Source organism: Nocardia sp. NPDC050799 (genome assembly GCF_040654015.1).
GTDB lineage: Bacteria > Actinomycetota > Actinomycetes > Mycobacteriales > Mycobacteriaceae > Nocardia.
Map to the genome: position 1 here is coordinate 1 of NZ_JBFAHF010000040.1, position 57,671 is coordinate 57,671.

49 protein-coding genes and 2 pseudogenes are annotated in these 57,671 nt (G+C 65.0%); 33 read left to right on the plus strand and 18 right to left on the minus strand.

Going from position 1 to position 57,671, the window contains the following annotated elements; all coding sequences use genetic code 11:
• Nucleotides 1–404: 404 nt before the first annotated feature.
• Nucleotides 405–1,514, plus strand: a complete 1,110-nt coding sequence (locus AB0H42_RS30075) for an AI-2E family transporter (protein WP_357062262.1) — start codon at nucleotides 405–407, stop codon at nucleotides 1,512–1,514.
• 17 nt (nucleotides 1,515–1,531) lie between these two features.
• On the opposite strand, the gene AB0H42_RS30080 is transcribed toward AB0H42_RS30075, so the two are convergent.
• The 5 genes from AB0H42_RS30080 to AB0H42_RS30100 all read right to left on the minus strand — a co-directional run bounded on the left by AB0H42_RS30080 (nucleotide 1,532) and on the right by AB0H42_RS30100 (nucleotide 5,080).
• Nucleotides 1,532–1,642: a hypothetical protein gene (locus AB0H42_RS30080; protein WP_357062264.1), complete on the minus strand. Its 111-nt coding sequence runs from the start codon at nucleotides 1,640–1,642 to the stop codon at nucleotides 1,532–1,534.
• Entirely contained in the window at nucleotides 1,621–2,067 is a 447-nt protein-coding gene (locus AB0H42_RS30085; RefSeq protein WP_357062265.1) for a recombinase family protein, read from the minus strand. The genes AB0H42_RS30080 and AB0H42_RS30085 overlap by 22 nt, the downstream gene beginning before the upstream one ends.
• A gap of 883 nt (nucleotides 2,068–2,950) precedes the next feature.
• Nucleotides 2,951–3,334 (minus strand): hypothetical protein, encoded by a 384-nt coding sequence (locus AB0H42_RS30090; RefSeq protein WP_357062266.1) that lies wholly within the window; start codon nucleotides 3,332–3,334, stop codon nucleotides 2,951–2,953.
• Nucleotides 3,335–3,396: 62 nt separating this feature from the next.
• Nucleotides 3,397–4,191, minus strand: a complete 795-nt coding sequence (locus tag AB0H42_RS30095; RefSeq protein WP_357062268.1) for an ABC transporter permease subunit — start codon at nucleotides 4,189–4,191, stop codon at nucleotides 3,397–3,399.
• The gene (locus AB0H42_RS30100) at nucleotides 4,181–5,080 is read right to left on the minus strand and encodes an ABC transporter ATP-binding protein (RefSeq protein ID WP_357062270.1); all 900 of its coding nucleotides are present in this window, start codon (nucleotides 5,078–5,080) and stop codon (nucleotides 4,181–4,183) included. Before AB0H42_RS30100 ends, AB0H42_RS30095 begins: the two co-directional genes overlap by 11 nt.
• 91 nt (nucleotides 5,081–5,171) lie before the next feature.
• On the opposite strand from AB0H42_RS30100, the gene AB0H42_RS30105 reads away from it, so the two are divergent.
• The 3 genes from AB0H42_RS30105 (at nucleotide 5,172) to AB0H42_RS30115 (ending at nucleotide 8,049) form a co-directional block, all read left to right on the plus strand.
• Nucleotides 5,172–5,636 carry a MarR family transcriptional regulator gene (locus AB0H42_RS30105; RefSeq protein WP_357062347.1) on the plus strand — a complete coding sequence of 155 codons (465 nt, stop codon included), beginning with the start codon at nucleotides 5,172–5,174 and terminating at the stop codon, nucleotides 5,634–5,636.
• 185 nt (nucleotides 5,637–5,821) lie between these two features.
• Nucleotides 5,822–7,132 carry a Na+/H+ antiporter NhaA gene (nhaA, locus tag AB0H42_RS30110; RefSeq protein ID WP_357062272.1) on the plus strand — a complete coding sequence of 437 codons (1,311 nt, stop codon included), beginning with the start codon at nucleotides 5,822–5,824 and terminating at the stop codon, nucleotides 7,130–7,132.
• A 53-nt stretch (nucleotides 7,133–7,185) separates the two neighbouring features.
• Nucleotides 7,186–8,049 carry an alpha/beta hydrolase gene (locus tag AB0H42_RS30115; protein ID WP_357062274.1) on the plus strand — a complete coding sequence of 288 codons (864 nt, stop codon included), beginning with the start codon at nucleotides 7,186–7,188 and terminating at the stop codon, nucleotides 8,047–8,049.
• A gap of 54 nt (nucleotides 8,050–8,103) precedes the next feature.
• Here AB0H42_RS30115 and AB0H42_RS30120 read toward each other — a convergent pair whose 3' ends face one another.
• Nucleotides 8,104–8,598 (minus strand): MarR family transcriptional regulator, encoded by a 495-nt coding sequence (locus tag AB0H42_RS30120; RefSeq protein ID WP_357062275.1) that lies wholly within the window; start codon nucleotides 8,596–8,598, stop codon nucleotides 8,104–8,106.
• A 92-nt stretch (nucleotides 8,599–8,690) separates the two neighbouring features.
• Between AB0H42_RS30120 and AB0H42_RS30125 the strand changes: the two genes are divergently transcribed.
• The 3 genes from AB0H42_RS30125 to AB0H42_RS30135 all read left to right on the plus strand — a co-directional run bounded on the left by AB0H42_RS30125 (nucleotide 8,691) and on the right by AB0H42_RS30135 (nucleotide 12,033).
• Complete coding sequence (locus AB0H42_RS30125) at nucleotides 8,691–9,605, plus strand: ABC transporter ATP-binding protein (protein WP_357062277.1); 915 nt, start codon at nucleotides 8,691–8,693, stop codon at nucleotides 9,603–9,605.
• Nucleotides 9,602–11,275, plus strand: coding sequence for an ABC transporter permease (locus AB0H42_RS30130; protein WP_357062278.1), 1,674 nt, complete (start codon nucleotides 9,602–9,604; stop codon nucleotides 11,273–11,275). Before AB0H42_RS30125 ends, AB0H42_RS30130 begins: the two co-directional genes overlap by 4 nt.
• A 377-nt stretch (nucleotides 11,276–11,652) precedes the next feature.
• The gene (locus tag AB0H42_RS30135) at nucleotides 11,653–12,033 is read left to right on the plus strand and encodes a hypothetical protein (RefSeq protein ID WP_357062280.1); all 381 of its coding nucleotides are present in this window, start codon (nucleotides 11,653–11,655) and stop codon (nucleotides 12,031–12,033) included.
• 358 nt (nucleotides 12,034–12,391) lie between these two features.
• On the opposite strand, the gene AB0H42_RS30140 is transcribed toward AB0H42_RS30135, so the two are convergent.
• Complete coding sequence (locus AB0H42_RS30140) at nucleotides 12,392–13,834, minus strand: sodium:glutamate symporter (protein WP_357062282.1); 1,443 nt, start codon at nucleotides 13,832–13,834, stop codon at nucleotides 12,392–12,394.
• A 417-nt stretch (nucleotides 13,835–14,251) separates the two neighbouring features.
• On the opposite strand from AB0H42_RS30140, the gene AB0H42_RS30145 reads away from it, so the two are divergent.
• Complete coding sequence (locus AB0H42_RS30145; RefSeq protein ID WP_357062283.1) at nucleotides 14,252–15,145, plus strand: hypothetical protein; 894 nt, start codon at nucleotides 14,252–14,254, stop codon at nucleotides 15,143–15,145.
• 66 nt (nucleotides 15,146–15,211) lie between these two features.
• On the opposite strand, the gene AB0H42_RS30150 is transcribed toward AB0H42_RS30145, so the two are convergent.
• The 3 genes from AB0H42_RS30150 to AB0H42_RS30160 form a co-directional block, all read right to left on the minus strand.
• Nucleotides 15,212–15,634 (minus strand): nitroreductase family deazaflavin-dependent oxidoreductase, encoded by a 423-nt coding sequence (locus tag AB0H42_RS30150; RefSeq protein ID WP_357062284.1) that lies wholly within the window; start codon nucleotides 15,632–15,634, stop codon nucleotides 15,212–15,214.
• A 125-nt stretch (nucleotides 15,635–15,759) separates the two neighbouring features.
• Complete coding sequence (locus tag AB0H42_RS30155) at nucleotides 15,760–16,392, minus strand: TetR family transcriptional regulator (RefSeq protein WP_357062286.1); 633 nt, start codon at nucleotides 16,390–16,392, stop codon at nucleotides 15,760–15,762.
• Between the two features lie 1,196 nt (nucleotides 16,393–17,588).
• Nucleotides 17,589–17,720 carry a hypothetical protein gene (locus AB0H42_RS30160; protein ID WP_357062288.1) on the minus strand — a complete coding sequence of 44 codons (132 nt, stop codon included), beginning with the start codon at nucleotides 17,718–17,720 and terminating at the stop codon, nucleotides 17,589–17,591.
• 738 nt (nucleotides 17,721–18,458) lie between these two features.
• On the opposite strand from AB0H42_RS30160, the gene AB0H42_RS30165 reads away from it, so the two are divergent.
• Both AB0H42_RS30165 and AB0H42_RS30170 read left to right on the plus strand, forming a co-directional pair.
• Nucleotides 18,459–19,472 carry a DUF2637 domain-containing protein gene (locus AB0H42_RS30165; protein ID WP_357062289.1) on the plus strand — a complete coding sequence of 338 codons (1,014 nt, stop codon included), beginning with the start codon at nucleotides 18,459–18,461 and terminating at the stop codon, nucleotides 19,470–19,472.
• Nucleotides 19,473–19,606: 134 nt separating this feature from the next.
• Nucleotides 19,607–20,215 (plus strand): hypothetical protein, encoded by a 609-nt coding sequence (locus AB0H42_RS30170; RefSeq protein ID WP_357062291.1) that lies wholly within the window; start codon nucleotides 19,607–19,609, stop codon nucleotides 20,213–20,215.
• Between the two features lie 11 nt (nucleotides 20,216–20,226).
• Here the strand turns inward: AB0H42_RS30170 and AB0H42_RS30175 are convergent, their stop codons facing one another.
• The gene (locus AB0H42_RS30175) at nucleotides 20,227–20,793 is read right to left on the minus strand and encodes a hypothetical protein (RefSeq protein ID WP_357062293.1); all 567 of its coding nucleotides are present in this window, start codon (nucleotides 20,791–20,793) and stop codon (nucleotides 20,227–20,229) included.
• 1,077 nt (nucleotides 20,794–21,870) lie between these two features.
• Here AB0H42_RS30175 and AB0H42_RS30180 point away from each other — a divergent pair.
• The gene (locus AB0H42_RS30180) at nucleotides 21,871–22,938 is read left to right on the plus strand and encodes a DUF4192 domain-containing protein (RefSeq protein WP_357062294.1); all 1,068 of its coding nucleotides are present in this window, start codon (nucleotides 21,871–21,873) and stop codon (nucleotides 22,936–22,938) included.
• A gap of 104 nt (nucleotides 22,939–23,042) precedes the next feature.
• Entirely contained in the window at nucleotides 23,043–23,354 is a 312-nt protein-coding gene (locus tag AB0H42_RS30185; protein ID WP_357062295.1) for a hypothetical protein, read from the plus strand.
• Between the two features lie 79 nt (nucleotides 23,355–23,433).
• Here the strand turns inward: AB0H42_RS30185 and AB0H42_RS30190 are convergent, their stop codons facing one another.
• The 3 genes from AB0H42_RS30190 to AB0H42_RS30200 are packed head-to-tail and all read right to left on the minus strand — an operon-like array spanning nucleotide 23,434 to nucleotide 27,808.
• Nucleotides 23,434–24,315 carry a phospholipase D family protein gene (locus AB0H42_RS30190; protein WP_357062296.1) on the minus strand — a complete coding sequence of 294 codons (882 nt, stop codon included), beginning with the start codon at nucleotides 24,313–24,315 and terminating at the stop codon, nucleotides 23,434–23,436.
• Entirely contained in the window at nucleotides 24,315–26,186 is a 1,872-nt protein-coding gene (locus AB0H42_RS30195; RefSeq protein WP_357062298.1) for an ATP-binding protein, read from the minus strand. The genes AB0H42_RS30190 and AB0H42_RS30195 overlap by 1 nt, the downstream gene beginning before the upstream one ends.
• The gene (locus tag AB0H42_RS30200; RefSeq protein WP_357062299.1) at nucleotides 26,183–27,808 is read right to left on the minus strand and encodes a DEAD/DEAH box helicase family protein; all 1,626 of its coding nucleotides are present in this window, start codon (nucleotides 27,806–27,808) and stop codon (nucleotides 26,183–26,185) included. Before AB0H42_RS30200 ends, AB0H42_RS30195 begins: the two co-directional genes overlap by 4 nt.
• Before the next feature lie 427 nt (nucleotides 27,809–28,235).
• On the opposite strand from AB0H42_RS30200, the gene AB0H42_RS30205 reads away from it, so the two are divergent.
• The 4 genes from AB0H42_RS30205 to AB0H42_RS30220 all read left to right on the plus strand — a co-directional run bounded on the left by AB0H42_RS30205 (nucleotide 28,236) and on the right by AB0H42_RS30220 (nucleotide 34,962).
• Entirely contained in the window at nucleotides 28,236–29,393 is a 1,158-nt protein-coding gene (locus AB0H42_RS30205) for a cysteine desulfurase family protein (RefSeq protein ID WP_357062301.1), read from the plus strand.
• Between the two features lie 75 nt (nucleotides 29,394–29,468).
• On the plus strand, nucleotides 29,469–30,557 hold the full coding sequence (locus AB0H42_RS30210; protein ID WP_357062302.1) for a DUF4007 family protein: 1,089 nt from the start codon (nucleotides 29,469–29,471) through the stop codon (nucleotides 30,555–30,557).
• The gene (locus AB0H42_RS30215; RefSeq protein ID WP_357062303.1) at nucleotides 30,554–34,132 is read left to right on the plus strand and encodes a hypothetical protein; all 3,579 of its coding nucleotides are present in this window, start codon (nucleotides 30,554–30,556) and stop codon (nucleotides 34,130–34,132) included. The genes AB0H42_RS30210 and AB0H42_RS30215 overlap by 4 nt, the downstream gene beginning before the upstream one ends.
• Entirely contained in the window at nucleotides 34,129–34,962 is an 834-nt protein-coding gene (locus AB0H42_RS30220; protein ID WP_357062305.1) for a phosphoadenosine phosphosulfate reductase family protein, read from the plus strand. The genes AB0H42_RS30215 and AB0H42_RS30220 overlap by 4 nt, the downstream gene beginning before the upstream one ends.
• Before the next feature lie 404 nt (nucleotides 34,963–35,366).
• Here the strand turns inward: AB0H42_RS30220 and AB0H42_RS30225 are convergent, their stop codons facing one another.
• Nucleotides 35,367–37,820 carry a DUF262 domain-containing HNH endonuclease family protein gene (locus AB0H42_RS30225; protein ID WP_357062306.1) on the minus strand — a complete coding sequence of 818 codons (2,454 nt, stop codon included), beginning with the start codon at nucleotides 37,818–37,820 and terminating at the stop codon, nucleotides 35,367–35,369.
• Nucleotides 37,821–38,556: 736 nt separating this feature from the next.
• Between AB0H42_RS30225 and AB0H42_RS30230 the strand changes: the two genes are divergently transcribed.
• The 7 genes from AB0H42_RS30230 to AB0H42_RS30260 all read left to right on the plus strand — a co-directional run bounded on the left by AB0H42_RS30230 (nucleotide 38,557) and on the right by AB0H42_RS30260 (nucleotide 45,294).
• A complete protein-coding gene (locus AB0H42_RS30230; protein WP_357062308.1) occupies nucleotides 38,557–39,753 on the plus strand; it encodes a hypothetical protein in 1,197 nt (398 codons plus the stop codon).
• On the plus strand, nucleotides 39,741–40,481 hold the full coding sequence (locus tag AB0H42_RS30235; protein WP_357062310.1) for a class II glutamine amidotransferase: 741 nt from the start codon (nucleotides 39,741–39,743) through the stop codon (nucleotides 40,479–40,481). Before AB0H42_RS30230 ends, AB0H42_RS30235 begins: the two co-directional genes overlap by 13 nt.
• A 172-nt stretch (nucleotides 40,482–40,653) precedes the next feature.
• Entirely contained in the window at nucleotides 40,654–41,868 is a 1,215-nt protein-coding gene (locus AB0H42_RS30240) for a hypothetical protein (RefSeq protein WP_357062312.1), read from the plus strand.
• On the plus strand, nucleotides 41,856–42,611 hold the full coding sequence (locus tag AB0H42_RS30245; RefSeq protein WP_357062314.1) for a hypothetical protein: 756 nt from the start codon (nucleotides 41,856–41,858) through the stop codon (nucleotides 42,609–42,611). The genes AB0H42_RS30240 and AB0H42_RS30245 overlap by 13 nt, the downstream gene beginning before the upstream one ends.
• Before the next feature lie 294 nt (nucleotides 42,612–42,905).
• On the plus strand, nucleotides 42,906–43,589 hold the full coding sequence (locus AB0H42_RS30250; protein ID WP_357062315.1) for a hypothetical protein: 684 nt from the start codon (nucleotides 42,906–42,908) through the stop codon (nucleotides 43,587–43,589).
• Complete coding sequence (locus tag AB0H42_RS30255; protein WP_357062317.1) at nucleotides 43,586–44,203, plus strand: hypothetical protein; 618 nt, start codon at nucleotides 43,586–43,588, stop codon at nucleotides 44,201–44,203. Before AB0H42_RS30250 ends, AB0H42_RS30255 begins: the two co-directional genes overlap by 4 nt.
• A gap of 62 nt (nucleotides 44,204–44,265) precedes the next feature.
• On the plus strand, nucleotides 44,266–45,294 hold the full coding sequence (locus tag AB0H42_RS30260) for a DNA-processing protein DprA (protein WP_357062318.1): 1,029 nt from the start codon (nucleotides 44,266–44,268) through the stop codon (nucleotides 45,292–45,294).
• 29 nt (nucleotides 45,295–45,323) lie between these two features.
• Here AB0H42_RS30260 and AB0H42_RS30265 read toward each other — a convergent pair.
• The 3 genes and pseudogenes from AB0H42_RS30265 to AB0H42_RS30275 all read right to left on the minus strand — a co-directional run.
• A pseudogene (locus tag AB0H42_RS30265) lies at nucleotides 45,324–45,596 on the minus strand (DUF6262 family protein); the annotation flags it as partial.
• The gene (locus tag AB0H42_RS30270; RefSeq protein WP_357062319.1) at nucleotides 45,593–48,052 is read right to left on the minus strand and encodes a site-specific integrase; all 2,460 of its coding nucleotides are present in this window, start codon (nucleotides 48,050–48,052) and stop codon (nucleotides 45,593–45,595) included. The gene AB0H42_RS30270 and the pseudogene AB0H42_RS30265, both read right to left, overlap by 4 nt.
• On the minus strand, nucleotides 48,049–49,155 hold the full coding sequence (locus AB0H42_RS30275) for a tyrosine-type recombinase/integrase (protein WP_357062321.1): 1,107 nt from the start codon (nucleotides 49,153–49,155) through the stop codon (nucleotides 48,049–48,051). The genes AB0H42_RS30270 and AB0H42_RS30275 overlap by 4 nt, the downstream gene beginning before the upstream one ends.
• A 180-nt stretch (nucleotides 49,156–49,335) precedes the next feature.
• Here AB0H42_RS30275 and AB0H42_RS30280 point away from each other — a divergent pair.
• The 10 genes and pseudogenes from AB0H42_RS30280 to AB0H42_RS30325 form a co-directional block, all read left to right on the plus strand.
• Nucleotides 49,336–49,518, plus strand: a pseudogene (locus AB0H42_RS30280) (DNA-processing protein DprA); the annotation flags it as partial.
• A gap of 133 nt (nucleotides 49,519–49,651) precedes the next feature.
• Nucleotides 49,652–49,897, plus strand: coding sequence for a hypothetical protein (locus AB0H42_RS30285; RefSeq protein ID WP_357062323.1), 246 nt, complete (start codon nucleotides 49,652–49,654; stop codon nucleotides 49,895–49,897).
• Between the two features lie 41 nt (nucleotides 49,898–49,938).
• Nucleotides 49,939–51,552: a ParB/RepB/Spo0J family partition protein gene (locus AB0H42_RS30290; protein WP_357062325.1), complete on the plus strand. Its 1,614-nt coding sequence runs from the start codon at nucleotides 49,939–49,941 to the stop codon at nucleotides 51,550–51,552.
• A gap of 92 nt (nucleotides 51,553–51,644) precedes the next feature.
• Nucleotides 51,645–52,109, plus strand: a complete 465-nt coding sequence (locus AB0H42_RS30295) for a hypothetical protein (protein ID WP_357062327.1) — start codon at nucleotides 51,645–51,647, stop codon at nucleotides 52,107–52,109.
• Between the two features lie 342 nt (nucleotides 52,110–52,451).
• On the plus strand, nucleotides 52,452–53,222 hold the full coding sequence (locus AB0H42_RS30300) for a hypothetical protein (RefSeq protein ID WP_357062328.1): 771 nt from the start codon (nucleotides 52,452–52,454) through the stop codon (nucleotides 53,220–53,222).
• A 134-nt stretch (nucleotides 53,223–53,356) separates the two neighbouring features.
• Nucleotides 53,357–53,746: a YraN family protein gene (locus AB0H42_RS30305; RefSeq protein WP_357062330.1), complete on the plus strand. Its 390-nt coding sequence runs from the start codon at nucleotides 53,357–53,359 to the stop codon at nucleotides 53,744–53,746.
• Nucleotides 53,747–53,893: 147 nt separating this feature from the next.
• Entirely contained in the window at nucleotides 53,894–54,358 is a 465-nt protein-coding gene (ssb, locus tag AB0H42_RS30310; RefSeq protein WP_357062332.1) for a single-stranded DNA-binding protein, read from the plus strand.
• Nucleotides 54,359–54,394: 36 nt separating this feature from the next.
• Complete coding sequence (locus tag AB0H42_RS30315) at nucleotides 54,395–54,922, plus strand: hypothetical protein (RefSeq protein WP_357062334.1); 528 nt, start codon at nucleotides 54,395–54,397, stop codon at nucleotides 54,920–54,922.
• A gap of 404 nt (nucleotides 54,923–55,326) precedes the next feature.
• Nucleotides 55,327–56,922: a hypothetical protein gene (locus tag AB0H42_RS30320; protein WP_357062336.1), complete on the plus strand. Its 1,596-nt coding sequence runs from the start codon at nucleotides 55,327–55,329 to the stop codon at nucleotides 56,920–56,922.
• A gap of 93 nt (nucleotides 56,923–57,015) precedes the next feature.
• On the plus strand, nucleotides 57,016–57,402 hold the full coding sequence (locus tag AB0H42_RS30325; protein ID WP_357062338.1) for a hypothetical protein: 387 nt from the start codon (nucleotides 57,016–57,018) through the stop codon (nucleotides 57,400–57,402).
• The last annotated feature ends 269 nt before the right edge of the window (nucleotides 57,403–57,671 follow it).

Here is a 57,671-nt window from a genome sequence, read left to right on the forward strand (position 1 = left end):
TCGGGCCGTGGCCTCATCCGGATATGTCGCGAGGTAGATGAATGTTTCGTCGCTCTTGCCCATCGTGTCCTCCCTCAGGCGTGCGCGCGGCCGGTTGACCACAGCGCAAGACTTCTCACCCGCCAGCACCCGGTCATCACCCGCGCGGGATGATCGAGACGTGATCCGGCGGGTTCACCACCCGCCAGCGGCGATCGTGTCCTCAGCGGCGGTCATCTCCGCGTAGGTGCGTACGCATAGCGCCTGATCGGCGAACTCACGCTTGAAGACCGAGTCGGCCTCGCCGGCGAGATGGCCCGCGAAGGCGAGGTGATTCGTCGGTGCGGCCTCACCCGTCGCGGGTGAGACCGCACCTAGGATCGAGCTCGTCGAGAGGCCGGAACCATCGACGAGAGTAGGTAGCGATGAGTTCGGTATCTGCGTCACCGGCAAACATGCCGAAACCGGCGATACCACGCGCGGTCACCGTCCTATTGGGCGCGGCGAGCCTGGTCGTGGTCCTCACCGCGATGAAGGCATTCGCCGAGATCATCGGCCCGGTTTTCCTCGCCCTGATACTCACCGTCGCCGTGCAGCCGCTACCCGACGCGCTGCGACGCCGACGCTGGCCCGGATGGCTCGTCACGATCATCGCGATCCTGGCTGTCTGGGGGATCCTGCTGGTCCTCGTCTCCGCCCTGGTGTTCTCGATCGCGCAACTATCGACCCTGCTGCCGGAGTACTCCGACAAGTTCGACGAACTCGTCGGCAACGCACGCTCCGCACTGCAATCACGCGGCATCGGCTCCGACCAGGTGCAGCAGATGTTCACCGACATCGACATGTCCAAAGTGGCCGACCTGGTCGGCGTGATCCTGCAAAGCACCCTCGCGGTCTTCTCGAACCTGTTCTTCGTGTTCGCCCTGCTGTTGTTCATGTCCGCCGACGCAGCCACCTACACCTGGCGACTCAACACACTGAACCGGATACGCCCCGACATCACGTCGGCATTCACCTCCTTCGCCCACAACACACGCAGCTACCTCGTCGTCTCCACCGTGTTCGGCCTGATCGTCGCCGTGATCGACGCCGGCGCACTGTGGCTGATGGGCATCCCGCTGCCGATCCTGTGGGGACTGCTGTCGTTCATCACCAACTACATCCCCAACGTCGGCTTCGTCATCGGAGTGATCCCACCCGCGCTGCTGGCCCTGCTCGACGGCGGCCCGGTACTGATGCTGTGGGTGATCGTCGTCTACAGCGTGATCAACGTGATCATCCAGTCCGTCATCCAACCCAAATTCGTCGGCGACGCAGTAGGACTGACAGTGACGTTCACATTCCTGTCACTGGTGCTGTGGTCATGGGTGCTCGGACCGCTGGGAGCGATCCTGGCGATACCGCTGACGATGTTCGCCAAAGCACTACTGGTCGACATGGACCCAACGACGCGATGGCTGCAGATCCTGCTCACCAGCAAAGCAGAACCCGACGACGGAACACCGGCGGCCGGCGAGACCACCCGCGACGACTGAGACTCCGCCCTACCCACTCACGAGCTCCGCGAGCCGGCGGTATCCGCCGCCGGACCATCGCTGATCTCGGGCACGTACTTGTAGAGCGTGGTCCGCGAGATCCCGATCAGCCGAGCCACCGAGGACACCGTCTCGTCGGGACGGGTGAGCAGGGCGCGCGGGCCTGGCGGACCTGCTCGTCGGACATCGCCGGGGGCCGGCCGAGGCGCTGCCCGCGGGCCCGGGCCACGGCCAGGCCTTCATGCGTGCCATCGACGATGAGTTCACGGACGAATTCGGCCAAGGCGGCGAAGACGTGGAGCACCAAACGCCCGCCGGGGGTGGTGGTGTCGAGTGCTTCGTGCAGGGACCGGAACCCGATACCGCGGCGCCACAGACCGGCCACGATCGAGATCAGGTCCTGCAGACTGCGGCCGAGCCGGTCCAGCGACGCCACCACGAGAGTGTCACCGGGGCGCATGTAGTCCAAGCACTTGGCGAGCTGTTCGCGCTCGGCGTCTTTCCCGGATTTCTTGTCGGCGTACACCTTCTTGCACCCGGCGGCCTTCAGCACGCGGGTCTGCCGGTCCAGATTCTGATCCTGAGTCGAGACCGCACCGATTTCGGCAAACAGGATCTAGGACCAAAACGGGGAGTAAACGCGGGGCCAGACACAAAAAACAGGTCAGGCCCGATCTGAGACCGGGCCTGACCTGCTACTTTTGTGGAGCTAAGGGGACTCGAACCCCTGACCCCCACATCGAGCGTCATGAGCCCATCTGCCCAGACAGGATCGGTGGGCGGAGCCCGACCCAACGACCGACCCCCGCAACGGCAACGCAGACGGGCACACCAGCAGGCTGCGATCCAGGCAAATTACGTTCAGCTACAACTGAATACAGCGTCTGGTACGCAACGGCCGTCGGGACCCCATCACTTGGCCCCGGGTCGAACCACCCCCGAAGCTACCGTCCCAACGAACACTCGACCCTCGATGACCGGTTGTCAGAACGTCAAGTCGACCGGTAGCGCACACAGCCTGATAACTGGCTACGCCCAGGACGGTGCACGACACCCCAGCAGACGACTGACCAGGGAAAAAAAGCTACACGACCAACGATGCGCCTCCAGCTCCACGAGCATCTCTCTCCCCTGGTAGACATCCGACGCCGGCGTCACATCCACGACGAAAGCGCGGGGTAACCGCGGGGCTTGCTCGAGTCTGCACCCACGTAGCGCCGCCAAACGATACGCAACCTGCACAGCCGGCCAGCCCAAACGCTCGGTCCTACTTATCGGGAGCGTTTCCGCGGGGGTCCGTCGATACGCTGCCCGTAGTGAGCCGTAGGAAGCTCGACTTCGGCGCTACCTGCCCTTGTTGGACGCCCATAGATTTCGGCTGAGTTGCCACCGCGGCAAGCGGCTCCCCCGCCGATGGGGCGTACTGCGCGCCTACCTCAGATGGCTAATTCCGTCGATCCTTTGTCGACCCGGTATTGGAAGCAGCCAGGACACAAGCCGAAGTCGGCGTCGACGGTGGCACGGCCGCAATCACCGCAGCTTCCCATCCTGTCGCTAGCTGAAGCCGCACTGGAAACCGACAGTAGAGGATACATCCGGATTTGCGCGTGTATCGACGTCGACCAGGGCTTCAGTTCGCCACCCACCACACAAGCGGTAGTAGCGCGCTGCAGTTGTGCGCGGGCGGTGTCGGCCGAAGGCTTACGGCCAGTGGCCTGCGGCAGCATTTCGATACCACTGTGGTTGCCGCCGGTGATGCGCTCATCGTGTCCGGCCGCATCGAAGAGGTCAAACGCTTCGCCAATCTCACCTGAGATCACCACGGCACATGAGCCAGCCCAGCGGTCGCCGAACGGTGCCGCTGGGCTCTGGGCGATCGGCTTCAGGAGTGCAGGTCGCGCTGGTTGAACCGGAGGAATCCGAGGGCCACCAGGGCGACACTCACCGCGAGCAGGATCGCAGCATCGGCCCACTGCATGCCGTTGCGCAGGGGCTCGCCGCCGATGTAGTAGTGGAAGGGCGAGAGGTATTTCAGCCAGCCCGCGCCGATCACCCCGGCGAGGTTGCCGGCGACATAGGTGAGTACGCCGATTCCCACGGAGATGCCCAGCACCAGTCCGCGTTTTCCGAGCGCAGCACCCAATCCGATGGCCAGCGCGCCGAAGGTGATTCCGAGCAGCGCCAACTGCACGCACTGCGCGGCGAACTCGGCGATGCCGATGGATTCGAGATCTGCACCGGACCGGATCACCAGCATGCCGGCGAACACAAAGATCGCGATGGCGGCCGCGCCGGTGACCAGCCCGGCGAACCGCTCCACGGCCAGCCGGGTCCGGCCAACCGGGTGGGCCAGCAGCAGGTCCAGGTAGCCGGTTTCCTCGTCCCCGGCGACAGCGCGAGCGCCGAAAGTGACCCCGAAGGCCATCACCAGCAGCGGCAGCAGCAGTCCGAACACCGTCGAGCCCAAGTAGCCGGCGGCTGAGCCGATGTCCTGCATGCGCAGCGCTTCGCGCATCGCTTCCGGATAGTTCTGGACGGTTTCGGCCATCCCGCCGCTACCGCCGACCTGCGGGTAGAACGCGGCATACATCAAGCCGACTGCGGCGGTACCGATGGACCAGGCCGCCAGCGCACGGCGGTTGTCGGCGAGGGTTCGGGTGTAGATATCAGGCAGCATCGGCGTCTCCGGTGTAGTAGCTGTGGAACAGGTCTTCGAGGGCGGGTTCGGTGACCAGCAGGCCCGCGACGTGATGACCGGCCAGGGCGCGCAGCAGGGCATCGGGGCTGCCGGTCACCTGGCAGCGCAGGGTTCCCCCCTCGATCCGCACATCGGCGACCCCGGGCAGACCAGTGAAGGCGGAGGAGTCGACGGGCCCAGTGAAGGTGACTTCGACATCACGGACGGCGTCGGCACGCAAGCCGACGACGGTGTCGAGGGCGACCAGGCGGCCCTCGCGGATGATGGCCACGCGGTCGGCGACCGCTTCGACCTCGCTCATGATGTGACTGGACATGAACACCGTCTGCCCGCCCGCAGCGGCCTCGGTCACCATGTCCAAGAAGATCTGCTGAGCCAGAGGATCCAGGCCCGAGGTGGGTTCGTCGAGGATGAGCAGCTCGGGCTCGTGCATGAATGCCTGCACCAGGCCGACCTTCTGCCGGTTGCCCTTCGACAGCGCCGAGATCTGCTTGCCCTGATCCAATTCCAGCCGCTCACACAGGACGTCGATACGGTCGGCACCCGCTCCCCCACGCAAGGCGGCGAGAAAACGCAGAGCCGCCCCCACTTGCTGCCGCCCGGGCGCGACGAAATCCCCGGCCAAATAGCCGATCCGCTCGTGCAAGGCGACTGCGTCGGCGCGGGGGTCCAGGCCGAGGATGCGGGCGGTGCCGGACGTGGGGCGGATGAGGTCCAGCAGCAGGCGGATAGTCGTGGATTTTCCGGCGCCGTTGGGACCCAGGTAGCCGAAGACCTCGCCGTGTTCGACCGACAGCGACAGCTCGACCAGCCCCCGGGACGAGCCGTAGGTCTTCGTGAGCTCGTTCAGCTCGAGCGCTCTCATCATGAGACAAAATGTATAGAACTTTCAGAGATTTGTAAATATTCGGAATATTCGCAGCTCTGATACCTTCGTGGGCATGGGAACCAACGAGCGATTGCGGGAAGCCGCCGAAAAACTGGCGCTCACGCTGTCGGCCGGCGGCGGGATGCAGCGGTCGACCGCGCGGGTACTGACCGCCCTGCTCTACACCGAGCAGGACACGATGACCGCCGCCGACCTGTGCGCGGAGCTGTCGATCAGCTCCGGCGCGGTATCGACCGCGATCAAACATCTGATGCCGGTCGGGCTGATCGAACGGGTTCCCGCGCCGGGCAGCCGCCGCGACCACTACCGTTTCCGCGCCGGAGCCTGGGCGGCGCTGATGTCGCAGCAGAACACGATGCTGGCCACTATGCGCGATTCGGCGCAGGAAGGTATCGACGCCACCGGCCCCGATACGGTCACCGCGCGGCGCCTGCACGAGATGCAGGACTTCTACACCTTCATGCTCAACGAACTCGTCCCCCTGATCGAGCGATGGCGCGAACAATACAGCGCCGATCACCCCTCGCCGACCTGAGACCGCACCTCCTACGCGAAACCTGGCGATCCCGCTACCGGCCGAGTTGGCCGGCAGCGGGATCGCGGTTTGCGTTCACCATGGTCTATACGGCATCTTTACAGCAGGAGAGCCGGGAAGCCTGGTCGGCGTATCCGGTCCATATGTGGGCCGGGGTCGATGCCGACGAAAGATGACCCGCGCTGATGAGCTCACCTCCACCCCGTCTCTCACTATTTGCCCGGGGTTCCTGGCCGGAGACCCGGCGGATCACCGCCGTTCTGCGCACCGAGACCGCCGGAGGCGCGCTACTGATCGTCGCTGCGGCGATCGGGCTGATCTGGGCCAACACCCCGTGGTCGAGTGCCTACGAGGCGCTACGCGATTTCCAGCTGGGGCCGACCGGACTGCATCTGAACCTGTCGCTCGAGACGTGGGCAGCCGATGGACTGCTGGCGGTGTTCTTCTTCGTCGTCGGCCTCGAACTCAAACGCGAGTTCGTCGCCGGGGACCTGCGTGACCCGCGCCGCGCGGCGCTGCCGGTGGTGGCGGCAATCGGTGGGATGGTCGGCCCGGCGCTGATATTCCTAGCGTTCAACCTCGGCAACGGCGACGCTGTCAAGGGCTGGGCTATCCCGACCGCCACCGATATCGCCTTCGCGCTGGCCGTCCTCGCGGTCGTCAGTTCTCATCTGCCCACCGCGTTGCGGACGTTCTTGCTCACCCTCGCGGTGGTCGACGATCTGCTCGCGGTGACGGTGATCGCGATCTTCTACACCGACGAACTGCATCTGCCCTACCTGGGACTGGCTGTGCTTCCCCTCGCCGCCTTCGCCTTTGCGGTTCAGCGCCGGGTCCGCTCGCCGTGGGTGCTGGTCCCGCTGGCGTTGGCGACCTGGTGGCTGGTGCACGAGTCCGGGGTCCACGCCACTGTCGCCGGGGTCCTGCTCGGCTTCACCGTGCCCGTCCTCACCACCCGATCCGGGGCCGGTGATCCGTCGGCGCAGGACCCGGGGTTGGCCGAGTGGTTCGAGCACCGGATCCGCCCGTTCACCGCCGGTTTCGCGGTGCCTGTGTTCGCGTTCTTCGCCGCCGGGGTGACCATCGGCGGGCTCGACGGGATGGTCGATTCGCTCACCGACCGGGTCACGCTCGGCATCGTCGTCGGTTTGGTGGCCGGTAAGGCCTTCGGGATTCTGCTCACGACTTTCTTGACGGCGAAACTCACGCGTGCCGAGCTGGATTCCGACCTGAGCTGGATCGACGTCACCGGAGTGGCATTGCTCGGCGGGATCGGGTTCACGGTCTCCTTGCTGATCGGGGAACTGGCCTTCGCGGACCAACCGCGCTGGGAAGACCATGTCCGCATCGGAGTCCTCGTCGGCACCCTGACAGCCGCCGGGCTGGCCGCCATCGTGCTCCGCATACGTAACCGCGTCTACCGCCGCATCTCAGAAGAAGAGGCCCGCGACGACGACAACGACGGCATACCCGACATCTATCAGCAGGGGTCCTGACCATGCCGGCACCTTTCGAGGACCGCCACACGCCAGAAAAAGGAGGCCGGCGGATGGGATCGGCCTACATCAACACCCCCAGCGGTGAGGTGATCGGCCGGTGGTGCACCGAGCAGCTACAGGACTGGGACACCACCCATCGGCGATGGACCATCACGACATCGGCCGGACCCACCCACGTCGTAACTCTCGGCCCCACCCACGAGTCGGCACCCACCGTTGTGGTGATCCCGGGCACGAACATGAACACCGCGGCCTCGCTCCCATTTCTGGCGGAGCTGGCAACTCGGTACCGGGTGATCGCCTTGGATACACCGGGCCAGCCCGGACTCAGCGCGCCCCAGCGACCCCGCAAAGACCGGCTCCCCTGGTACGGGCGGTGGCTCGACGAAGCGCTGGAACAGACCGTGCCCGATACGGCCGTACTGCTCGGACATTCGCTGGGCGGGGCGATCGCCCTGGCCTGCCCTTCCGTGCGGATCGCCGGCCGCGTGCTCGTAGCCCCGGCCGGACTCGTTCGCCTGAAGGTGACGCCACGCCTGCTCGCGGCAACCTTGGCCTGGCTCGCCGCGCCCTCACCCGGTCACACACACCGGCTCCTGCACCTGATGACGGGCCCGGAACAGTCTGTAGCACCGCATCTGGTGGAGTGGATGACCCTGGTCGCCCGCTACTGCCGGACCACCCTGGCGCCCTCGCCGCTGCCTCCCGAACTACTCGAAAGCTGCCGGTCGGTGCCCTGTGTGGTGGCCACGGGCTCGCACGATATCTTTTTGCCGCCCGCCCGTCTCGAACCCGCTGTTCGCGATCTGCTCGGCACCGAACTGCGCATCCTGCCGACCTGCGGGCACCTGGCCCTCGACGACGACCCGGCCGGGGTTGTGGAACTGGTCGACCACCTCACCGGACACCTGTGACGCCGGCCGGGCCCGCCGGAAGCCGACAGGGCCGGGCGAACCGGATCGCCATAATCAGTCGGCGTCGGGAAACATCTCGCGGCGATGTTTCTGCCAGCGGCTCATCATTTCGGGAAGCTCGGCGCGCATGAACCGGTAGTACTCGAGGGTCTCGCGAACCCGGCGGCCACCGGGGCGGGCGGCGTCGAGCAGTTCGACACCATCGCCGAGGAAACGCAACGCCCGGTCGAGCGCCTCCTGACGCTGGGCGGTAATGGCGTACCAGACATCCTCGTCATACACCCGATAGGTGTCGGCACGCGCACCTGGCTCGCGTTCGCGGCCGAGTAACCCGGCTTGCACAAGGTAGCGAACAGCTCCCGAGATCGCGGCCGGACTGACCTGCAGACCGGTCGAAAGTTCCTGGGCGGTGTAGCGCTCGGCGTCGTCGGCGAGGACATAGGCGAAGACCCGGGCCGCCATCCGCGGTGTACCCGAATCCGCGAGCAACAGCGCGAATTGCTCGACGAACCGCAGGACCGCCTGCTCCTGCTGGTCCCGCTCGTCCACACCGACCTCCTTCTACCCCTGTTCACACCTGCCGCTACATCATATCCTTCAAACTATTCACACATTTGTGAAAGATATGTAGGCTGAGAGGTATGGACACTGCCGTCGCAATCTCCGGATTGCGCAAGACTTTTGGTCGCACCACCGCGCTCGACGGCCTGGAGCTCGACGTCCACCCTGGTGAGGTCCACGGATTCCTCGGACCGAACGGCGCCGGGAAGACCACGACCATCCGGGTCCTACTGGGTCTCCTGCGCCCCGACAGCGGTTCGGTCGAGCTACTGGGGGGAGATCCGTGGCGCGATGCGGTAGCCCTGCACCGGCGGCTGGCCTACGTCCCCGGAGATGTGGAGCTGTGGCCGAACCTCACCGGCGGGGAAGCGATCGACGTATTCACCAGGCTGCGGGGAGCAGTCAACAAGAAGCGTCGCGAGGAGCTCATCGAACGGTTCGATCTGGACCCGACGAAGAAAGCCCGCACCTACTCCAAAGGCAACCGGCAGAAGGTCGCCCTGATCGCCGCACTGGCTTCGGACGCGGACCTGTTCCTGCTCGACGAACCCACCGCCGGACTCGACCCGCTGATGGAAGTCGTGTTCCAGGACGTGGTCGCCGAGGTGAAGAACCGGGGCGGCACCGTGCTGTTGTCCAGCCACATTCTGGCGCAGGTGGAGAAACTCGCCGACCGGGTGAGCATCATCCGCGCCGGACAGGTGGTGCAGAACGGCACCCTCGCCGAACTCCGGCATCTGACCCGCACCACGGTCGAGGCCGTGACCGAGCGGCCGGTCGGCGATCTGGACGCTCTCGCCGGTGTGCACAGTGTCGTCAGCGAGGACGGCCGTGTTCGATTCGATGTCGACACCGATGCACTCGATTCCGCGATCGCCATGGTCAGCCGGGCCGGAATCCGCGCGCTGACCAGCCACCCACCCACGCTCGAAGAGCTCATGCTGCGTCATTACGGCGACGAACTCGCCGCCGCGAGCAACGGAGCAGGCAAATGACGACCACCGCAACACATCCCGACACGCCGTCGGCCGCAGCTCCGATCGATCCCGAACATACGACCTGGCGCGACGCCCTGGCCGGGACCGGCACACTGGTCCGGCTCGATCTGCGCCGTGACCGGATCAAACTTCCCGCGTGGGTCCTGGGCATCGCACTGATGAGCCTCTACTACGCCTCGGCACTACAGCAGGTCTACACAACTCCCGAAGACCTGCGGGCGGTCGGCCAGTTCAGTGAGGGAGTCGTCGGTGCCCTGATCTCCGGCCCTGGTTACGGACTGACCGATCCCACCATCGAATCGGTGATTGTCGCGGTCTACGGCCTGTACTACCTGCTGCTCGCCGCGCTGATGAATATCCTGCTCATCTCCCGGCACACGCGCATCGAGGAACAGACCGGACGCGCGGAACTCGTCCGCGCCAACGCCGTCGGACGCCATGCCCAGCTCACCGCCGCACTCGTCATCGCCGTCATCGCCAATCTCACAGTGACACTGCTGATCGCCGGCTCGTTCGCCGCGGCCGGACTCGATACCTCCGATGCGTGGCTGTTCGGCGCCGGTGTCGGCGCCGCGGGCCTCGTCTTCGCCGCGATCACCGCCGTCACCGTCCAGATCACCGAATACTCCCGCGCCGCATCCGGACTCGCAGGCCTCGCCCTGGGCATCGCCTACGTCATCCGCGCCGCCGGCGACGCCGTCCGCGAAGGCGGCAGCGCGCTGTCCTGGCTGTCTCCACTTGCGTGGTCACAACAAACCCGCGCTTACGCCGACAGCCGCTGGTGGCCGCTGCTCCTGTCATTTGCGCTGATGATGGCGGTCACCGCGCTGGCCTATCTGCTCTCTTCGCGCCGCGACCTCGGCGCCGGGCTGGTTCCACCTCGTCCCGGCCACCGGGAGGCTCCGGCCTGGCTGGCCACACCGGTGGCGTTGGCGGCACGCCTGCAACGGGCCGGGCTCATCGGCTGGGCCTGCGCACTGGTCGCCAGCGGAGCGCTCTACGGCGGGATCGGCAACACCATCGTCGATTCCTTCGACGACCTGCCCGACCAAGTCGTCGACGTCATGGGCGGCGACGCGACCCGGATGCTCGACGGCTACCTCGGCACCATGGCCTTCTTCGACGCGTTGCTCGTCACCGTCTTCGCCATCCTCGCCGTGCAATCGCTTCGCACCGAGGAAATTACCGGCCGCACCGAACCGGTACTGGCCACCGCGACCGGCCGGATCGCCTGGTTCGCCGGGTATATCGGGGTAGCAGCCGTCGGGGCACTCGCCTTGCTCGCAGCGACCGGTGTGGCATTCGGAATCGCGCTGGCGCTATCGGTCGGCGACGCCGGCTACATCGCCGACGGTTTCGTATCCCACCTCGTCTTCACCCCGGCGGTATTTCTCGTACTCGCGATCGCCGCCCTGCTCTACGGCGTCCTACCCCGAGCCATCGGCGCCACCTGGGCAGTATTCGGGTTCGCCATGATTCTCGGCTTCTTCGGCCCGATCATGAACCTGCCGCAGTGGGTCCACGATCTGTCCCCGTTCCAGCACATCGCCCGCCTCCCCATGCAAGACCTCCGCTGGCCGGCGCTGATCGTGCTCACCGCGACCACGGCAGCTGCGGCGGTCGCCGGTGCTTACCGTTTCCGGGAGCGCGACTTGGATACCAACTGATTCGTGAACGCACACAGCGGCCGGCAGCGCGACATACTCACCGCGCGACCTCGGACCGATACCAACGCGGCCGAACGTAGGGGGAATGAGTTGACCGCACGCCATACGCCGCTTCCGAACATGATCGCTTTCATCGCCCTGACGGTCGCGGGTGTGGAAGTCGCGCGAACCACGAAGGATGTGTTCGTGATAGCTGTCGTCCTGGTGGCACTGGCTGTGCTCGGCGCGGCAGTGGTCCGCCAGTTTCGGGATCGGCTGTCGCCAGGCTCCCGCGGGAACCGAACGCCCCGCTTCGTTCGGAGGTCGAACTGGCCCGCCTCCGATCGAAGCGGCGATCGGCCGACAGCAACCGGTTGAGCGAGAACCCTGGGAGACCCATGAAGGCTTTCATCGTGAGCCTGATTTTCGGTGCCGGCGCTCTCTTCTGCACCTACCTGGCGTCTTTGGGCTTCCGCGGCCTGGCGACGAGTACGACCAAAGGGTACGGCGAGGACATCCCCGACCACATCCGCACCGACCCTGTACGCCGAAGAAAAGCGAACCAACTCGTGGCCTGGTACGAAACCACTGCGGCGATCCTGTATATGCCGCCCAGCGCCTACGCACTGTGGGTCGCCTTCGACCCCGAGGGGCAGATCCCGCTTCCGGTGCTCATCGGCCTCGCCGTCTACGGCCTGGCTGTCAGCATGCTCGCGGGCTATCCAGTAGAGAAGATCAAACAACGACGCTCGGGCAGTATCACCCGGTCCAGCGGCTGATCGAGCACCTCTGGGCAATCCGGCAACACGTGACGCAACGCGGGCACCTGGATTCGACATCGGAGGACCCCCAGTCCGCCCGCCGTCGAGCCGCAACCGCCGGACCTACCGGTCCGATCGTCGGCGACAGCGGTTCGGCAGGTTCACGGCAGACCGCTCGGGGATGCTGCGCGGGGAGGTGATCGACGATGATCCTATTGTCGGCCACCGAGCAAACCGGCATGACATCCGATTACGCGTGCACAACGATCGGCATCACGAACTTCGATCGAACCCACATCCGGCCTTTGGTACAGCCCAGAAGCGAGTTCACCCCCGGCGCAGGTGCCGCACCAAGGGTGAACTCGCTTCCCGCTCGTCACGAGGCGGCTGGTGCCGGTTCCTCCGCAGCAGCGGCGACGGGACGCCGGCCGAAGTACAACAGCCCGACGGCGAGCGCGCCGACGAACAGCGCGAGCATGCCCGCGAGCAACCAGCCAACACCGAAGTTGGCGATGATCGGAATCGCCCCGGCAGTGACGAGACCACCACCGAAGAACGGTTCCATGATCAACTGCTTGTACCCGAACGCCTGATACGCCGGGGTTTTCAGATCGGGGTCAACCACCCGCAGCAGAATCAAACCGGTCGAGGTCACACCCATGGCCTGACCGACATCGGCGATACCGCGCTCGAACCAGAAATCCGGCAGCATTCGGCGCGCCAGGAAAATGAACGCACCGGCCGTCCAGACCAGACCGGTGATCGACAGCAGGATGAACGGACCCATATTGGCCGCGATCGCCGTCAACGACAAGGTACCCAGGGCGGCGATAACCAGCACGTCGAGGCTGAAGCCCTGCAAACGTTCGATCATCTGCACATCGACGATCTCCTCACGATCGAACGCTTGGATCAGCCCCTGCACGATGATCCCGCCGATCATGGCAATCGGGAACAACGGCACATGCGCGAACAGTTCGAAGCTGTCGGCCCAGAGCTTGGACTCCACCCACTGGATTCCTTCCAGCAGCAGCCACCCGATCAGCACCGCCACCGCGAGCAGCCCGAAGTGCAGTGTCAGCGGTTCGATCGAGGACGGGTTCACTGTCAAGGTGCCCGCGGAACGACGCCGCTCCTTTTCCACCAGACCCGCGCGCTCGGCCACCGAAGGCTGGGCATCCGAACGCAGTTCGGTGGTCTTACCGGTGCGCACACCCCAGTTGATCAGCGCGATCCCGCAGATGATGCCGGACAGCACACCCACCGTGGCCAGACCCAGTGCCAGGTCCTGGCCTTCGGGGAAGCCGAATTCCTCGAACGTGCCCGCCATACCCGCGGCGGTGCCGTGCCCGCCTTCGAACCCGATCTCGATCAACGTGCCCGCCATCGCCGGCAACCCGAACACCGGACCGAGCACCAGGATCGCCAGTAATAGACCGAACACGTACTGACCGCTGGCCACCGTCATACCGAAGGTGATCTGCGGACCGGCCACCCGGAACGCCTGCCGCGGCGACGGCAGCTTGTGCCCCATCAACAGGCCCGCGAACACCAGGGAGATCAACAGTCCCGGCAGGGTTTTCCATACTTCGATGATCTCCGGTGTCAGCAGACCAGAGTCGGTGAAACTGTCGTTGCCGAACAGGGATGCGATGCGCCCGAACACATCCGGCCCGATCAACAGCGCGAGCGCACCGCCGATGATCGAACTGGGTATGAACAGTTTCTGCGCAAGCTTCCACTTCACTCGAATGATCTTCGCGATCAACATCAGCACGCCCAGCATCAGCAAGGCGAAACCGATTACCTCTGGTGACATACTCACCTACTCCCGTCGTAGCGGTACCGCAGACACCCGGCGACTGCCGGTAGCGAATGCGACAAACACCCCAAAAATATGCCGTTAGATGACGGTACGATAGATGATGGTCCATCAGTTCGTAAATTGTTCTCCCTCACGGGAATAGGCGAACAATTCCGCAGCAACAGCAGGTTCGACGGGTAGCCGGAGTTGCAGTGGAGCGCCTTTTCCGGCATCTTTACCGATGGTGCGCCGGGAAGTCTGGTCGGCAGCCCGGCCCGAAACGGGTCGGGTCTATTCGACCACGGGAGCGCTCTTGCAGGGTGGCAATACCTTTCAGAACTCGGTTCCACCCAGGGCGAATCGACACCACCTCGACCGTTCGCGCTTCGAAGAGCCCGGCGGCGAACCGGCCCTGAAAAGGGCTTCGGCCCGATGGCCGATGAATTCGCATGCCGCGGTTACGACCCCGGCAGAGATCCGTACATGACCTGCGCGACCGTGATGACGACTATCAGCGCGGGCACAGCGGCGATCAGCGGTATCGTTGCGCTCGTCATCGCCATCGACAGTTCCCCGCCCACCGAACGCAGAGTCGCCATAACGGTGTGGGCCGTGGTTATCGCAATAGCCGTGACGACCCTCCTGGGCATCATGGCCGGGCTACTCGGCCCGGCGGCCATAGATCGATTGCCGATAAGCGTCCTGCTCACGTTCGGCGCCGCGGGGGCCGGTGTCTGCGGTGGACTGATATTCGTCGCCCGCGCTGTCATCGACGCCCGCCGCCCCTCACCGGTACTGCTGTCGACCCCTCTCCTGACCGACAGCATTCGACCCGAGACCTGCAACGTCGACACACCCGAGCCTCCGTGCCCCGCGCCCGGATGGTCGGCGTTGTCATTGCACCTGCGTTACGAGCTGGAAGCCCACGCGCCCGAGGAGTCGAAACCGACGACGGGAAGACCGAAACGTCCACCGAACCCGATGAGCCGGTGGCGAGCGAACAGCACCGGCGAGGTCGAAATACCGGGTGAGCAAGCGCGGGTACCGGCTCCCGGTATCGCCATCGACGGTACCGCCGTCCAGGCGAGCTGGACTCGAATGTGGATTCAGCTCCTTCCCGGCATACACCGGATCTATGCAACGGTGGGCGCGCCCCGGACCGAGAGCGCAGATTCGACGCGAGTCGACCCGGCCGCCGCCTCTCGCCGGGACACCGTGATCCTCCGCGAGGGCGAAACCCACCACCTCGACTATGTTGCTCATATCCGGACGGTAGCCGGGCCGGAGAGTCAAGAATGGCCCTCCTACCGTGTGGACTTCGGGTAACCGAGGTCCATACGTACCCGAGAAAACTCGATACCGCGCCCGTGGAGTTCCGAGTCCGGATAGGACCTACTCCCGCGCGAGGCGGAGCCGGACCATCGGAAGGCCGGTGCCGCGTTCGTCGATCTGCGTACCGAGCGTGTTCTCTATGGCCGGTTTCAGGGCTGCCCACGCACGGGGGTGCCCAGCCGCGTAGGCGTGTAACGAGGCAGCGACCTCGTCCGGGCCGAGCACGCTCGCGCGCGCCTCGGCGGGCCCGCGACCGCCGAGCCAGACCCGGACCCGCGGATCGGCTCGCACGTTACGGAACCACTGGGCCCGGGTACCGAAACCCGAGACCACCACGTACGAATCCGGATCAGGGCGATCGACGACCTCCAAGACCACATAGCGGCGAGCACCGGTCTTTCGCCCGATATGTTCGAGCATCAGCATTCGTGTCCCGAGCAGGAAACCGAGCCGTGCCCGATACAGCCACACAGGAGCTCGCATCAAGCGGCGGGAGTGTAGCGCCCGAGACGCGATGCCGACGAGAGCACCGGCGGCCGGAGCGGGAAGAGCGGAAGAATCATTCATGAGCACCTCGATCGTGATTAGCTGCGGTTGCCTGGGGCCGGTCACTTGCCTCGTTCGATGACGCCTCCTCTCAAACCTGAGCGGTAGATAGACAACACTTCGGCACCCCACCGCCGCATACCGTCTTCGGACCCGAGATCGATCCCGAGAACGGCGCCGAGGTGAGGACGCAAGGTCAAAACCGCGAGGTCGTTCACGAGCAGAAACGCGGCACGGATATCCGGATCGGTACCGGCATCGGCGAGGCCTCGCTCGACCATCCCGGCCAGCACTTCTCGACCGACCGCGTACAAACGCCGGAACAGAGCAGACCCGGCGGGCTCCCCTGCCAGCAGCATGCGCCCGAGATATGCAGGAACCGGAGAGTCGGCGGGCAGCTGCGCGATCACCTGCGCCGCCAGGCCCGAATCCGCGCCGGGCGCCCACGGACCGGACGCGTCGGCCAACACCGTCCGCTCTAGCAACGATTCGAAAACCGCGGCGACATACTCGTCCACCGCCTCGCGCAGCCCGGCCTTCGCACCGTAATGCCGAATCACCAGCGCCGGGGAAACCCCCGCAGCCGCCGCCACGGCGCGAACCGTCACGGCGTCGGGTCCACGCTCGGCGAATAGCCGCAAAGCCTCGTCTCTGATCCTGGCCCTCGCTGTACGATCATCCACATGTGAACGCATGTTCACTATAGTAAACATACGTTCACGTCAGGTCCAGTGCGAGGCCTACCGCACTGCCGGACACGAAGGGTGCACGAGGCAGCGACCCGGCCTCGCCGACAATGTCCTCATGTTCGATACGGCGGCCGGGGCGGAACATCCGGGACATCCGGGCATCGATGACCCGCAAACAGCGCGCCGACATCCGCTGCAGGAGGGGTGAACATCCTCGATGCGTCAGCGCACCTCTTGGACGAGCGAGTCACGGGAAGCGTCGGTCCCATCGCCGCCGCTGGGGGCGACACCCGCCGGGCGGTGTGGGTTGACTTCCCCTGGTCGGCCCCTCGGCCGTGCCGCTCTGCGAGAAAGTCGGCTCGGCCGGCGGTATCGGCGCCCCGGACCGTGCCGCACGCCGGCACCTCTTCCGCCGACGCAGGCGCCCATAGACCCGAATCGCGATACGGCACAGGACGCGATCAACCGCGGCACGACCACCGTCTCTCGACGACGGCGGCAGCTCCATCTCAGCCATGCTGCAACCGGGGCGGTCGGTCGAGACAGTTGCTTATAGAATCCGCCGGTTCGGTCCCGGGGGACACCATGCACACGCAACCGCATCGATTTCGGCAAACAGGATCCAGGACCAAAACGGGGGGTAAACGCGGGGTTGGTCCAAATGAAACAGGTCAGGCCCGGCACTTGACCGGGCCTGACCTGGGGTTTTAGGTGGAGCTAAGGGGACTCGAACCCCTGACCCCCACACTGCCAGGCGTGGGACAGCCCCCTGATCAGGGGGTTTTCCTGGTAAAACGGCATGTTTTCGCTGTTGTAGTTGGCGTGGCCGGTGGGGACGTTGTCGTAAAAAGTGTCGTGAGGCCCGCGCCGACGTTCTCCACCCGTCCACCATGCAGAGAGCGAATAACCGTCGGCCTTTGGCATGGAAACCCATGACGACGGGTTGACTCACAGACGCCCGACGGGGTAGTAGCACCGGCCTTTCGGGCAGCGTTGGCATCGCGGGCAGCGAGACGATGACCAGCGGCGCCCGTCCCTGCTGTGAGATACCCAATCTGCATAAGTTCGAGCGTACCGGAGTCTACGGTGATCGCCTCGTGATGTTCGCGTGCCGCCGTAGCGGAAAGACCCGCCCTTGCCTCCAGATCGCCGGGCTACAGACCTACTCCCAATATCGACGACGGGCCGTTCCGTGTCTCGGTTCACTTGGATTCGGACGAGGCAACCGCCTCGATGCCCGCGGCCGGGTCCCGAGGCAGGTAGGACTCCAAATGGGTTTCGAGGGCGTCATTGTTGTCGATGGTGAGCGTGACCGGACCTTGCCAATAGACCATCCCGCGATCTCGAGCGCAGCGGGCGCCGAGTTTCCCCGATTTGGATGTCGAGGGTCATGCTGTCGAGGTTCGGGTCGACGACACTCTCCTGGTCGGCACGGCGTGCGGCAATCCAGCATCGGCTGACCCAGCAATGACCAGGAGTGGCACGACCGGTGGAGGGATCCGTTATCCGCCTGATCGAGGGCACTAACTGCTGCGATGGAGTGCTGGCATGACTGGTGCACGGGAGGGCTCAGGCCCCGCTATCGAGATCGAATGCCACGAGATCACCCCGATGCGGGCTCGAGAACGGCGGGATCACGGTGCACCTGAGCGCCGCCGATTCCGGGTCTGCGATCTGCAGTCCATTACCTCGAGATCGAAGTCAACAACCTCGACCGCGAGCTCACCGGAAGACTCCCGGATCCGGTGAGGGAAACCGATCGTCCGGGACCTGGCTCGGCTCGAACAGGGCCGCGATACCAACCCCTCGATCGCGGTGGCGCAAACCCTGCGCATGGCCACGCCTTCCGGGCCGCCGCACAAGTCCTAACTGTTCGTCAACCGGTATTGATAATTCCTGATTCCAGACAAGCCGCCATGGAAGGCTTTGCGTCCCGGGCGGCGGCGGGCGAACCCGAAGCGCAACTCCCCTCTGCCTGCCCGATGTCGGCAACAAGTTGTCTTGCCGTATGTCACGTCCATACGCGCATCCCGTCCGTTCATCCTGCCCTGCCCGGAAGGAGTCTCCCCACCATGGTCGATCTCGATGTCGACCGCACGACGCCCGTTCGCGGCGCCGCACCAGCGGCGTCCGCACGAGCCCCGCGTGCGCGCACCTTCTTCTGGGCAGTTCTGATCACCGCCGCCGCGGTAAGTATCACCGGTAACGCCACCCAGGCCGTACTGCACGACACCCCGCTCCCTGCCGTTGCTGCCGTCGTGGCGGTCATCCCTCCACTGGCATTACTCGCGGCCGTGCATGGGGTTTCGGTGCTCTCCCGTGCGCACGCCTACGCGCGCGGCACCTACCTGCTGGCCACAGCCATGACGGTGCTCATAGCGGCGGGCGCGTTCTGGTTGTCGTTCACCGCACTACGCTCGCTGGCGATCATCGCCGGGATACCGCCCGGTGAAGCCTGGCTCTGGCCAGTAATAATAGAAGGTTCCATGGGCCAGGCAACCGTCGCACTGCTGTCTCTGGCGCGCTCCGCCACCTCTGACGACGAAGCAACCGATGCACCGCTTTCTCCCGTGCGCACTGTAAACGACGCCGCCGCGCTCGAGAATCGTGGACCCAAGGGCAAACGCACCGGCCGTGCGGAGGAGCGTGTTGCCGTGCGCACACCTCTAACATCACCCCTGGATCACTCCGTGTGCACACCCGACTCCATGCTTGCCACTGTGCGTACACCCCTGCAACTCACCGTGCGCACACCTGAATCCGTGCTCGACACTGTGTGCACAGTGCCCGGAGACGGTGAACGGAATCCGGAAAATCTGTCTTTGATAGCCCAGCAAGTGTGCGCACGCGATCCGGCGGGACGCCGCGATCCCGATCAGGTGGCACAGATCCTGACTCTCCACTACCGCGACGGCTTGAACCCGTCCCAGATCGCACAGCGGGTCGCCCCCAGCCGCACCACGGTGAGTCGGATCCTCAGCGACGCCCGCGCCATACACGCCGAGGAGCCGCCAGCGTGTTCCGGCGATGAGGGCGGCAACGAATCTGTCGAACCATTTCCCTCCGGGTCGGAGGCCGACCCATGATCGATGCCCCCACAATCACACTCGACAACCCACCGGAGGGCGGTGTTGGATTGATCTCAAGGTTTCACCCTTGGATCGGTCACCAGCAGCGCTGTCGCGTTCTCCCACGCCGCGGCGTGGGAGGGAATGCCCGGATGGACGTCGATATCACCTGTCCCCACTGCCACCGACTCGACGGCGTGCAGAGCGTACCCGCGATCTGCGCCGACGGGTCCTCCACCAGCTACGACACCGGTACGTACAGCGGCGTCGGCATCGCTTCCACCGGGCTCGTACCTGTGGTCGGTACAACCACGATCGAACGCAGCCAGAGCACCACCCTGGCTCGAAGCCTGACCTGTGCGCCGGCGCTGGAGCCGACAAGACGGCTCACCGGTTTGGGGCTGTTGCTGCTGGTCCTACCAGCGATCGTGCTGGTGGTCCTGACCACGGCAATGATGTTTCCCCCGCCCAACACAGATCGGTCGTCGCTCCTGCTCGGCATGATTATGTGCGTCGGAACGATATCGCTGCCAGGGCTGTTGACCCTACGCAGTTCGTTTCAGCGCGGGCGTCGCAACGCCCGGATCATGCGGGGTCGTCCCCGCGCGATGGCGGTGTGGTGCGCGGGCTGGTATTGCCATCGTTGCTACTTGGCCTTCTGGCCGTATTCGCCGCTACCCGACATCCCTGCCCGCCAAGCCGTAACTCCCGATCAGTTCCGTTGGATGGTCTGGAAAGCCGGCGGCTACCTGAATCGGTAACCACATCACCATCATCCCTCCCCCGCCGCGGTGTTCGTCCCACCGCGGCGGGGGTCGTCGATGACATCCGGTTCCCTACGACTCTCACGCGCCGGTTCTTGGACCGGAGCACCAAGGTTCTGGTCTTTCTGCCTCTGCCCTGTGCTTTGCGGTCTGGGCGGGGCCGTTTGCACCCCGCTACGTTCGGTTGCGGTGCGGGCCAGTCCGAGAAGCCGTCGTGCTTCTTTCGGAGTGATCTCCAGCAGTTCGGCAATGTCATCGTCGGTTTGTCCCTGTTCACGCAAGGTTGCCGCGCCACCGGCCTGGGTGACGCGGTGGCGGTCGATTTCGGCTGCGGCGTCGGCCTCGACCTCGGCGATGCGGCCGCGGAGCTGCTCGATATCGCTGTCGCGCTGGCTTTCCCGGGCTCCGATCGATTGCCAGGCGTCGATATGGCGTTTCACCGCCTCGAGGATGATCTGTTCCTGCAGCCGCGCGGCGTCGCGGCGAGCTTTAACTCTCTCCTGGGACCGTTGAATGCGGTCGAGGGCTTCAGGAGAACGTCTGGCTTTCGATGATCGGGAACGGTCTGCGGGCATGCGCGACTCCTTGAACGCGGTTACCCGTGCCAACTGATCTGTCCCGCTTCCAATCTTATCCGAAACAAACACGCATTACGGCCGACGCTGTCATCCCGCATTCCAGCGTTCCGCACTCTTCGACCCGGCTCGATCGGAGGCATACACCCGCCTCCGCCAGGAGCGATGCGGCGCCGGATCTCGGACTTACCTGGACTGCACAACTCTGCTGCCCGGGTTACTGGCGGGGCGTTGCCGCCGACTACTCAGGGAGCACGGGCCACTCGCGCCGCTGCACGGCCGACCCGTCTCCCGAGGGCACGAGAACCCGGCGGCCATCTCCTGATCATGCCTCGTGACCGCCGTGATGTTTCTGCCGCGGCGCTCACCGAACCCCAGAGAGACTGCCGTGTCCACGATTTCCCATGCCGCGCACTTGGTGCAATGGATCCAGGAATGTCTTCCCTCAGTCGACGAAGACCGGCACCACCCGTGGCTGGCCGAGCCCGCGACTCCCGGTGCGTTGGTCGCTCAGATCGACGTGCGAGTCTGTGTCCCCGGTTTCGGTGATCACCAGACGCAACTCACTTTGTCGGCACCACTTCTGGTCACCGACGACCAGAACCCTCCGCACTCTGCTGAACGTCAACCGTATCCACCGGCCGTAGCAGATTGGCCAACCGGTACCTGAGTCAACTAAATCGACTGTTGCAAATCGTATTTCGAGTGTACAAGCCACCGAATTGGCCGGACCCTCCCGTGCCCGTCGATCCGCCGGTCTCGGACGGCTGTGCCGCCCGAAATGGTATGCGAAGGGTTTCCAGAACACCGGCGATCCTGCGGCTCCCCATAGCGGGTGTACGACGGTCCAGCTACGCACCACTACCTGTTTCTGTGGCCGCAGTCTCGAGTTCGGCGATCCGGTTTGCTCCCATGCACGGCGCTGCCGTAGCCAATCACGGGACCGTTCCAAGCGTTCTACAACTGCTGGCGTCTTCGCGCCGCGTCCCGGATTTGCATCACAGGCTCCTATCCCAGCCTGCGTTGCGCCCAGATGCCCCTGGTCCTTCCCACCTGCCCGTTCCGCGAGAGGAACCCATGGTCGACAAGAACAGATCCGCCGCCACCGCACCGGATCACCCCGTGCGGATCGACAATCCCGGCCAGCTCATAGCCTCGGTGCCAGCGATCCTCGGATTCGTCCCCCATCGATCCCTGGTCGTCGCCCTACTCAGCCTGGAACCCAGCCGGCGCGCTGGTGCTATCAAGGCGGTCGTCCGCTGCGATCTGCACGACCCACATGACATGGCCGGCGCCGTAGCGTCAGCGGCCATAGCCAACGGCGCCGACGCGGTGCTGGTTTTCGTCATCGACGACCGGCGGCCCCCTCTCCATCCCGACGACGCCGTCCTGATCGCTGTGAACGATCGGCTCGCCGAGTCCGGTGTCGAAGTCAAAGGCGCCTGGACGGTCCAGCGCATCGCCACCGAGCAGCGCTGGCACAGTCTGCGCCCACCGCACCGGACCGGGGTACTTCCTGACCCGACTACTACCGTTATCGCGGCCTACCGCGCCTACCGAGGCGGCTCGGTCGCACCCGACCGCACTGCACTCGAAGACCTGTTCACCCCGCTACCCGAACTGGCCCAGGAAATCTCCGAACATCTCCCCGACGCCGAGACCCGCCTCCATCCCGGTGACGCGGGCACGCGCGAATACCTGTGGATCCAGACGGTGTTGTGCACCGTGGCCGCGGTGGATGCCGGCGCGGACGCCGCCCCGCAGGCGCTCGCCGATGTCGCCGTCGCCTGGCGCGACAACCCGGCCCGAGACGCCGCACTCGCCCTGGCAGGCACTGCTCACGCCGACGCCGCCGAGCAGGTAGCGCTCACCTTGACCCGCACACAGAGCGGGCAGGATCGCGCCCGCGCCGCGTCGGTACTGGCATTTCTGACCTACCACCGAGGAGAAGGGGCCCTGGCAGGCATGGCTGTCGAGGCCGCCCTCACTGCCGACCCCTACGACAGCCTGGCAGCGCTGCTGCGCACCGCGCTCGATTGCGGCCTGCCTACCGACCGTGTCCGCTCCTTGGCCCAGCACATCCGCCAAGTCCTCGTCGCGGACGGTGTGGAGATCCCGCCGGTTGTGCTCCCAGATCTGCCGTGACCGCGATTGTCTCGGGACGCATCGGTCAGGAGCACAGCCGAGCCCGTGGCACCCCGTCGAACCCATTTGGGCATCTAGCCCTGACTTTCAGCCGAGGAGATTGCATGTCGGAGCAGTTTCGCCTTGCGCACCTGCCTCTGCGGCTGCTGGTGCGCAATGAGTTCAATACACAGTGGCACGCGTTCGGACCGAATTTTGACGACTTCCACGACTTGGTCCAGTACATCAGACAGTCCCATATCTCGCGTGCGCGGAAGCGGATTGTGCAGGTCTGGATGCGCGACCGGCGAGAAGACGGTGAGGCGCGGTACCGGATGACGACTGTGTGGGAAGGGACCCGTCTGACTTCCGGCATGGGCAACCGCTTCGCCGTGGAAGTCCCCGAATTCCCCCGGGACTACGATGGCCCCGGCTGACCAGTCCGGAGCCGAAGCTCTGCGGCCGAGGACCCATCATCCGCCTGTCCGCCCCATACGCAGTCCCGGCGAACGTACTTCAGGTCAGTTCTTGTCCTGGCCGGATCTCCCATGTTCCGACATCTGTGTAGAAGCGACCGAACTGTCGCAACCATGCAGCGATCGTCTCGGTTGCCCTCCTGGCGAGTTCGTCGGTCATGCCGGTGCTTTGCTGGAGTGCGGTTTGCAGCTCCACGTTGGTGAGGGTCCCTCCATTTGCCAGAGGCTTCAGGAGGGGAATGGCGTGCAGCCGAGCCTCGATCCAGGCGGAAAACTCGGGTTCGGGTAGCCCGGGCGGGACCCCGAGGAACGCCAGGTCTCGGAGAATGGCCGCTTCGACCGATCGGCTGTATTGTGCCCGCCCGCAGTAGTATCCGTAGACGGCTTCCGGGCGCCGTGTTACCGGGTACCACTCCTGTCGTGGGGAGTGTTCTGGCTCGGCTTTCAGTAGATCAGCTTGCTTTCGAGCCAGTTCCGCCATGTGCGGTGATGCTTGGATCGCTTGCATCTGGATGTCGGTGAGCGCCCGGCTGACCTCGGCGTGGTCTGCGGGGATCTCGACCAGGATCTCAATATTGGAATATGGCGCCAGCCCTGTCGCCTTGCCGGTCAGGTTCGCCGACCCGAGTAAGCACAGATTATCGGCGAGATAGAGCTTCGCGTGTAGACGCGGGCACAACGCGATATGTAGGCGTTCGTCCTCGGCCGCGAGTTCGATGATCTCGGGGTCGGAGACTCCGGCCGCGATCTCTTCGGGGATCCAGCGGGTCACACATGTGATGTTCTCGACGGCGCCGGGGACGATGGCGAGCGTGGCGGCCAGGACCTCTTTTTTGATGAACGGTGCCACCAGAGTGACCTGCTCGTGGGCTCCTGCCACGAGTTCTGAGACCTGCCGCCAGATATGGGCGGAGTCGGTCACTAGTCGGTCCCTCCGTCTACGAAGTCGCGGGCATATCGGCCCCACTCTCGTCGGGCGTCGGCGATCCGTTCGCGGTCTTTGTCCGGGTAGGTTTCGTCCTCCATGCGGGCCCAAGAGAAGAGCAGGAGCTTGAAGGTTTCGGCTGCTTGTTTGAGCCGGTCACGCAGATCGTCCGCGTCGGCATCCTGGGGTACTTCCTCGAGGACCGCCATCAGCTGGTTGTGGACCGGGTGCCTTTTGTTGAAGATCACCTGGAGCATCCCGGCCATCAGGTCGATGCTGAAGAACGCGGAGGTGTCCTGGAAACCGGAGATCCATCGGACCCGCCAGTCCTGTTCGAGGGCCTCCTCGACCATGGACTTGGCGGTGTCTTCGTCGACATGGTGCGACTTGGTGAGGGACTCGACCTGTTCGTGCCGCTTGCTCTCTTCGGTAGCGTCTTTGTCCAGGTCATCGGTCTTGCCGGTGTAGCCCTCCGCTCCACGGCGTTTGACGGTGTCGGTTGCCCTGGATGCGACGTCGTCGCTGTAGCGCTTGTTACCCTTGCGGTTACCGACCGTTTGCTGCTTCAGCTTGCTGCGCATGCTCTTGAGCAGCTTGTTCTCCAGGTGTTCAACCAGGTCGATCAGCGGAAGCCTGGGGTCTCCGAGCTCTTCGAGTCGCTGCTTGAACTCTTTCATGCTTTCGCCCGCTTCAGCGTGGGCTCGCCAATCGAAGTGCGCCAGCGACGAGAACACCGTGGCGCTCTGCTTGTTGTTCGTCACCCCGAAGACCGAGTCGAGCTCCTGTGGGAACTCGACCTCGATGCCCCACCACCGCTCCGTGGGGTCGTATCCGATCGCCCATGACGTGTCGAGCTCGAGCTCTCGTCCCTGACGGACCAGCGAGATACCGATATTGCGGCCGGCGTGCTTACCCCACGGCAGCCGGCCAGCGTCGGCAGTAGGACTCATTCCGGCGGGCCATGGGTGCCCGTCCACGTCGCCGCGACGAGCCTCGGGCCGGGCAATCGATGCTCGAACCGTGATGGTGTACTTCTTGCCGTTGTGGGTTACCGGGATGTTTTCCACACCTGGCTCGGCTTCGTTGCCCATGAAGTGCGGCATGAACATCGGTTTGCCCGAAAACGGCTCTGGGACAGATTGGGAAGCCATCAGGTAGAGCGGGTCATTGGGTTCTACCCGCTTGAGAGCGCTGTCGACAACCTCCCCGTCGCGGACCGGTGCCAGCCGGATTTCGACACGGCCGTCATTAATGTAGTGCCGGTATATCCGGCCGATCAGGTCCGCGGTGTTCCGCAGGGTAGCTGCGGCGCCGTACCAGTTGACCCTGTCCAGTTCAGACCAGACGACAAGGGTGCCCGTGGGGCCGAGTCCTTCGCTCAGGTCTTGCCAATAGGCCGGCAGCGGCTGGTGTGTGGGCTCAGGGACATCGTCAGCCTGGCCTTTTTCTATCTGTTCGAGGCTGAGGTAGGTGTGCATGGCATTGGCTGACCCATTGGTCCAGGACCACACATCGAGTCGCGTGCACTGTGACATACTCGAGTTGGGCAAGCCCATGCCGAAGCGGCCAATGCGCGTGGGATCGGCGCCGCGCCCGTCACCGTACTTGAGCGCACGACGCAGCGTTGGGGGATCCATGCCCTCGCCGTTGTCGAGGACCGCGATCTTCTCGACGCGGTAGCTGGTGCGCGATCCGGCCTTCACGGGCGCTTCGCAGGCGAAGACCTCCACGAGTTCAGCCTGCGCATCGATGCTGTTGTCGATTAGTTCCGCGAGGGCATAGGCGGTGTTCTTGTAGCCGCTGTCTCGCATGGCTTTGACGGTCAGCGTGGGGCTGACGATCCGATAGTTGCCGTCTTCGCTGGTCACGCTGTCTCCCATACGTCTTCCCAGTTGGTGAATGCTTCTGCCACGTCGCCGAATCCGGGCAGTTCCGGGTTGACGACGGTAACGATTTCGCAGGTGGCGGTGCCGCCGGCCTTCGGTCCACGGATCACCCGGCCGACCATCTGGCTGTAGAGAACCAGGGATTTGGTGGGCCGGGCTATCACGGCCGCGCTCGCTGCCGGCGCGTCGAATCCGGTGGTCAGGACACCGAAGTTGCACAGGACCATGGGGCGCCGACCGGCCCCTTTGAAACGAGAAATGACCTGACCCCGGTGCCGCGGGGAGGATTCACCCGTGACGAATTCTGCATCGACCCCGGCAGCAGACAGCACGGCTGCAATCAGGCGGCAATGCTCCACCGATGCCGCGAATACCAGAATCCGATTGTGCTGCTGAAGCAGGTCGGTGATCGTCTCGATAATCTTGAGGTTCCACTGCTCATCCTGGGCGAGCTCGGCCAGCATCGCATGCGAGATGTCGAATGACTTCGCCAGGAGTTGCTGCTCGCGGACGGACAGGTGCATCCCTGCCTCGGCGGCCACGGTACGCATCTCTGGTTTCGCTAGGTAGCCCTGTTCGATGAGAGCCGTGACCGGGTTGGTATAGCCCTCGATCTCTAGCATGACTTTCTGCCGGGAAAAGTACTCGGAGAGTTCTTCGTCTTTGGATATATCGGCCCATGTCCGCCCGGGAGTGGCAGTCAATCCGAGAAGCCCGGCGTCATAGCGGATCGTCAGGTCATCGACGACGGCTTGGTAGGTCGGCGCGATGATCTGATGCGCCTCATCGAACACCGTCAGCGTGCTGCGGGCCGCCAGGGTGGTCAGGAATTGTGGGTCGGTCTTCGCGGCGGACGCGGCCTTTTCCAGGCCCAGGACAACCAGGCCGTCGGTGAGGTCGTCCAGGGCGGCCGGGGTGTTGCCCCACAGTCGGACTGCGGACAGTGGTCGATCGCCGAGATTCGCCCAGGCCCTGTCGAACTCGGCGGCAGCCTGCTCCAGGAGTTCACGCCCGTGGGCCAGCCACACCACCACGGTCGGTTCGTTTTGCCGCAGATGGTCACAGATCAGGCTCATGCCCGTTCTGGTCTTGCCGACGCCGGTCGGCAGGTGTAATACGACCCGCCTTGGGCTGTCGTAGAGAAGCTCCTTCACCCGAGCCGCGGCGCGCCGCTGATGCGGGAACAGGGCATAGTCCGGATCGGTTTGCACGCTGTACGCCGGAGGAAGGGAGGGCGCACGGTCGACCGTCAATCCCAGGAACTCGAGGAGCTCGCGCCGCTGTTCCGCTGTCCAGTCGAGGTCACGCAGGCAATCCAGCGGTTGCCGACCGTCGACGAGCGCACCGAGCCTCTGCACCAGTTCGACCTGTTTCGGCTCGGGAAACATCGCGAGCAGCGTGCTGCGCTCGACGTCGTCGGCCACCAACCGCTCAACGTCGATATTGACCGAGGCGACCGCGCGGAGTCGATCACTGTCGGCCGCACCGCCGTTGAGCAGATCGAGAAGGGCACACAGCCGATCCCCGAGGCGCTCCCGGATATAGGGCATCGGCGCTGCCGCGATGAGTTCCTTGAAGGAGATACCCGGTGACCATGTCGTCACTGCCCCTCCCATCCCCTCCGCGAACGGCAGTGCACGCACACACCATTCGACGCGATCGCCGTCATCGGTCTCCCACCTCGTAGTCGGGCGCGCCGGACACACCATCCCTATGTTCCGATCCGCCACGCCTCAGCGCACATGTGATCCTAGTGACGCTCACCGACAGCCAGGGTAGCTCAAGCGAATAAACCTGGCAGAGAGTGGCTTTCGACCCACCAGGCTCGCTTCGGGACCGTCCAAGGCGACCCATACGGGCGGACTCCGGCCCGCGGGGTCGGGGGCCGGGCATCTTGATGCGCCGACCCGCCCGTAGGGGCTCGCTCTCCGGCTAGTATCCCCATATGCTCCTGGTGGAACCCCGACAGTGGGGAGAGGCTTCCACCAGGAGTAGATTGATGTGCATAACGACCGGGAAGGGGTAGCCACAATGGGCGGACCAATCGAGGCAGGCGAGTCCTACCTCGACTACAATGCCACCGCGCCGCTCCGCCCCGAGGCACTCGCCGCGTCTGTCGACGCGATGCAAACGGTCGGGAACGCCTCTAGCCTGCACGGCGCGGGACGTCGCGCTGCAGAGAAGGTTAACAGGGCCCGTCGGCAAGTAGCAGGGCTCCTCAATTGTTCACCCGGCGAAGTCATCTTCACCTCTGGAGCCACCGAAGCGAACAACCTGGCCCTCCAGATCTCCTACACCGCCGGAACACCACTGGTGACAAGCCCCGTGGAGCACCCGGCCGTGCTCGAGACAGCACGGGCTCTGACCAGCGACCATCCCGAGGACCTCGTGCTACTGCCGGTCGCCGGGGACGGCCTGGTGGATCTCAGCGCTCTCGATCAGGTCTTTGCCGCAGGCTCCGGCGGCACGGTGTCGCTGATGGCCGCGAACAACGAGACCGGCGTTCTCACCGATATCCGGATCGCCGCCAAGTCGGCCCACGAGGCCGACGCCATCATTCATACCGACGCCACGCAGGTCGTCGGGCGACTCCCCGTCGATGTCGCCGAACTCGATGTGGACTTCTTGTCGCTGTCGGCTCACAAATTCGGTGGCCCGCAAGGCGTCGGCGCCCTCTACGCCCGCCGCGGAGCCGCCGTGCCGTACCGTCCCCTGTTTCACGGCGGAGGGCAAGAGCGGGGCTGGCGAGCCGGCACTCTCAATGTTGCCGGGATTGCGGGACTGGGCGCTGCCGCCGAGGCAGCGCGCACCAGCATGGAAGAAGAGGCAGCGCGGACTGCCGTGCTGCGAGACCGACTCGAAAGCCAACTGATCCATAACGTGCCCGGGTGCCGTATCAACGGCAGACTCGATCAACGCCTGCCTGGAGTGACAAGCATCACCTTCCCCGGGGTCCCCGCTGACGCTGTTTTGGCCGCTATGCCCAATGTCGCCGCATCGGACGGTAGCGCCTGCTCCTCCGGGGCCCCCACTCCCAGCCATGTCCTCCTCGCAATGGGACTGTCCCGAGAAGACGCTGATTGCACTATCCGTTTCTCGCTGGGGCACGCCACCACCAACTCTGAGATCGAGCATGCAGCACAGGCCGTCGTGCGGGCCGTCGCGCATGTCCGTTCGGCTATGACGTAACCCGAACCTTTTCGGTCGGACCATGCCACGGCCGCGCCATGCCAAAGCAAACCATTGGACTACAGAGAGGTTCGGATGTCGGACGGTCGACTCGCGGACGCTGCCCATTTCGCCTTCGCGCGCCATGAAACCTTCGCGCCGCGCTTCGGCTGGTTACACAAGTCGTACGTGCAGGTCAGAGACGACCCGAGTGCGTTCCTCGCCGACGATGCGCCCGTGTTGTTCGGCGTGGGCAAGAACATGGTCTACGCGATGCGGTACTGGTCGCGCGCGTTCAAGCTGACACGGGAGCACTACCCCGCCCCCGGCGCCCGGTCGAAGTTCGCCTACCCGACGTGGGAGGCGCGCTGGCTCCTCGACGAGGACGGCGCCGACCCGTATCTGGAGGAGCACGGCAGCCTGTGGCTGCTGCACTGGTGGCTGGTGTCCTCTCGCCCCGGGGCCAAAAGTCACGCACCTACCTGGTACACCGCCTTCCACCTCGCTCCATTCTCCCGATTCACGGTGGCAGACCTGACCCAGGTCGTGGTCCGGCATGTCAACTTCTCCTACAAGGAGAGCCCTGTCGAAGCTTCGATCGTCCGTGACATCGACTGCCTGACCAAGATGTACGCCCGCACCGCCCCGGAGAAAGCCGGATCCCCCGGCAACTACGAGGACCTACTCGCCTGCCCCTTCCGGGACCTCGACCTCCTCACGTTCGTCGGGACACGCGGGAAACCCGAATGGCAGTTCACCAGTGGGCACCGCACCACCCTGCCTGCACCAGTCCTGGCCTACGCCTGCCTCGACTACGCGGCCACGTTCACACGTCAGGCCAATTCGATCTCTGTTGCCCGCCTCGCGAACGAACCCGGTTCACCGGGGCGCGCATTCCGGGTCCGTGAGAACGAAATCGTCAATGCCCTGAAGAAGGTCACCGCAACCCATGCGCAGCTCAACCTGACCGAGACGGTCGGCCAACGCAGCCTCACATTCGCCGCTGACCCGCTCGACTTGGCATGGGAAGTCTTGGACGAACAGTACGGCGGAGTCACCCGCCGCCCCGGATTTCCCAGCCGTGACGAATGGACCGCACGATTCCCCCAGCTGACCGAAGCCGAGCACAGGGAACACGCCACCACGTCCGACAACACCGAGTCGCTCTTCGAGGAGACCGCGTGACCACCGCATCGCCCACGCGCCCCCGCACCAGCGTGACCAGTCCTACGCCACGCTTCCCCGCCGGTATCGAACTCGTCGGCTCGCACATGCGCTCGACCAACCTGGAACGCGACGTCCGCGACTCCCTGCACGACCCCTACGTCGGCGCCCGAGCCGTCGACGTCATCGAACGCGTCGCCAGTGCGATCGCGGACAATCGACGCACCAGGGCATGGTCGTTCACCGGACCGTACGGGTCCGGAAAGTCCACCCTCTCCAACTTCATCGACGCGCTACTGGGACAAGACCTCAAGCGACGCAAGGAAGCCGAACGCATCCTCAACGAGGCCAGCCCCGCACTCGCGCAACGTCTCGGCATGGCGCGCGACGCCGCCACAGCAGAAGGATTCCTCGGCGGTGTAGCCACCGCACGCCGCGAACCTCTGGTCGCGACACTCGGTCGCGCCCTGCATACCGCCGCGGAGCGGCGCTGGGGCAAGCGCATTCCCAAACCGGTCGGCGCTGCGCTCGACGGATGCGCCGACCCGGATACCGCGGGCGCCAAGGAAATCCTCGAGGCGGTCACCGTCCTGACCGCCGACGGACAACCCCTTCTTCTCGTCATCGACGAGTTCGGCAAGACCCTCGAACATCTCGCCGGACACAACGAGTTCAGCGGCGCACAGCACGATCTGTTCCTGCTACAAGAACTCGCCGAGAAGGCCGCCGGCACCAAAGGGCTGCCCGTCTATCTGATGACCTTGCAGCACCTGTCGTTCATGGACTATGCCTCACGGTCGAGCGAACTCAAGACCCGGGAATGGGCCAAGATCCAGGGCCGCTTCGAAGACATCACTTTCGTCCCACACCACGGGGACTCCCTAGAGCTCCTGCGCCGAGCCCTCGATCATTCGAACGTGAGCCGCTCCGGACATGCCTTGATCGCCAAGACGGCGCAGGCATCCGCAGACATCTGGACTCAGCACGGCCTCGGGGTCCTCGCCGACCTCGCGCCCGAGCATTTCGCGGACCTCTACCCGCTGCACCCCCTCACCGCCCTGGCCGCGCCGATCCTCGCCGCACAGATCGGGCAGCACGACCGCAGCCTCACCGGATTCCTCAACAGTGGCGAACCCAACACCGTCCGATACACGCTGGCCCGTCACTCCAAGCAGAAACCCGACACCGCCAGCACGGTACAGCTGCCGCAGCTCTACGACTACTTCCTGAACTCCGGTCGCACGACACTGCTCGCCTCGGTCAACGCAACCCGGTGGATCGAAGTCGATATGCGCATCCGCGAAGCGAACGGCCTTCCGGACGCCGACCAGGACATCGTCAAAACCGTCGGAGTCCTCAACCTCATCGACTCCGACGGCGTCCTCAGCGCCACGGCCCCGATGATCCACTTCGCCCTCCACAACCCGACCGAGGTGGACGACCCCGACGCCTTCCTCGCCCTCCAAGAACGACTCACCGACCTCGTCAAGCGAGGCCTACTCGTTCATCGCGAATTCAGCGGCGAGTACCGCGTATGGCAGGGCACCGATGTCGATATCGACGGCCGACTCAAAGAGATCACCGCCCACCTCGACGAGGTATCGGTAATTCGCCGCCTCGGCGACTTCGTCCCACAGGCCTTCGTCGCAGGACGCCACAGCCAGGTCACCGGGATGATGCGCGTGTTCTATTCCGCAGTCAGCGGACCGGAAACCAACCGCATCGCCGCTCCCGACAACCTGAAAGAGCCCGCCGACGGTCTCCTCATCTTCCACCTCGGTACCGACGCCGACCGACCGAACGTCGACTCATCCCTGCCGATACTCGTCGGTACGACCCCCGACCCGAAATTAGTAGTCGCAACAGCGAAATACCTGGTCGCACTGAAAGAACTCAGCAACGAGCACGACCTCGACCATGTTGCCCGGCGCGAGATCACCGAACGAATCGTGCAGGCCGAAGCCGAACTGCTCGAGCTGGTCCAAGAAGCCTTCTATCCGCCTTCCTCCCAGGCATCATGGTGTTTGTGGCACAGCGGAATCGCCCCCGCCGAAGAACCTGACGCCTCAAATCTCCAAGCGCGCAGCCTCAACGGGCTGGTCTCCTTGGCCTGCGAGGCGGTATATCCGCATACGCCGCACATCCGCAACGAGATGCTCGGCCGTCATTCTCTGACCAGTCAAGCAACCCAGGCCCGCGGCGTACTGCTGGGGGCCATGCTCTCTGCGTCCGCGCAGAAGAATCTCGGCTTCAACGACGGATACCGTGCCGAACGCGCCATGTACAGCGGTGTACTCGCATACCTCGGCCTGCATCGAGAAAACGGAGTAACGCAGGCCGAAACCCAGCACGACAGTCTTCTCCCCTACGGTTTCTCGCCCCCGGGCCCCGGCCACGAACATGCCCAGCCGGCTTGGAATGCTTTGAACGAGACTCTGACGGCAGCCACCAAGCAAACCAGCCTCGAGCAGGTCATCCGCGTATTGATGAGTCCGCCCTTCGGACTGAAAGCTGGCGTCGTTCCAGTCTTTCTGATCCCGGCCTTGATCATTCGCCAGCACGATGTCGCCCTGTTCGAGGAGGGCACTTACCTTCCGAGACTTGCTCCTGAGGTGGTTGAACGTCTCGTCAAAGCCCCGGCGCGCTTCTCGATCAAGTGCACCCCGGCCGGAAAGGGGCAGCGTGGCAGCGTCCTCAAGAAGCTGATGGTCTCACTCGGCGTGGAGCCGGCGCGTTCCAAGGCCGTACGCAACCCCGACATCCTTCCCGTGGCCCGTGCTTTGATCGCCCGAGTAGCCGGCCTCAACAAGTACGGCCGGACAACCAAGAACATCTCGGCAGACGCTCAAGCTGTGCGTGCGACCATCACCAAGGCACTCGATCCCGACGACCTGATCTTCAACGCCTTGCCCAGGACGTTAGGGCTGCCCGAAATCGCCACTGACGCGCGGGTAGACACAGAAGCTACGAAAACGTATGTGGACCGGCTCACGGCAGCCGCCGATGAACTTGTCTCCATCAACACCGAACTGCGCACCGATGTCGTGAGTTCTCTGGCCGAGGAGTTCCGCCTGCCCGCGACGCTGCCGACTCTTCGCTCCGAACTCGCCGCCCGACTCCAGGGATTCAGCGACGCAGCCCTGACATCAGAGCTGCGGGGCTTTGTCGACTTCGCCCTCAGCGAAAGCCTCGAGGACGACGACTGGCTCGATCCGATCGTCGTCCGGTTGACCAACTCCGCTCTCGGCGACTGGGACGACCGCGAAGCCGAGGCCTTCCCGCAGAAGGCACGGGCCATGGCCTCAGCACTCGACCGCGTCGGGCACCTCCACAATGCCGGCCACGAACTGCACGGTCCGGAAGAAAAACTCGACGCGCAATTGTTGACCTTGACCGACAGCAGTGGCGTCGAACAGCGCACCTTGATCTACATACCGGCACAGGTCCGCAACGACGCAGACAATTTGGCCGCTGACGCCGTGAAACAAGCCGAGAAGATGCTCGGTCCAGACGGCGCACGCATCCTGCTCGCCGCCCTGGCGCAGCGCGTTGCCGACGTCACGATCGCCGCAAGCGAACGAAAGGGACGGGAATGACCGACACAGAGAACGCTCAGAAGGTCAGGCACGTACTCGGCATCTCCGGTGGCAAAGACTCCTCGGCACTCGCCGTTTACATGCGCGACCGGATACCCGAGATGGAGTACTTCTTCTGCGACACCGGCGCCGAACTACCCGAAACGTATGAGTACCTCAACCGCCTCGAAGCCGCCCTGGGCAAACCCATCGTGCGCCTCAACGCCGATCGCGACTTCGACCACTGGATGCAGGTCTACCAGGGCACCCTCCCCAGCCCCCAGATGCGCTGGTGCACCAAAAACCTCAAGATCAAACCACTCGAGGAATGGGTCGGCGACGACAGAGTCATCTCCTACGTCGCGATCCGAGCCGATGAGAACCGACTCGGCTACGTCAGCACCAAACCGAACATCGAGGCAGTCTTTCCCTTCCGCGAGGATGACATCGACAAAGACGGCGTCATGCGCATTCTCGACGAGGCCGGCATCGGCCTGCCCGCGTACTACGAATGGCGTACCCGCTCCGGCTGCTACTTCTGCTTCTTCCAGCGCAAACACGAGTGGGTCGGCCTCAAAGAACGGCACCCCGAACTATTCGACCGAGCAGTCGAATACGAAGAAAAGGTCCGCTACCGCCACACTGCCATGAAGGGCCGCAACTACACCTGGTCACAAGGTGAGTCGCTACCGGAACTCATCGACCGCAAAGACGAGATCGAGGCCAAACACCAGGTAGCTCTGGAACGCGCCGCCCGGCGAATCAAACCCAACCGGCCCCTCCTGGAAGTCCTGAACGACGCCCTCGACGAAGACGACGACGAAGCAGGCTGCTCGGTCTGCCATTTGTGACTGGCCGCGAGGGTGCGACGAAGCACTGGAGTAGCCCACGGCAGCCACAGCCACTGATCGCGGGCCGTAACCACACCACGCCGTGAGGCCCGAATGCCACAGAAATTGTTGTCTGCCGTAGGTTGTGGCGCAATGTCGTGTGAGGTCGGCCTCGACTACCCTAGGATCGTTCGGGCGTAGAAACCTGTGTCTGTTATTACGATCACCTGCGGTGGTGGCATGAGCATTCGCGCGCATGCCACCCCCTCCAGTCTTTCCGGGACAACCTTTGCCTACACCAAAGCGTCTCGGGAGGGGTGGCGGAAGCCCTATCCGCAATGACCGGAGAAGCCATCCCTCGTAGCGGGCCAGTCAGCCTCTGGAGAGCGGCAGCATTGCCGGATCGATGTATGCAACCCGGCCTCTCAGATCGCCTCCATATTTTCTCCATTTCCGAAGATGTCAAGGTCTTCATCAGGATCGCCCGCGGAATCAACCTGCCGCTCGGCCGCGCTCCTGGTCACTTCAGGCCACTCCAGACCCAACCAGCCTTTGAGGCGCTGGTATGCAAGCTTTAGAAGTACCTCCCCACGATCTTCCATGAACGCCAGGTCGTAATCCTTGGAACGTTTACCCAAAGCATGTAGATGCGGCAGATAATGAGACATCTGAGCAAGCTCCTCGGTTGTCTGGGCGAAGGAAAGCCCCGAGGAAGTCAGAATGGACTTCGCCTCGTCAGCCGTCGGAGCACCCAGCGCCCCGTACAGGACCTTCTTCTCACTCCATGGCCTTGAGCTTAGCGAGCTGTTCGCATCTCCAGGGGCAAGAACCAGATTGCCCAGTCGATGAACAACCTCTTTCTCACTGTAAAAAGCCGAATCCCACCCACTGGTTTCCTGCTTTGGAGCAATGTGCTCGATGGTGAAATGACCATTGTCCTGCCAGCCATCGTATGTAAAACACGCAGAGACGCCAACCTTTCCCATCTTTATCAAGCCTGGATTGTCCGGATCTTCCGTTGTGTCATGGTAAGCGGCCAGCAACAGAAAACGAGTCAAATGGCGACTTATGGTGTATTGAGGCAGTCCGGCAGCGGCGGTAAGGAAAAGATCAAGGTCAGAAATACCGCCGTGATTACGGTGCTTAAGTCGAGCAACAAGCTCCCCCTTGAGTGCGGCAGCATCAACGGCAGGCGAAGCTTTTGTGCCATCGAGGACCGCCCTCTCTCGAGCGAGGGGACCCATACCCGTCAACGTATCTCCAGTCATTACTGACCGGTATTGACTGTCGATGTTTCCGGTACCACGACGGCTTGCACGCCAGAATACAGTGAATGCCGTGATAGCCTTGATTGCAGCTTCGAAATCTGTAATCAGCTTAGTTCGCTCACTTCCTTCCCCGGCGTGCACTGCCGCAGAGTAGAAACGCACCAACGGCGCCACTGCTATGGTGTGGTTGAGATCGTGCAGAAAAGCCAGACACAACTTGACCGTGTCAGTCATCGCACCGGAATCCAGACCAACAAGTTGACGAGGCCCCGAGGCGGGGTCCCACGTAGACCCCATAAACATGGCAGTATCGCTCAAATGGCGAAGATATGCCAGGCGGTCGCCGTCGTGGTCCTTGTGCCGATCGAAAGTTTCCTTCAGATATATGCGCTGGTCAGCGAGCCTCTTCGAGAGCTTCTTTCCCGTTTCCGCCAATGCGAAGGTAACCAGCAAGTCGCGAGTTGCATTTTGCAATTTATCGCCAGCATCGAAGCGGGTGAGGTATCCTTGCACCGATGCCATGTGCGCATATGCCTCAGACTCCTTATATTCTTGGAGGCGCTCAGCCATTACCACACGCGGCAAAAATGTCTCGAACGCAGTCAGGGGTTCGCCCGTAGTGTTAAGTGACTCAAAAATGGTGAAGGCGTAATCCTCATCCTTGCCTTGCACCACAGTGAGGGCAATCCGGTTCAGAGCATATGCGGCGAACATGACCAGCCTCATAAGTTCCGACTCGCGCCCATCGTCGAGCGCGGCAATGAATTCACAAAGGCGCGGATCTAACTCGTGGTTAAATAGCGCACGCTGGAACTCAATTTTAGAAGCAAGAATATCGAGAGAGGGAAGATTCTCAAGTTCTTCAATTGGCTTAGATTGCGAGAGCTTTATCAGCGCGTTGCGAATCTCCGCAAATCGTTTTATAAGATCAGATTCCCCCTCACCAATATTCGCGCGAGCTTTAGGCTTGAAGTCAGTCGGACGGTCCGTCGGCCCCTCAGCATCCGCATACACCGAGTATCCATAGATCAGATGCGCGATAGGTGATTCGTATTGCTTTAATTTCGCGTCTCTGGCCCACTGATCGACAAAGGCACGAATAAGTCGAGGATAAATGGGTGCGTCACCGAAGTTCTTACGCTCATAGAAAGCCGTGCCGAGGGTTTGAAGGATATTGACAGTTTCGAAATAGAGGTGTGCACGAGGGCCATCCGACATATCTGGAGTCTTGCCCTTAAAGACGTTCCACGAGTGCTGGCGGATCAGATTATGTAGGCTCACCAGTAAGAGAAGAAGACTTGAAAGGCGCTGCTGGCCATCGATAACCGTGAGGACTTTGGAAGGCACCTCTGGCTTAACGATCGGCCGTACAGTCACATGGTTGACGTCGTGAATCGTGATGACGGTGCCGAGAAAGGTGAAGCTGTCCGGAGCCTCTCCGAGGTTTTTCAGGCCATGCAGCGTGTCGTCCAGGAGCTTCTCGACCTTGTCCTTGCCCCAACCGTACGGCCGCTGATACGGCGGAAGGTAGAGGCCGAGGCCGTTGTCGGACAGTAACTCACGAAGACTTCGGCTCTGGGCCTCGAAGATCTCTTTGGCCTGCATAGGCATACGTACGCATCCTTCGTCCGCTCGGCAATATTTTGTTCAGATCAGATGTGGCACATTTTTACACGCCCCGATGCCACTGTCCTCGACTGAACGAGCACCTCAACCATAGCGGCAAGTGGTTCCGTCGCAATGGGATTCGACGAGGACACATCCACATAGGTAAGCGGATCCATGTGACTCCCCCCGCCGGCACAAACGGGCCAGCCGCGGAGGACGTAGCGCCCAAATAGCACTTCGTCAACGCCGCCCACCGCGCGTATCGGTACGCCGAGGACAACGACTGGATCACACTCGCCACCAACCCCGCACACCAGCTCACTCTGCCACCGCAGGATGCGCCCCACCGCTGCAGCCCTATCCGCTACACAGCTCGCCGGGATCTGCGAATCGCGTCTGCCACGGCCGCGACCCCAGACTGAACACGCTCATCATGCGGCTTCACATCGACGCCGTGGGCGTGATCCCTCAACATTTCTTGCTGTCGTCCGCTGACGGCAGTGATCGTGGTCCGCCTTCGATCCAGCGAACGTCGGTTCAGAAGCAGCCCAATTACAGCGATAGGACACGCCCGACTCTGTGAGCAGCGTCGGCAGCGCACCACTGTTGTCCACACATAACCCCCTTGTGGGCAGGCCGTTCGCTGTCCGGCCGGGGCCTGCCTTATCTCCTTGAACGCCAGTGCGGAGCCACGTGCTTCGTCCTGGCGTTTCGTCGTATTCCGGAAGGTGCATCCGTCATGCCCGACACCGTTTTCACGGTTTCCTGCTCGGTCTGCCGTAGCGAGGACCGCCCGGCGATGCGCCAGGTGGGTTCCGACTGCCTCTGCCCGCCCTGTTTCGACCAGCTGAGGTACTGCGCCCGCTGCCAGCAGCCGGCGGTGACCCTCATTCCTGCGGCGGGCGAGGCCCAGGTGTGCCCGACGTGCGTAGCCGGTTCTTGGCCGTGCGTATCGTGCCAGGAAATCACCGGCCCGGGCCTGCACACCGACACCGATGACCCCGTGTGCCACCGATGCGCCTATGGCCTGTTCGACTCCTGCTTCGGCTGCAACCGGTTCAGTGCCTCGAGCCGCTATCTGTCCGGCGGCTACCGTGCTTGCGCCCAGTGCGCGGCGACCCGCTACCGCGAATGCGGTGAGTGCGGGACGTTATTGCGGGAGAACGGGTCCTGTGATCTGTGCGCGCACCCAGGGCGGGTGCGGTCCTACAGCTACAAACCCGACCCACGCTTCCTCGGTGAAGGCCCACTGTATTTGGGGTTGGAGCTTGAGGTCATCGTCCCCGACGACCGCTACAGCGACGCGGTCGCTGCGGCGACTTCGCGACTGGGTCGGCTGGGGTATCTCAAGAAGGACTCCTCGATCCAGCCCACCGGCTTCGAACTCGTCACACATCCGCTCTCCTATCGGTTCGCGATCGAAGACTTCCCCTGGACCCTGCTGGGCGAACTCGACAACCTGGGCTGCACGGTCGACGACACCGTCGGCCTGCATGTGCACGCGAGCCGGGCCGGCTTCGCTTCTCCCGCGCATGTGTATCGCTGGATGAAACTGCTGTACCGCAACGAGGCCGAGGTCGCCGCCCTGGCCCGCCGTCGCTCCCGCTACGCCCCCTTCGATCATGTCGCTCGGGCCCGGGCCCGCGATACCGCCAAGGACCATAAGCATGCGGTCGGGTTGGACAGGTATCAGGCGATCAACCCTCATCCCCGTCACACGCTCGAGTTGCGGGTGTTCGCGAGCTCGCTGGATGTGGGGCAGGTGCAGGCGGCTCTCGCGTTCACCGCGGCCTCCATCGCCTACACCCGACACCTCACCATCGGCGATATCCGATCGGGCGGCTGGGACTGGTCCCCTTTCGCTGAATGGGTCGCCGACCGGTCGGAGTATGCGCCGCTGACGGTGGAGATGGAGGCCCTCGCATGTGCCTGCTGACCTACTACCCCGCCGGCATCACCCCAGACCCGACAGCACTGCACCTCGGAGCGGTGGCCAACCCGCACGGCCACGGGTTCGCCGTGATCGCCGAGCCCGAAGGACGCATCATCGTCGGCCGCGGCATGCGCGCGGAGAAGATGATTGACCGGTTTCTGACCGCCCGCGAGCAATACCCGGATGGTCCGGCGCTGTTCCATTCCCGCTACGCCACCCGCGGCGTGCACAGTGCCGAGAATTGTCACCCATTCCGGCTCGGTCACGACCCCCGCACGGTCCTGGCGCACAACGGGACCATGCCCAAACGAGTATGGCCCCGCGCCTACGACTTGCGCTCCGATACCCGCATCGCGGCAGAAGAGTATCTACCGGCCCACCCGTTCGGGTCGATCGACACCCCCCGCGGTTTCCGCGGGCTGGAGTCATGGCTGGGGCCGAGCAAGCTGGTACTGCTCACCGTCGGCCCCACCTACCAGCGGTCCGCCTATGTGCTCAACGAGCGGGCCGGGGTGTGGGAAGACGGGATCTGGTACTCCAACACCAATTACAAGACCGCCTATCTGACCCGGATGCGGCGGGCGGTCTGCCGCTACTGCCTGTACCTCGACCTCGACCGGGCGGGCCGGTTCTGCACCCGCTGCGGATGGTGCTTCGGCTGCGAAGCCATCTTCCCGCACTGCACCTGTACCCGCCCTCGTAGACGCACAGCAGCCGTGCCGTTGCGCTGACGCCGGCTTCTCGCTTCTCGCTTGCTCGTCCGCGTCGGCCGGCTCGATCCCTCTCGACTCCTGACCACTGCATTTCTCGCCCCGCTGCGCTGCCCTCCCAGGGCCGGTGCGGCGGGGCTTTCTCGTTTTCGCGCTTCTGACCCGATCCCTGTGAAAGGTCGTGATCTCCCCCATGCCCTCTGCCCTGCTCACCGAGGTCGTCTGCGGTGACTGCGCGCACGCCATCCCGCCCGACCAAGACCCGATCCTGGTCGATGGAGAGTCGTTGTGCTCGGACTGCGCCGCGGACGCGGTGTATTGCGACGAGTGCAGTGAACGCACCCGTGACCCGCAGCTGACCGTCGACGACACCGAGTTGTGTGCGGACTGCGTGCGCCACTGGTCGCAGTGCGACGACTGCAACCGGCACGCCCGCCGTATCACCGCGATCATCGACGGCCCGGATGTGTGCGAAGGCTGCGCCGAGGACTACCCAGTCTGCGACGACTGCTCCAGCCGCTGCCACGGCACCGACACGGTCGAAGGCGGCGATGACGTTTGCCATGACTGCCGCCTCGAGGACTACCACGAATGCGAGGACTGCTCCACCCTGATCCGCTGGGACGACGACTACTGCGCCTCATGTGCGCCCGATCACCCCAGCCACGACGGAATCCACGACTACGCCTACAAACCCGAACCGGTCTTCCACGGCCACGGTCCGTTGTTCCTCGGGCTGGAACTGGAGCTGAAAACCCCGAACTACGCGCTCGTCGAGGCCGCCGAGACCGCGCTCTACGAACTCGGGGACCTCGGCTACCTCAAGACCGACTCTTCCATCCACGGTTCCGGATTCGAACTCGTCTGCCACCCCATGGATTACTCCTACGCACGCGGCGAGTTCCCGTGGTCGCTGCTCCCGCGGTTGCGGCTTCTCGGTGCTTTCACCGATGACTCGGTCGGCATCCACGTGCATGTTTCCCGAGCCGGGTTCGATAGCCCGGCCCACATCTATCGGTGGATGAAGTTCGTCTACCGCAACCAGGACGCGGTCACCGTCCTGGCGCGCCGCGACACCTCGCAGTGGGCCGATTTCGGTGCCTATGCCCGGGAACGGATGGCCGGCTACGCCCGCGGTCGACGCAACGGGCTGCGCTACGAGGCGATCAACGTCTGCCCGGACGACACTTTCGAACTGCGCGTGTTCGCCAGTTCCCTGCACCGCCAGCAGGTCCAGGCCGCGCTCGCCTTCGCCGACGCGTCGGTCGAATACACACGCGGTCTCACCGCGGCGCAGATCGCGCGCCGACGGGGCTGGGAATGGTCGGCGTTCACCGCCTGGATCGCTACGCGCCCCCACTACGCCGCCCTCACCTCCGAGCTCGAGGACCTCGCATGTGCATCCTGACCTTCATCAAACCCGGGATCACCCCCGACACCGACCTGCTGATGCGTGGTGCGCTGGTCAACCCCGACGGACACGGCTACGCCGTCCACATCGGCGAGGAGATCGTGACCGGGCACAGCCTCGACGCACCCGAGCTGATCGCCGAATTCGCGAAACTCCGAACCCGCCATCCGGACGGCCCGGCATTGTTTCACTCGCGGTTGGCCACCCACGGCGTCGAAGACCTCAGTAATTGCCACCCGTTCGTTGTGGGTGGTGACGAGCGCACTGTGCTCGCCCACAACGGGATCCTGCCCGACAACGTGCACCCAGCGAAGGGGGACCCCCGCTCGGATACCCGCATCGCCGCCGAGGATTTCCTGCCTCGCCGGCCGTTCGGGTCGCTGGATTCGTGGGCCGGCCGGGACGGTCTGGAGCGGTGGCTGGGCCGGGACAAGCTGGTGCTGCTCACCGTCGACCCCGCCTACAAGCACTCCGCCTACATCTTCAACGAACACCGCGGGCATTGGGTCGCAGGTTCCTGGTACTCCAACGACACCTACCGCTGGCGGCTCTGGCTCGACGAGGCCGGCTGCGAGGCCTGCGGGGAATACGAGCCCGACAAGTTCGGGCCGCATTGCCCCACGTGCGGGCATTGCGAGGAATGCCGTCGCCCGTTCCCCGCGTGTGTGTGCCCTGATCTCGACGGGCTCGAACGCTACGCCGACCTCGAGCTCGATCACTGGCTCTACGACACCACCTGACCTCGTACCCGGTTCCCGAACCCTGTGGCCCGCGTATACGCCATCGATCACGAAGGAAGGGGCAGCCGGTGGACGTTCACCTCGTGCTCGACCTACTCCTCATTTGCGGGCTGTGGCGACTCGACCTGGTCACCACCCGCATCGACTCACACCCCCACCGCCGGCACCCGGACCGGTAAGCGACCCGCGACATCACCAGCCGCAGGTCGTCCTCATCCGACCGCATTCCGCGGGCAGCCCGCCGCAGGCCGGACTCCGGTCTGCGGCGCTCGCGCTCATGAATTCGAGGTGCTCATGAATTCCTCCCCTACCCCACCGACGGACGGACCCGATGTTCCCGAGCGGTTGGCGGCGGCGCCGACCAATCAGGGGATGGTCGTCCCGTACATCACCGTGGCCCATCGTGACCGGTCCAGGCCGGTGTGGGGCCAAATCGATCCGGCCAGGTTGCTCACCGCGTTAGTGGACCGGTTATGTCAGATCTGCGGACAGCCGCTCGAGGACCCGGTCGTGCTGCATCTGCGGCCCGCCGACTACCTGCGCGGAATCACTCCCGAACCTGCCACCCACCGCGAATGCAGCACGTATTCCACCCGGGTCTGTCCGATGCTGGCCGGACGCACGCACCGCTACAACCCGGTCACCCGCGACGAGTTCACCCGCTGCGACGATCCCGCGTGTGGTTGCCGGTCCTGGGTCCGTAGCGAACCCGACCCGAAACACACCACACGCGAGGGCCAGCCCGCCGAGGCGTGGTATCGGGTCGAGATCGGATTATCCGACTACCGCATCATCACCGACCCCGGCAACGACCACCAACCCTCGATCGTCGGAATCGACCTACGGGACCTGCGCTTTCGCAGCATCCACCGGATCCGCGACGCCGCACCCGGCACCGGGGATCGGCAGCCGGTCGACCTGCTCGCCACGCTGATCGTGGTGCGCACCCTGTTCGGCGAAGGCGGCGTGCTCTCGTGACCGGCCTTGGCGCGGATGACGCCGATTCGCACCAGAGTTTCTGCGACTTCGCCGCTCGGGTCGCCGAGGCGCTCGGGTCCGGCTGGACTGCGGGCCGCCGCGGCCAGGGCCTGCGCCGCACAGTGCTGCATGGTCCCGGCGGCCAGTACCTGAACCTGGCCCATGGTGATGACTCGCACCGGCGCAGCGAGCACGGACGCATCCAGATCACCGCCGGCTACGGCGATCTCGCCCAGCATCTCGCCGTCGCCGAAGGCCACCAGCAGATCACCGTCGCCGCCACCCGCGCCGCGGCTGATATCGCCGCGGACATCAGTCGCCGTCTGCTGACTGAACACGAAACGCTGCTCGCGTCGTGCCGTGAGCGCGCTCACCGCGATGATCTCGCACGGATCCGACGCAACCAGGTCCTCACCGATATGCGCAAAAGGCTCGTCTCGGTCACACCCGTCGGGGAAGACCGGCTGCGGTTCGGATCCGTCGACGACCCGGTCTCCGGAGAACTGCGTGTGCGCGCCGGCGGAACCGTCGAATGGAAATTCACCGCCGACAGCGCCCTCGCCCTCGAGCTCGCCACAGTGATCGGCCGCCACCGCGGGTCGTCCACCCGCTGAACCGGCCCCGCGTCGACAAACCCTCACCGTCTTCTCGCCCCGGCAACCTCCAGGAGCCCCGAATGTCCACGACCCTCGCCCCACCCACCGTCCCCGACCCGCGACGGCAACTGGCGTGGACGGTGGCAGCCCGCGCCGCGCTCACCGACCCGGGCACCGTCCACGCACTGCTCGCCGCCCGCGATGTCGAGGAAACCGCAGCCGACCTCATCTCCGGTGCGGCCGGCGGGTTTCCCTCCAACCTGCGAGACCACGCCACCGAGGATCTCAACCGCGCGCACCGGTGCGGCGCTCGGTTGCTGACTCCTGAGGACGAGCAGTGGCCGCGTCACGAATTCGACGCCCTCGATGCGCCCGGGTCCGGCACGGTGAGCCCGGTCGCGCTGTGGGTCCGCGGGGCCGGTCGCCTGGACCTGTTCGGCCAGTATCGGATTGCTGTGATCGGGGCCCGCGCGGCCACCGACTACGGCGTCCGGGTCGCCGCGGACTTCGCCGGGACTTTCGCCTCCGCCGGATGGACCGTGACCGCTGGTGGCGCGTTCGGTGTCGACGCCGCAGCCCATCACGCGGCGCTGGTGCGCCAGGCGTCGACGATCGCGGTACTGGCCACGGGGGTGGACCGCGCCTACCCCTCCGCCCACACCGGTCTGTTCGACCGGATCCGCGAGCAGGGCTTGCTCGTCTCGGAGTATCCGCCCGGATCCCCGACGGCAAAATCGCAGTTTCTGCAACGGAACCGGCTCGTTGTATGTTTCCTCGGGCTCCCGGGACTCTGCATTGCAGAGGTGATCGCTTATGCGCAGATCAAAGCCGGTGCGCGAGCACCGTATCGAGTGCGACAGGTGTCGCGCAAGTCCGTTGATCAGCGCGTGTTGAGGCGGGTCATCAGTTCCCGGTTGGCGTCGCGGGCAGCGTCGAGTTCGTCGTCTCGTTCGGCGAGGTCGCTCCGTAGTTCCATGTTGATCTGTTCGAGCTCGGTGATGCGGCGTTGGAGGGTTTCGACGTCGGTCGGTGCGCCGAGCCCCGATGTCCGCCAGACGGCTTCTCCGAGCGTTTCGGAGAGGCGTCGTTCCAGGGCGCTGATGGTGTGAGCCATACGAGTGTTGCGGGCCTGGAGGTTGGCGAGGTCGGCCAGCAAAGACTCGCGGCTCACCGACGGGTGGCCGGTCGGTGTCGGCGGTAGTTTCGCTGCCTCTGCGAGGATCGTTGCGTGTAGGTCCGCATGCCGGTAGAGAAATGTCCGGTGGACCCCGGCTGCCCTGGCAATCCCGGAGACCGTGATCGCCTCGCCGGAGGTGCGCGCGGAGTTGATGGCCCTGAGTACTGCCTGCCGGCGCCGCGAGCTGTCGTCGTGGCGTGCTCGTGTCAATGCATCGGTGTGTCTCGTGGTCATCCTGTTTCTCCGGTTCGTTCAGGACGTGGTGGGGCGATGCGCGGGGTTCCGAGGTTCACGGTTCGGCGGGTTCTGCGTATGACGTTGACGGCGTCGTTGATCTGGCTTCGTTCTTCGGTGGTGAGGTCGTCGAGGTCGTGCTCGACCCGACGGATGAGTTGGCGGACTCGTTGGATTTCGGTTTCGGATGGGACTGCTTCGGTGCGGGCCCATTGGTCGAGTTCGCTGGTGGCCAGGACGCGCTCGCGGTCGCGCAGGAGGTCTTGCAGGTATGCCCTCAAGTCGGGCAGGTAGGACGCGTCGGTGCGGAAGTGGCCGCAGCCGACGCATCGGAACCGGAACGGGCAGGCGTGTCCGCCGGCCTGGACGTTGGTCGGTTCGGTGCAGACGCCGTAAGGGACGGCGACCTGACCGATCTGCATGCGGGCGCGTTCGTCGTCGAGCAGTGCTTCGACCTGGCGCCAGATCCGGTTGCCGTGGCGGTCGAATTGGAATGTGGTGACCCTGTCGATGGCTTCGCGGGTCCGCTTCTCGGTGACCCGGTAGTAGCCCTCGGTTGTGGCGGTAGATCTATGTCCCAAGAGGTCGCGTAAGACATCGACGGGGACGCCGGCGTCTGCGTGACGTTGAGCGTAGGAGTGCCGGTAGGCGTAGGGGACCAGATCATCGGGCTTATCGATCACGAGGTCGGCGGGCAACTGGATCGGCAGCAGAGCAATGATCCAGTTCCGGTGTGCCGAGCCGAAGCTGCCCTGAGGCAAGGGGCGCTCGCCCCGAGGGTTGCGCAGCGGAGAAGGTAGCAGCGGCAGTTTGCTGCGGTCGATCTTCGGATAGCGTGCTGTGACGGTTCGCTGCTGCGTCTGGATCACCGCCGCGGTGCCGTCGGTGATCGGCAGTCGCCGATTCTTTCGGTGCAGCTTGAAGTCCTCGTAGAGGAGAACGTATTTGCCGTCGCGGTCTTGGTCGAGGCAGTCCAGCGGGAGTTTTAGGATCTCGTCGGGGCGTCGGCCGGTGTCCATCATCAGCTCGGTCGCGACACGGAATTCGCTGGTGGCCCGTTGTTCGAGCAACGGTAGCGCCGAATAGAGATGCCTCATCACCGGATCCGGCAACGCTCGGCCCGGACCATCGTCATCGATCTCGCGTGGAACGTCGCTGCGGCGCAGGGCGAAATCCTCGGCCAGCCCGGCCGCCGGCCGGGCTGGCCGGGTCAGCGCCAGAGCTCTGAAATCGCGCAGCAGCCGTGATGTGTCACGGGTGATCCGAACCCGCCAAAACCTGCTGATCGTCCCGTTGTCTTCCAGATAGGCCATTCGGTTGAGAAACCCGACGATGTCGGCCCGGCCCAGCACCTTCGGGTCCTCGCCGTGATCGTTGCGGTGCAGGTGCAGGCTGTCGGACAGGTACTGCATGCCCTTCACCGTCGACCCGACGACGCCAGCTGCTGCTTTTCCCCGGTGAGTAGGCAGATCCTCGAACGCCCATTCCTTCAACGATTCACGCAACCACGATTGCCGAATGGTGGTGAAGTTGATCGTTCCCCGGTGCCCGAATACCGTCGCGTCCCAGATGTCCTTGTGACGTTCGGTCTCCGGTGTCGACGCTGCTCGGTGCAAATGGCCGGTGATCGATCGCCAGAGGGCGATCATATTTTGATCGTCGGCTATGCCGGTGAGATCAGAGACCGAGCCGACCTGCTGAGCCCTCAGCTTGGACGCGAAGAACCGAACGATCCGAAGCTGTGTCTTGGATCCGGTTCGCGACCGCAGCTGCAGTCCGAGAAGCAGTTCGGTGACAACCCGGTCTGGGAGCCCTCGAAGGCTGACCTGCCCTTGCTCGACGACGGCCCCTTCGGTTCGGCACCAGGTGTCGAGATCCGGTGGGTTCACCGCCTTCTCAAGGGTCGCCCACTTCGCGCCATGGACGCGACACATTTTCAGCCGACCATTCGAATCGCGTTGCCTTGGACATGCAACGACCCGGCAAGGACCGAACGGTGGCAGCGCCACGACCAACGGCGAGGACACAAACTCGACCATCGACACTTTCATCTGTCGCGTCCGCTGCGACTCGTGGGGGCGGCAGAGCTTCTTGAACCTGCTCAACGCTATCCGTTGGCATCCAGTGACGGCGCACGGGCATTCGCCGATCACCCGACCGGTGCGGGCGACCTTCCAGAACTCCTCAATCGTCATCGACCCCTCCAGCGCCTTCCAACGCTGATGGCAGTGCGGACACAACCCATGCAGACGAACCGCGACGACATCACAGCTCGTGACATTGCAGATCGCGTATCCCAGCGTCGGATGCTCCGGAGGAATCATCAGCATCCGGCTGCCCGGGTCCCAGCCCGCGCTCGTCAGAAACTCCGGATCCAAGGCAGCCTCGTAACGCAGTCGAAGACCGTCCTGGTCACCGTTCTCGACCGTGACCAGGACCGCAGGTGCCGCGTTCACTGCTCCTGCCCCGCGAGCTCGCGGGGTGCAGGGACACGCTCGACCGCCGCGCGCTGACGCCCGTAATCAGGATGGATGTAGACCTGCGTCGAACTCGGCGACCGGTGCCCCAGCAATTCCTGGACCTCATCAATGGCGCCGCCGGCATCCAGCACATTGCTGGCGAAACCGTGCCGCAGCATGTGCGGTGAAACCGCCCGCCCCAATCCGGCCCGCCGCGCCAACCTGTCCAGCAGCTCATTCAACGCCCCGGGCGTCATCGGCTCACCCAGCCGCCCACGAGCAATGTTGATCAACGCGAAATCGCTGTCCACCGGCAGGACTCGGCTCTGCCGCTCCCAGCACCACTGGTCATAGGCCTGGACCACCAGCGGGTCCGCCGGAACGCAGCGAACATGACGAGACTTCGCCCATGCCTGGTTGGAGTTCGACCGCCGGACCACGTGCAGGTGTGGCCCAGCCACCGGACAGCCCAACACGGTCGCGTCGACGACGAAGTGCAGATCCTCCCGTCGCAGTCCCGCCGCTTCGCTGCGTCGCAACCCCGCCCGGCCCAGCAACAACACGATGAAACGATCACGAGCCAATCGACAGGCTCGCAGCAGCGCCACCGCCTCTTCGTCACTGGCCCGATCAACCCTGGTGTCCGGCTCACTGAGCCGGTGCCTGGCCTTCGCCCGTGGCAAGATCGCCGTGCTCTCCCCACGAAGCTCGGCAGGAAGATCCAAGGTGCTACCCAGTTCGTAGATCTGCGCCATCACCTCCGGCTCCGCCTCGCCCGCCGTCACAGCGAACGACAGGAAACCGCGCACCGCAGTAAGGATCGCGTTGACCCGCCGCTCACCCCGCACCGGCTGGAGCCCCGGCCCGATCACTACCTCAGCCGACCTCGGGTTCGGGCTGTGCCGCAGCCACAGAATGAACGAACCCAGAGCAGCACCGGCAGCGCGCCAGTCCCGGCCGGTGATTCGACACCAATTCATATACAAGGCCAGCGAACTGGCATAAGCAGCCGTCGTCCCCTCAGCACAATCCTGCCCGAACCTCAAGTGCCGCAGGTACCCGTCAACACAAACAACAACCTGCAACTCGTCATCCAGCACCGTCCAGTACCGATCCCCAGACGGCAACCGAACCTCGAACCGACGCAACCGAGCTACCTCCACCCCCGTGGGACTCCCAATATGAACAACGTGCACGACAAGCCCACGGAACGTATCGCGCACGAAGCCACCGACCTTTTCATGCGACAGTCCACTACGTTCCCGGGAGCCCGAGGAAACGCCGCCTTGTCGCGGGCGGTGGTGATCCCGGAGTGCGGGATCCGCAGCGGCTCCCGCAACACCGCGCACTGGGCCCGCGCCCTGGGACGTCCGGTATTCGCCGTCCCGGGCCCCGTCCATTCGGCGGCTTCTGCCGGATGCCACGACCTGATCGCCACCGGCGACGCATTGCTCGCGACTGATCCCGAGCAAACGTTGCGCGCGATCGTCGGCGAGCCGATTTCCCGGCCTGCGCCGTAGCTCACCGGTCTCGCCTGCACCACGCCACACGCCCCGCCTGACCGATTCCCCCTGACCAACCACTGGAGGTAACCCCGTGTCCGAATCGTTCTCCGATCCCCGCACGTTGACCCGCGCCGACTACGACCGCCGCGAACACTACGGCTACGCCGGCCCCACCACCGCGCTCACCACCACCGACACCGACGTCGCGGACCGGTGGCAGCAGCAATCCCCCGGGTGGCGGGCCCGGCACTGGGCCTACCTCAACGACAACGGAGTCCTGCGCCTGGCAGCGGTCAACGTCGCCCGCCGCACCACCGCCACCGCAGCCGCGGCCTGACACACCAACCCAGCGAATCCACTCCCGCGAAGGAGCCCACATTGAGTTCGACCTCGCTCACCGTCGTCACCGACCCCGACGAAACCCCCGACTCCGCACCGCACACCGCGGAGAACCGTTCGCGGCCGGCCGATGCCGCCCACATGCACCCCGATGACGTGCTGATCGCCGACAACGTCCGCACGACCTTCGATTTGGCTGATCACCCCGAACAGATCGCCTCGATCCGGGAATTCGGTGTCGGGCTGCCGATCCGCGCCGAACGCGATCCCGACGGCACCGTCCACGCCATCGACGGACAGCTGCGCGTGCTCATCGCGCGCGAGGTCGGACTCGCCGAGATCCCGGTATGGATCGTGGACGCCCCCGGCGGGGACGACCGCGAGCGGCGTATCGCCCGGACCTTGACCCAGATCAACCTCAACGACCGTCGCGTCCCGCTCACCGCCGGCGACCGTGCGGCCGGGGTCGCACAGATGCTCGACCTCGGCGCGTCGGTCACCCGGGTCGCCAAAGGTCTGCAAACCAACCGAGCCGAGGTCAAACGGTCTGCGGCCATCGGGCGTTCGGCGACCGCTCAGGAGCTACTGGGTGGGCACCAGTTCGGGCTGGATCAGTTGGCGGTGATCGCCGAATACGAGAACCTCGGCGACACCGACGCGGTCGAACGCCTCACTCGCGCGGCCCGCTACAACTTCACCTACACGCGCAACCAGATCGAGGCCGAGCGCGCCGAAACCCGAGCCCTGCTCCACGCGTCTTTGCCGTGGGCCGCCTACGGCTTCGGTGTCCTCACCCGCGAACCCGACACCACCAGCACCGAGGCCGCCTACATCCCGGACGAGCTGCTCGCAGGCGCCGATGGTGAACCGGTATCCGAGTCCGCGATCCTCGCCGATCCGGATCGCTGGGTCGTGTATCTCACCGTCGAGGAGAACGGGCTGCTGGTCGACACCGCCAGCGGTGAGATCGTCGATTACGACGCCGTCGACTGGGACACCGACGGCGACCCCGACGCCACACCCACCGACGGGCACCGGCATGCCGGCACTGTCGAATACCGCGACCGGTGGATCCCGCACTACTACCTGCCCACCACGAAGCTGCCCGGCAGCGGCCTGCACCGGCTCACCGACCCGGCCGCCGAGGTCGCCGAACACACGCGGCTGGCCGCCGAACAAGCGGTCGCCGCCCGGGAAGCCGCGACCCGGGAACGGCGGATGGTGCGCGAGCTCAACCGGCGCGGTACAGCCGCCAAAGACCGCCGTCTCGAACTGCTGCCCAAGCTGGTCGCCAAAGCCACCGCGCCCACAGGTGCCGCGGCGTTCGTGGCACGCGCTCGCGCCCACCGCCTGGACCCGAAACCGCTGGCCCTGGTGACCGAACTGCTCGGGTTGTCCGGCGGTCGCGACGCCCTGCTCGCGGCGATCGACGACGCTTCGGAGAACCGAGCCGCGACGATCAGCGTCGCTATCGAGCTCGCCGTCCACGAAACCGACATCGACAAAACCCTGTGGCGGCACCCCACCGCGGCCACCGGCCGGTACCTGCACTTCCTCGAAGCCATCGGGGACGCCTACGAATTCAGGCTGGTCGACGTCGAACACGCCGCCCTCGGCGACGTCAAACCCGCCGATATCGACATCGCCGCCTGAGTTCCGGCGCGCTCCACCCGCGGCTGCGAAGGCCGCGGGCCGGAGCACCCCAGGTTGTCCCCCGCCGCGACTCTAGGAAGGCACTCAACCCGATGAGCAACTCCGCCTCGATCGACTTGTGGTTCCCACTACAAGACGTCACCGCGGTCGCCGAACACGCGATGGCGGCCCCGCAGCATTCCCGGTGCCCATTCGCCGGCGACGAGGTCCCGGCAGCGCCCTCGCTGATCTGGACCAAGAACGACGGCACCTACCTCTGGAGCAACGGACAACCCCGCCAGCACCGGGATCCTGAAGATCCGGCGTCTGATCCGTTGTCGGTCCACGCCCTGGGGTGGGGGCCCGGTACCGGGCCCGCGATCGGTTGGACCCCGGTCGGTGGCGACGACTTCCACGAGTACATCGACCTCACCGAACGGTATTCCGGCGGGCCCACCGTGATCGGATTGATCCGCGACCACGTCCAGGACGGTGGATGGTTGATCATCACCGCGATGCCCGGCCGCTTCGAGATCTCGCTGACCACAGCGACACCGCGGGAGCGCGGTAGTCGTTGAGTGACCACGGCGGGGTGGGTGCGCCCCTGGAGGGGGGCTCATGTCGGGCGCACCCACCCGCGCCACACCGGCACCGGCCTCAAGGGGGGATAAGTGGCCGAGCCGGCGGGTGCGTCCCGGAGGGTACGAAAGTTTGGCGAATCCCCCGATCCCCCAATGACGCGCACCCCACGATAGCGAACCCGCGCACACACCGAAACCCGAAACTCGGCGTCTGTGGATAACTCTGCCTCAGTCGCCGCTCCGGCCTCCGAGGGTCTCTCGCCTCCTGCTTCCCAGGCAGGCCCCCGGAATGTACTGGCCAACCCGCCGGTGACCCCGGCTCTTTCTGTAGGAGTTCTTGTGCCGAACTGGTGCCACAACACCCTGACAGTCCTCGCCCACTCCACCGCCGAGCTCGAGGAATTCACTGCTGCCGTCCGGCCGACCGAAGTGCTGGCCCGGGCACACTATCCGGCCGACTCACCGGTGCCGTTCGAGCGGTTCCTGAGCAACTTCCAGCAGGCGCGGCCGTTGGTGTTCGCTGCCCTGGTACCTGAACCGTCCGAGGCCCAGTACGCGGTATTGGAGGAGGAGGCGGCCAAGACGACCTGCTACCTGTGCGGCGGACGAGGAAAGCGTCCGGTCACCGAAGACGAAGCCACCGCATGGGGAGCCACCTTCATTCCCGGCGTGATGGCCGAACTCCCGTTCTCGCAGCGTCCCGCGTGCAACGCCTGCGCCGGCACGGGTCGCCGTTGCTCCGACGGATTAAGTGCGTGGCATCGATGGCGGCTGACCCACTGGGGCTGCAAGGGAGAACCACTGTTCTCCCAACCGGCAGAGGTGATGACGACATCATGCGGCGGCTCGGATGCCGGGCTCCCGGCCGCGGCACGCAGCCGCGCCGATGCCCACGCATCCGTGGTGTATCGGTTCGACACACCCGGCTCACCGCCGCTGCCCTTCTTCGCACACGCCGCCGCGATGTTCCCCGCGGTGGAGTTCATTCTGGCCTATGACGAACCGGGGATGGGGTTCGCCGGGCAGGCCCGGTTCCGCGACGGTCAGCTGATCGAGGACAACTACGTCGACATCGACGACGTCGCATCCACCGAAGACAGGTGGCTCTGACTACCGCCCCTGGACGCGACGCATTCCCCGGTTCTGTCCGAGGCCGCAATTCACAGCCAGATGTGTTCACCCGTCTCCCATTTCTCAGGAGGTTGCAGTGCCCGTACTCGTGTTCACCGCCCGGGTGGTCGGCCATGCCTGATGACCCCCACACGACCGCCCCCGACGACCCGCGCGCGACCCACAGGGAGCTCGCGGCCCGGTATATCACCGCCGGAGGTTTCGACATCGTGTGTCGCGGTTGGCGCAGCCCCTACGGCGTCCTCGATCTCGTAGCGCGCGAAGCCGGCACCACCGTCTTCGTCACCGCGACCGCGACCGCGGCCGGGTCTGGGTCCAGGTCGGGCGACGGGCTCGCCGCGGGCTCGATATCGCGCGACGATCAGCAGCGGATCCGCCGCCTCGCGTTGCTGTGGCTCGCCGACCACGACGGTCCTCGTCACCGCATCCGCTTCGACGTCCTCACCATCAGGTCCCACACCGACAGCGCCCCGACGATCGAGCACCACCGGGGCGCGTTCTAGACGCCGGTCGGACAGGCCCGAGCACGGAACTCGGGCCCGGCCTGTCGATTCCACCGATGTGTTCGCGGCGGCCGACACCGACGAGCCCGAGCCTCTGGCATGCGGGCGGCTGTTGTGTCAGCCCATTTTTAGTGAAGGAGAGAACAGATGTCCTGGGACACCCTGCTGGTAGTGAAGGGCAATCTTGCTGCCGATGTCGAGTTGAAGTTCACTCCGGCCGGTTACGCGGTCGCGAACTTCACCGTCGTGTCGACGCCGCGCTATTTCGACCGCGCCGCGGGCGAGTACCGCGACGGCGAACCGGTATTCACACGCTGCACCGCGTGGCGGCAGACCGCGGAGAACCTCGCCGAATCGTTGCGCCGGGGATCACGGGTGATCGTCGTCGGCAGGTTGAAACAGCGGTCGTGGCAAACCTCGGACGGGCAGAACCGCAGCATCACTGAACTCGACGTCGACGACGTCGGCCCCTCGTTGCGTAACGCGACCGCCGCCGTCCGGCGCACCCACCACCCGAGCACCGCTAACCCTACCGGCCCCGAACGCGGCACGCCGCGGGAGCCGGTCGGCGCCACCGCAGGCGATACGTGGAGCGGTTCGCCCGGGTTCTGATCCCCAACGGTCACGAGAGGAGAAAGGAGGCAGGCGATGTCAGCGTTCATCGTGAGCAACGGGCATATCGACGTGCTGGTCAACGCGGTCGCCCAGTACGGCGTCGCGCCCACCCGCACCAGCCGGATCGACTACCGGGCGCTGGGGCAGCTGTTGTGGGACGAGAACGTCCGCTCGGTCGATCACCGATACCGGGAATCCCATCCGCGCGACCGCTACGTCCTGCACACCACCGAAGGCGACCTCGACCCCGTAGCAGTGCTCAAAGCCGTCGATTGCTACGTCTACCAATCCTGCGAACACCCCGGCTGGGAGGACAGCGACGCCCACACCTGGATGACGCGGCTACGCGAAGCGATCTACACCGCCACACCGGGCTACCGCGCCCCGGTGCCGAGTCGTTATTCCGTGGGACGGATGGTGCCCATCTACACGAATGAGGACGAGTACGAGCGGCGCCCGTGGCCGTTCACCCGGCTCGAGGATGCCGTATCAGTCCGCACCGGAGTATCGGCCTGCACCGGCGTATCGGCCGCAGTGGGTGCGGTGACCGCCGAATCCTAGGCGCTTCGCCGCGTCCGCGTCCTTGCCGGACCGGTCTCCTCGGCCGGCGGGCATCTCAAGAAGTGGTGGCCGGGAGGGCTGGCCGTCTGGCCGGGCGCCCCGCCTTCTCGAGTGCTACCAGGGTGGGGGCCCGCCACGGCTCCGGGCCCGCGCCCGGCCACCACCGAATTTCCCCCGGCGCCCCGACCGCCACGGCACCGCCGGTGGGCATGGGGGTGCGCGGAAATTCGGTGCTGTCCGGTTGGGCGCGTTCCCTGCGCCGTGTCGGGCCCCCACCCTGGTCGGTCGCACTCAGGCGGGTCACCCGACCAGCCACCCAGCCCCGTGTCGGGGGTTCGTGCCATCGCGCGCGAGCTTCTCCCGTACGGGGCTGCGTCGTTTCTCCGACCAGACGGGACATTGTGATGACTACTGCTGCGAATGCCACCGACACCGCCACCATCGACTCCGACACCGATAGCGACACTGGGGTGTCGCCGTTCGCCGAGGCACTGTGGGAGGTCGACTACCTGCTCGACACCGACCCCGACCGGGCCCGCGACTACTTCACCTTCGCGCTCACCCTCGCCGCCCCGGCCGAACGTCAGTTTCTGGAGCGGGCCGTGGATCTGCTGGCCCGCTCCCCGTGGCCGGTGGCAGCGCGTCAGCTCGGGTGGATGGCCAAGAGCCGACCCGAGATTCGGGCGATGGTCATCGATTACACCACCGACACCGACCCCGGCCTCCACCTCCCCTGCCTGCCCGAGATCAGTGAGGTCTCGATCGAGACCGCGGAATGGGTGCGCCGCTCCATCCGCGACCAACGCGACCGCGAACGGCTCACCGCGACACCGGCCCCGGCTACTGATGCCGCGCGGCTGCGGCCCGAGGCCATCGCCGCCCGCCGCGCCCGCACACAGACACACGTGCCGGAGCCCGAGGCGGTGGTGAGTTTGCGCCACCACGACCGCGACCTGCGGGCCGCCCGCCGCTTCGAGGCCGAGTACGCGGCCTACGCCGCGCACCGCCTCTACGCGATCGACACTGCCGACGAACCCCGCGAGGCCGCAGGAGTTCCGGATCCGCGTAAACCAGCTGCGGCGGTGTGGTCGCATGTGCAGGCCGAGTTGTGGGACCGCAGCTACATCCGCCACGTCGCCGAGAACTACACCGACCGCGACCGCGAACTCCTCGACCCCGAAACCCCCGCCACCACCCGGGTCCGGTCCGGCCGCCACTCCGCGCTCGACGATCGCGCATCCGAGTTTCTGCGCGAGCATGGCGCCGATACCGCACCGGTCGACGAACGTCCCGGTCGTTCCCGGCGACGCCGCACGCCCGCGCGGCGGCCACGAATCACCACCGCCGATCAGATGCGGTTCGCCGCACGCCGGACCGGGCTCGCGATCCCGAGTGACTACGACATCTTCCTGCCCTACAGCGAACTCGACATCTCGGAATCGACGTGGCAGGGCTCCGGGTTGGATTACGACCTCGCCGCGATGGTGCCCTACCTCGGATGGCCCTGCGTCGGATGCTGGATCGACCGCCCCGACTCCGACCGGCGTGCCGTCCACATCCGCGACGGCCGGCCGGTCAGTGACGACGGGCTCTGCGATGTCTGCCGCGCCGACGGCCACCCCGCCATCCCCGCACTCACCAAACCGTGGGGAGTACGGGACTTCGTCGAATCGCGCTGCGCCTACATCGCCGCCACTCACCCCGGCCAGGCGCGGGCCCTGCTGGACCGTGTCCGTGCGGCCGCAGCGAACACCGGCCCGACCTGGCGGCTGATCACGCGCTGGATGGCGATCAACCTCGACGCGCCCGAACCGCGCCGGGCAGCGCGACCGGCGACACCGCGTCGGCGGCGGCCTGCCGCGTTCGGAGCCGGGCAGCGGATCGGCCGCTGCGACGCCTGCGCCCGATCCGGGATCGTGCACGCCGACAACTACTGCACCCAGTGCCGTATCGACCTCGGCATCGCCGCCCCACGTGAGCCGGGCCGCCGCGCGGCCTGACCTGTCGTCTCACCCCTCCAGAACTCCGGTCCGCCGCGGTGACACCTCCCGCGGCGGACCGGCCGCCACCCTCTCACCGTCAGGAGCCCTCTGTTGCGTCAACGTCTGACTTCCCTCGCGTCGCGCGTCGTCATGATCCGCCGCACTCCCGCCGTCGTGGACCGACAGGTGCGGGTGTTCCTCAACCGCAGTCGCGTCGCCTTCGCCGGGTACCAGCCAGGCGCACCGCTCGTGCTCGCCTACACCTTCACACTGCCGACCCCGCGCACGGTCACCGACCTCGAGGTCCTCGACCGTGTCTTCGCGATGTTCAACGACCACCCGCTGCACGCCGAGGACCAGCAGCACACTCACGCCTGGTACGACAGCGGCCTGCGCTCGCTGTCGGTCGGCGACGTCGTCGCCCTCGACGACCGCTCATATGCGTGCGCCTCCTTCGGCTGGCACCCCGACACCGCTCTGTGGAGCCCGCGCCTCTGACGACGCGCCTACGGCTCGCCGTCAACCGGAGCCATGGATACGGACCCAATCCCTATCCATGGCTCCCCACCCCATTCCGCACCACACACCCTCACCACACAACCCGCCACTACCCCTCCCTCACCTCCCCACTCATCACCCCTCCACACCGCACCTCACCCCCACACCCCTCCTCCACACATTTTCAACAAGCAGACCTCTTGCATTCAGGATTGCATTTCCATAACGACCTGGGGGTTTGCTGGATTTACCGATTTTTGCGTGATTTT

Bases quoted from the DNA above. Each gene is read 5' to 3' on its own strand.
- AB0H42_RS30075 (WP_357062262.1), top strand. From the start codon at position 405: ATGAGTTCGGTATCTGCGTCACCGGCAAACATGCCGAAACCGGCGATA.
- AB0H42_RS30095 (WP_357062268.1), bottom strand. From the start codon at position 4,191: ATGCTGCCTGATATCTACACCCGAACCCTCGCCGACAACCGCCGTGCG.
- AB0H42_RS30100 (WP_357062270.1), bottom strand. From the start codon at position 5,080: ATGATGAGAGCGCTCGAGCTGAACGAGCTCACGAAGACCTACGGCTCG.
- nhaA (WP_357062272.1), top strand. From the start codon at position 5,822: ATGAGCTCACCTCCACCCCGTCTCTCACTATTTGCCCGGGGTTCCTGG.
- AB0H42_RS30115 (WP_357062274.1), top strand. From the start codon at position 7,186: ATGGGATCGGCCTACATCAACACCCCCAGCGGTGAGGTGATCGGCCGG.
- AB0H42_RS30125 (WP_357062277.1), top strand. From the start codon at position 8,691: ATGGACACTGCCGTCGCAATCTCCGGATTGCGCAAGACTTTTGGTCGC.
- AB0H42_RS30130 (WP_357062278.1), top strand. From the start codon at position 9,602: ATGACGACCACCGCAACACATCCCGACACGCCGTCGGCCGCAGCTCCG.
- AB0H42_RS30135 (WP_357062280.1), top strand. From the start codon at position 11,653: ATGAAGGCTTTCATCGTGAGCCTGATTTTCGGTGCCGGCGCTCTCTTC.
- AB0H42_RS30140 (WP_357062282.1), bottom strand. From the start codon at position 13,834: ATGTCACCAGAGGTAATCGGTTTCGCCTTGCTGATGCTGGGCGTGCTG.
- AB0H42_RS30145 (WP_357062283.1), top strand. From the start codon at position 14,252: ATGGCCGATGAATTCGCATGCCGCGGTTACGACCCCGGCAGAGATCCG.
- AB0H42_RS30150 (WP_357062284.1), bottom strand. From the start codon at position 15,634: ATGCGAGCTCCTGTGTGGCTGTATCGGGCACGGCTCGGTTTCCTGCTC.
- AB0H42_RS30155 (WP_357062286.1), bottom strand. From the start codon at position 16,392: ATGCGTTCACATGTGGATGATCGTACAGCGAGGGCCAGGATCAGAGAC.
- AB0H42_RS30160 (WP_357062288.1), bottom strand. From the start codon at position 17,720: ATGGTCTATTGGCAAGGTCCGGTCACGCTCACCATCGACAACAATGAC.
- AB0H42_RS30165 (WP_357062289.1), top strand. From the start codon at position 18,459: ATGGTCGATCTCGATGTCGACCGCACGACGCCCGTTCGCGGCGCCGCA.
- AB0H42_RS30170 (WP_357062291.1), top strand. From the start codon at position 19,607: ATGGACGTCGATATCACCTGTCCCCACTGCCACCGACTCGACGGCGTG.
- AB0H42_RS30175 (WP_357062293.1), bottom strand. From the start codon at position 20,793: ATGCCCGCAGACCGTTCCCGATCATCGAAAGCCAGACGTTCTCCTGAA.
- AB0H42_RS30180 (WP_357062294.1), top strand. From the start codon at position 21,871: ATGGTCGACAAGAACAGATCCGCCGCCACCGCACCGGATCACCCCGTG.
- AB0H42_RS30185 (WP_357062295.1), top strand. From the start codon at position 23,043: ATGTCGGAGCAGTTTCGCCTTGCGCACCTGCCTCTGCGGCTGCTGGTG.
- AB0H42_RS30205 (WP_357062301.1), top strand. From the start codon at position 28,236: ATGGGCGGACCAATCGAGGCAGGCGAGTCCTACCTCGACTACAATGCC.
- AB0H42_RS30210 (WP_357062302.1), top strand. From the start codon at position 29,469: ATGTCGGACGGTCGACTCGCGGACGCTGCCCATTTCGCCTTCGCGCGC.
- AB0H42_RS30220 (WP_357062305.1), top strand. From the start codon at position 34,129: ATGACCGACACAGAGAACGCTCAGAAGGTCAGGCACGTACTCGGCATC.
- AB0H42_RS30225 (WP_357062306.1), bottom strand. From the start codon at position 37,820: ATGCCTATGCAGGCCAAAGAGATCTTCGAGGCCCAGAGCCGAAGTCTT.
- AB0H42_RS30230 (WP_357062308.1), top strand. From the start codon at position 38,557: ATGCCCGACACCGTTTTCACGGTTTCCTGCTCGGTCTGCCGTAGCGAG.
- AB0H42_RS30235 (WP_357062310.1), top strand. From the start codon at position 39,741: ATGTGCCTGCTGACCTACTACCCCGCCGGCATCACCCCAGACCCGACA.
- AB0H42_RS30240 (WP_357062312.1), top strand. From the start codon at position 40,654: ATGCCCTCTGCCCTGCTCACCGAGGTCGTCTGCGGTGACTGCGCGCAC.
- AB0H42_RS30245 (WP_357062314.1), top strand. From the start codon at position 41,856: ATGTGCATCCTGACCTTCATCAAACCCGGGATCACCCCCGACACCGAC.
- AB0H42_RS30250 (WP_357062315.1), top strand. From the start codon at position 42,906: ATGAATTCCTCCCCTACCCCACCGACGGACGGACCCGATGTTCCCGAG.
- AB0H42_RS30260 (WP_357062318.1), top strand. From the start codon at position 44,266: ATGTCCACGACCCTCGCCCCACCCACCGTCCCCGACCCGCGACGGCAA.
- AB0H42_RS30295 (WP_357062327.1), top strand. From the start codon at position 51,645: ATGAGCAACTCCGCCTCGATCGACTTGTGGTTCCCACTACAAGACGTC.
- AB0H42_RS30305 (WP_357062330.1), top strand. From the start codon at position 53,357: ATGCCTGATGACCCCCACACGACCGCCCCCGACGACCCGCGCGCGACC.
- ssb (WP_357062332.1), top strand. From the start codon at position 53,894: ATGTCCTGGGACACCCTGCTGGTAGTGAAGGGCAATCTTGCTGCCGAT.
- AB0H42_RS30315 (WP_357062334.1), top strand. From the start codon at position 54,395: ATGTCAGCGTTCATCGTGAGCAACGGGCATATCGACGTGCTGGTCAAC.
- AB0H42_RS30320 (WP_357062336.1), top strand. From the start codon at position 55,327: ATGACTACTGCTGCGAATGCCACCGACACCGCCACCATCGACTCCGAC.